General features: G+C 63.4%; 37 protein-coding genes, 1 tRNA gene and 2 rRNA genes (1 of these 40 cut by a window edge). 16 read left to right on the top strand and 24 right to left on the bottom strand.

Annotation, left to right across the window (positions count from 1 at the left end):
• The 3 genes from X726_RS141385 to X726_RS141395 form a co-directional block, all read left to right on the top strand.
• A 23S ribosomal RNA gene (locus X726_RS141385) occupies positions 1 to 1,172 on the top strand (it extends 1,630 nt beyond the left edge of the window).
• Positions 1,173 to 1,372: 200 nt separating this feature from the next.
• Positions 1,373 to 1,487 (top strand): 5S ribosomal RNA (gene rrf / locus X726_RS141390).
• A gap of 351 nt (positions 1,488 to 1,838) precedes the next feature.
• Positions 1,839 to 1,915: transfer RNA gene (locus tag X726_RS141395), tRNA-Met, on the top strand.
• A 319-nt stretch (positions 1,916 to 2,234) separates the two neighbouring features.
• Here X726_RS141395 and X726_RS141405 read toward each other — a convergent pair.
• Positions 2,235 to 3,029, bottom strand: a complete 795-nt coding sequence (locus tag X726_RS141405; RefSeq protein WP_023672961.1) for a SapC family protein — start codon at positions 3,027 to 3,029, stop codon at positions 2,235 to 2,237.
• A gap of 235 nt (positions 3,030 to 3,264) precedes the next feature.
• Between X726_RS141405 and X726_RS141410 the strand changes: the two genes are divergently transcribed.
• Together X726_RS141410 and X726_RS141415 are read left to right on the top strand one after the other, a co-directional pair.
• A complete protein-coding gene (locus X726_RS141410; protein WP_023672960.1) occupies positions 3,265 to 3,534 on the top strand; it encodes a hypothetical protein in 270 nt (89 codons plus the stop codon).
• A gap of 39 nt (positions 3,535 to 3,573) precedes the next feature.
• Positions 3,574 to 4,152: a 2OG-Fe(II) oxygenase gene (locus X726_RS141415; protein ID WP_023672959.1), complete on the top strand. Its 579-nt coding sequence runs from the start codon at positions 3,574 to 3,576 to the stop codon at positions 4,150 to 4,152.
• A 15-nt stretch (positions 4,153 to 4,167) separates the two neighbouring features.
• Here the strand turns inward: X726_RS141415 and X726_RS141420 are convergent, their stop codons facing one another.
• From X726_RS141420 to X726_RS0136500, 5 genes are all read right to left on the bottom strand, one after another.
• Entirely contained in the window at positions 4,168 to 4,695 is a 528-nt protein-coding gene (locus X726_RS141420; RefSeq protein ID WP_031203583.1) for a GNAT family N-acetyltransferase, read from the bottom strand.
• A 10-nt stretch (positions 4,696 to 4,705) separates the two neighbouring features.
• Positions 4,706 to 5,233, bottom strand: a complete 528-nt coding sequence (locus tag X726_RS141425) for a tail fiber protein (RefSeq protein WP_023672957.1) — start codon at positions 5,231 to 5,233, stop codon at positions 4,706 to 4,708.
• Positions 5,234 to 5,242: 9 nt separating this feature from the next.
• Entirely contained in the window at positions 5,243 to 5,764 is a 522-nt protein-coding gene (locus X726_RS141430) for a tail fiber protein (protein ID WP_023672956.1), read from the bottom strand.
• Positions 5,765 to 5,776: 12 nt separating this feature from the next.
• On the bottom strand, positions 5,777 to 6,283 hold the full coding sequence (locus X726_RS141435) for a tail fiber protein (protein WP_023672955.1): 507 nt from the start codon (positions 6,281 to 6,283) through the stop codon (positions 5,777 to 5,779).
• A gap of 118 nt (positions 6,284 to 6,401) precedes the next feature.
• Positions 6,402 to 19,337 (bottom strand): inverse autotransporter beta domain-containing protein, encoded by a 12,936-nt coding sequence (locus tag X726_RS0136500; RefSeq protein WP_156940720.1) that lies wholly within the window; start codon positions 19,335 to 19,337, stop codon positions 6,402 to 6,404.
• 261 nt (positions 19,338 to 19,598) lie between these two features.
• Between X726_RS0136500 and X726_RS141440 the strand changes: the two genes are divergently transcribed.
• Positions 19,599 to 20,147, top strand: coding sequence for an invasion associated locus B family protein (locus tag X726_RS141440; protein WP_031196023.1), 549 nt, complete (start codon positions 19,599 to 19,601; stop codon positions 20,145 to 20,147).
• 55 nt (positions 20,148 to 20,202) lie between these two features.
• On the opposite strand, the gene X726_RS141445 is transcribed toward X726_RS141440, so the two are convergent.
• The 9 genes from X726_RS141445 to X726_RS141485 form a co-directional block, all read right to left on the bottom strand.
• Positions 20,203 to 21,711, bottom strand: a complete 1,509-nt coding sequence (locus X726_RS141445) for an aldehyde dehydrogenase family protein (RefSeq protein WP_023672952.1) — start codon at positions 21,709 to 21,711, stop codon at positions 20,203 to 20,205.
• Positions 21,712 to 21,731: 20 nt separating this feature from the next.
• Positions 21,732 to 22,076: a cupin domain-containing protein gene (locus tag X726_RS141450; protein WP_023672951.1), complete on the bottom strand. Its 345-nt coding sequence runs from the start codon at positions 22,074 to 22,076 to the stop codon at positions 21,732 to 21,734.
• A gap of 23 nt (positions 22,077 to 22,099) precedes the next feature.
• On the bottom strand, positions 22,100 to 22,441 hold the full coding sequence (locus X726_RS141455) for a cupin domain-containing protein (protein ID WP_023672950.1): 342 nt from the start codon (positions 22,439 to 22,441) through the stop codon (positions 22,100 to 22,102).
• 21 nt (positions 22,442 to 22,462) lie between these two features.
• Positions 22,463 to 22,813: a cupin domain-containing protein gene (locus tag X726_RS141460; protein WP_023672949.1), complete on the bottom strand. Its 351-nt coding sequence runs from the start codon at positions 22,811 to 22,813 to the stop codon at positions 22,463 to 22,465.
• On the bottom strand, positions 22,810 to 24,084 hold the full coding sequence (locus X726_RS141465; RefSeq protein ID WP_023672948.1) for a glycosyltransferase: 1,275 nt from the start codon (positions 24,082 to 24,084) through the stop codon (positions 22,810 to 22,812). The genes X726_RS141460 and X726_RS141465 overlap by 4 nt, the downstream gene beginning before the upstream one ends.
• A gap of 9 nt (positions 24,085 to 24,093) precedes the next feature.
• Positions 24,094 to 25,167, bottom strand: coding sequence for an ABC transporter ATP-binding protein (locus tag X726_RS141470; protein WP_023672947.1), 1,074 nt, complete (start codon positions 25,165 to 25,167; stop codon positions 24,094 to 24,096).
• A complete protein-coding gene (locus tag X726_RS141475) occupies positions 25,164 to 25,955 on the bottom strand; it encodes an ABC transporter permease (protein ID WP_023672946.1) in 792 nt (263 codons plus the stop codon). Before X726_RS141475 ends, X726_RS141470 begins: the two co-directional genes overlap by 4 nt.
• Positions 25,956 to 26,141: 186 nt before the next feature.
• Positions 26,142 to 26,984 carry an ABC transporter permease gene (locus X726_RS141480; RefSeq protein WP_023672945.1) on the bottom strand — a complete coding sequence of 281 codons (843 nt, stop codon included), beginning with the start codon at positions 26,982 to 26,984 and terminating at the stop codon, positions 26,142 to 26,144.
• A 94-nt stretch (positions 26,985 to 27,078) separates the two neighbouring features.
• Positions 27,079 to 28,143 (bottom strand): spermidine/putrescine ABC transporter substrate-binding protein, encoded by a 1,065-nt coding sequence (locus X726_RS141485; protein WP_023672944.1) that lies wholly within the window; start codon positions 28,141 to 28,143, stop codon positions 27,079 to 27,081.
• Between the two features lie 233 nt (positions 28,144 to 28,376).
• Between X726_RS141485 and X726_RS141490 the strand changes: the two genes are divergently transcribed.
• From X726_RS141490 to ggt, 5 genes are read left to right on the top strand one after another with little or no spacing between them, the layout of a single operon-like run.
• Complete coding sequence (locus tag X726_RS141490; RefSeq protein WP_023672943.1) at positions 28,377 to 29,315, top strand: GntR family transcriptional regulator; 939 nt, start codon at positions 28,377 to 28,379, stop codon at positions 29,313 to 29,315.
• A gap of 10 nt (positions 29,316 to 29,325) precedes the next feature.
• Complete coding sequence (locus X726_RS141495) at positions 29,326 to 30,609, top strand: glycosyltransferase (protein ID WP_023672942.1); 1,284 nt, start codon at positions 29,326 to 29,328, stop codon at positions 30,607 to 30,609.
• A gap of 6 nt (positions 30,610 to 30,615) precedes the next feature.
• Positions 30,616 to 31,998 carry a glutamine synthetase family protein gene (locus X726_RS141500; RefSeq protein ID WP_023672941.1) on the top strand — a complete coding sequence of 461 codons (1,383 nt, stop codon included), beginning with the start codon at positions 30,616 to 30,618 and terminating at the stop codon, positions 31,996 to 31,998.
• Between the two features lie 2 nt (positions 31,999 to 32,000).
• Positions 32,001 to 33,302, top strand: coding sequence for an FAD-binding oxidoreductase (locus X726_RS141505; protein WP_023672940.1), 1,302 nt, complete (start codon positions 32,001 to 32,003; stop codon positions 33,300 to 33,302).
• 35 nt (positions 33,303 to 33,337) lie between these two features.
• On the top strand, positions 33,338 to 34,924 hold the full coding sequence (gene ggt, locus X726_RS141510; RefSeq protein ID WP_023672939.1) for a gamma-glutamyltransferase: 1,587 nt from the start codon (positions 33,338 to 33,340) through the stop codon (positions 34,922 to 34,924).
• Positions 34,925 to 34,946: 22 nt separating this feature from the next.
• Here ggt and X726_RS1000000170815 read toward each other — a convergent pair whose 3' ends face one another.
• The 5 genes from X726_RS1000000170815 to X726_RS141525 all read right to left on the bottom strand — a co-directional run bounded on the left by X726_RS1000000170815 (position 34,947) and on the right by X726_RS141525 (position 39,334).
• The gene (locus X726_RS1000000170815) at positions 34,947 to 35,111 is read right to left on the bottom strand and encodes a hypothetical protein (protein ID WP_023672938.1); all 165 of its coding nucleotides are present in this window, start codon (positions 35,109 to 35,111) and stop codon (positions 34,947 to 34,949) included.
• The gene (locus X726_RS141515) at positions 35,108 to 36,163 is read right to left on the bottom strand and encodes an ABC transporter ATP-binding protein (RefSeq protein ID WP_023672937.1); all 1,056 of its coding nucleotides are present in this window, start codon (positions 36,161 to 36,163) and stop codon (positions 35,108 to 35,110) included. The genes X726_RS1000000170815 and X726_RS141515 overlap by 4 nt, the downstream gene beginning before the upstream one ends.
• 11 nt (positions 36,164 to 36,174) lie before the next feature.
• The gene (locus tag X726_RS0136495; RefSeq protein WP_050588581.1) at positions 36,175 to 36,771 is read right to left on the bottom strand and encodes a carbohydrate ABC transporter permease; all 597 of its coding nucleotides are present in this window, start codon (positions 36,769 to 36,771) and stop codon (positions 36,175 to 36,177) included.
• A gap of 252 nt (positions 36,772 to 37,023) precedes the next feature.
• The gene (locus X726_RS141520; protein ID WP_155923309.1) at positions 37,024 to 37,953 is read right to left on the bottom strand and encodes a sugar ABC transporter permease; all 930 of its coding nucleotides are present in this window, start codon (positions 37,951 to 37,953) and stop codon (positions 37,024 to 37,026) included.
• 67 nt (positions 37,954 to 38,020) lie between these two features.
• Positions 38,021 to 39,334, bottom strand: coding sequence for a sugar ABC transporter substrate-binding protein (locus X726_RS141525; RefSeq protein ID WP_023672935.1), 1,314 nt, complete (start codon positions 39,332 to 39,334; stop codon positions 38,021 to 38,023).
• A gap of 237 nt (positions 39,335 to 39,571) precedes the next feature.
• On the opposite strand from X726_RS141525, the gene X726_RS141530 reads away from it, so the two are divergent.
• From X726_RS141530 to X726_RS141550, 5 genes are read left to right on the top strand one after another with little or no spacing between them, the layout of a single operon-like run.
• On the top strand, positions 39,572 to 40,249 hold the full coding sequence (locus tag X726_RS141530; RefSeq protein ID WP_023672934.1) for a 4-hydroxythreonine-4-phosphate dehydrogenase: 678 nt from the start codon (positions 39,572 to 39,574) through the stop codon (positions 40,247 to 40,249).
• On the top strand, positions 40,249 to 41,706 hold the full coding sequence (locus tag X726_RS141535) for an FGGY family carbohydrate kinase (protein ID WP_023672933.1): 1,458 nt from the start codon (positions 40,249 to 40,251) through the stop codon (positions 41,704 to 41,706). Before X726_RS141530 ends, X726_RS141535 begins: the two co-directional genes overlap by 1 nt.
• Positions 41,707 to 41,720: 14 nt before the next feature.
• The gene (locus X726_RS141540; protein WP_084630924.1) at positions 41,721 to 43,013 is read left to right on the top strand and encodes an iron-containing alcohol dehydrogenase; all 1,293 of its coding nucleotides are present in this window, start codon (positions 41,721 to 41,723) and stop codon (positions 43,011 to 43,013) included.
• Positions 43,014 to 43,020: 7 nt separating this feature from the next.
• The gene (locus tag X726_RS141545) at positions 43,021 to 43,824 is read left to right on the top strand and encodes an HAD-IIB family hydrolase (protein ID WP_023672931.1); all 804 of its coding nucleotides are present in this window, start codon (positions 43,021 to 43,023) and stop codon (positions 43,822 to 43,824) included.
• Between the two features lie 2 nt (positions 43,825 to 43,826).
• The gene (locus X726_RS141550; RefSeq protein ID WP_023672930.1) at positions 43,827 to 44,609 is read left to right on the top strand and encodes a DeoR/GlpR family DNA-binding transcription regulator; all 783 of its coding nucleotides are present in this window, start codon (positions 43,827 to 43,829) and stop codon (positions 44,607 to 44,609) included.
• 11 nt (positions 44,610 to 44,620) lie between these two features.
• On the opposite strand, the gene X726_RS141555 is transcribed toward X726_RS141550, so the two are convergent.
• From X726_RS141555 to X726_RS141570, 4 genes are all read right to left on the bottom strand, one after another.
• Positions 44,621 to 45,130: an L-2-amino-thiazoline-4-carboxylic acid hydrolase gene (locus X726_RS141555; protein WP_023672929.1), complete on the bottom strand. Its 510-nt coding sequence runs from the start codon at positions 45,128 to 45,130 to the stop codon at positions 44,621 to 44,623.
• The gene (locus tag X726_RS141560) at positions 45,127 to 45,912 is read right to left on the bottom strand and encodes an ATP-binding cassette domain-containing protein (protein ID WP_023672928.1); all 786 of its coding nucleotides are present in this window, start codon (positions 45,910 to 45,912) and stop codon (positions 45,127 to 45,129) included. The genes X726_RS141555 and X726_RS141560 overlap by 4 nt, the downstream gene beginning before the upstream one ends.
• The gene (locus X726_RS141565; protein ID WP_023672927.1) at positions 45,909 to 46,910 is read right to left on the bottom strand and encodes an ABC transporter ATP-binding protein; all 1,002 of its coding nucleotides are present in this window, start codon (positions 46,908 to 46,910) and stop codon (positions 45,909 to 45,911) included. Before X726_RS141565 ends, X726_RS141560 begins: the two co-directional genes overlap by 4 nt.
• A partial coding sequence (locus X726_RS141570) for an ABC transporter permease (RefSeq protein ID WP_023672926.1) occupies positions 46,907 to 47,500 on the bottom strand: 594 nt, incomplete at its 5' end. The genes X726_RS141565 and X726_RS141570, both read right to left, overlap by 4 nt.

The raw sequence follows: 47,500 nt of genomic DNA, 5'->3' as shown, positions 1-47,500 counted from the left end.
AACTTCGGAAGAAGCGTGACCCTTTTCTACGCAAGTAGAGGAGGGTGGCACAGACCAGGGGGTAGCGACTGTTTATCAAAAACACAGGGCTCTGCGAAGTCGCAAGACGACGTATAGGGTCTGACGCCTGCCCGGTGCTGGAAGGTTAAGAGGAGGGGTGCAAGCTCTGAATCGAAGCCCCAGTAAACGGCGGCCGTAACTATAACGGTCCTAAGGTAGCGAAATTCCTTGTCGGGTAAGTTCCGACCTGCACGAATGGCGTAACGACTTCCCCGCTGTCTCCAGCATAGACTCAGTGAAATTGAATTCCCCGTGAAGATGCGGGGTTCCTGCGGTTAGACGGAAAGACCCCGTGCACCTTTACTATAGCTTTACATTGGCATTCGTAGTGGCATGTGTAGGATAGGTGGTAGGCTTTGAAACCTGGGCGCCAGCTCAGGTGGAGCCACCCTTGAAATACCACCCTTATTACTATGGATGTCTAACCGCGGCCCGTTATCCGGGTCCGGGACAATGTATGGTGGGTAGTTTGACTGGGGCGGTCGCCTCCTAAAGAGTAACGGAGGCGCGCGATGGTGGGCTCAGAACGGTCGGAAATCGTTCGCTGAGTGCAATGGCATAAGCCTGCCTGACTGCGAGACTGACAAGTCGAGCAGAGACGAAAGTCGGTCATAGTGATCCGGTGGTCCCGCGTGGAAGGGCCATCGCTCAACGGATAAAAGGTACGCCGGGGATAACAGGCTGATGACCCCCAAGAGTCCATATCGACGGGGTTGTTTGGCACCTCGATGTCGACTCATCGCATCCTGGGGCTGGAGCAGGTCCCAAGGGTATGGCTGTTCGCCATTTAAAGCGGTACGTGAGTTGGGTTCAGAACGTCGTGAGACAGTTCGGTCCCTATCTGCCGTGGGTGTAGGAATATTGAAAGGATCTGTCCCTAGTACGAGAGGACCGGGATGGACGGATCTCTGGTGGACCTGTTGTGGCGCCAGCCGCATAGCAGGGTAGCTATATCCGGACGGGATAACCGCTGAAGGCATCTAAGCGGGAAACCCACCTTAAAACGAGTATTCCCTGAGAACCGTGGAAGACGACCACGTTGATAGGCCGGGTGTGGAAGAGCGGCAACGCTTGAAGCTTACCGGTACTAATAGTTCGATCGGCTTGATCGTTCTCATTCCTTATGCTCATCGTGAACACGATGATCTGACCAGCGCTCACGCATGAGCGGCCCTTACAGGGCCTATGCTCCGCGAGGGCGCCGGAAAACCGGCGACGCGCAGTCGCGCTTGCGGACTTTGTCCGTTAGCTAGACACAAACGTCGCCTTGGCACGAAAAAACAGCTTCTCGATATAACGTGCGTTTTGCCGACCTGGTGGTTATGGCGGAGCGGCTGCACCCGATCCCATTCCGAACTCGGCCGTGAAACGCTCCAGCGCTGATGGTACTTCGTCTCAAGACGCGGGAGAGTAGGTCGCTGCCAGGTCTGCAAAACGCACGTTGAACTCTCATCCGCAAACCGGATGAAACTGAATCTTCTCTCTACGAAAAGGCCCGCCAAGGGATCACGGGCCGCGCAAGCGGCCCTTTCATTTGGTCAGCCATATACCTATCTGTAAGCCATCCTGTTCATAGGCCCAGGCTTACATCCAGATAAGCAAGCAAACGCTTGCTTCAGATCCGGAGCAGGCAAGAGCCTGCCCTGGAGAGTCCGGAGCAAGCAAGAGCTTGCCCTGGAGNAGTCCGGAGCAAGCAAGAGCTTGCCCTGGAAAGTCCGGAGCAAGCAAGAGCTTGCCCTGGAAAGTCCGGAGCAAGCAAGAGCTTGCCCTGGAGGTGACGCGGGGTGGAGCAGCCCGGTAGCTCGTCAGGCTCATAACCTGAAGGTCACAGGTTCAAATCCTGTCCCCGCAACCAACAAAAAAAGCCCGCTTCACGCGGGCTTTTTGCGTTCGGACCGTGATCGATGGCCGCGACCGGCTATTCAACGATCGAGGAGGGCAGCAAGGCTGGCGTGCTCGACTTTATTGACAGGTCCGCGAACCGGGGGGTGATGCCGCCTCGGCGCATTTCGGCGAGAGCTACACGTCGAGCATTGGGAGTTCGCCAGCCCGTCATGGCAAGCGATCTGCACGACAACAGCATGATTCGAGCGGCGGAGAGATCGTCGTACGAAGGCGCGAACCGTTGATTTAAACAACCCGCGCCTTGCCGAAGCTTTTCGTCGCGGGCCGCGTCAGCCAGCTCGCCGCAATGACGCCTGGAAGACCAGCGAGGTCCAGCTGTTGCTCGAGGCGAGATGGCAATAGAGCAGCGCAAGCGCGCCGGATTTCCTGAGATCGAGAAACGCCTCGTCGCTCAATTTGTTGAAGGCCGGCTCGTCGATCACCTGAAAGTCGGTGAGGTTGAGGGTCTCGCCGCCCTCCAGCGTCACCTTGCTCTGCCGCGGCGCGAACAGGCCGTGCGCGTCGATCTTGTCGATCATGGCGCGAGTCGCATTGAAGTCGGTCTGGAACTGGCTGCAGAAGGCGAGCGCCTGCTTCGAGGCCTCGGCCGGCTCGTTGCCGTCGAAGAAGGGCGCGATCTCGTCGCTGTCCTTGGACGAAGGCATCTGCTCGACGACGCGTTCGCTGGCACGGTCGATGCACAACGTCAGGCGGCCGGTCGCTTTCGATTCATCGGCGAGGATGAAGGGGTAACGGCGGACATAGGCGGGAATGTAATGCGGCTCCGCCCATTTGCCGTCGGCGCCTACGAACAGGTTCTGGTCCTGGCGCAGACCGGTGATGATGACAGGCGCCTTGGCGACGCCAATGAAAACGATCGGATAGGAGCGCATCGCCGCGGGCATTTCCGATGCGACGACGGGGATGGCGTGCGCGGTGCGGGCAAAGGAGAAATCGGCCCGCGCCGTAAGGCCGAGTGAGCCGTGCCGCAGCGGATTGAGCGCCTCGGGTTTTTTGTAGAACAGCGGCAGCGCGTTGGTCGCGGTGCTTCCGGCCGGGGCCGTGTCTGTTTTCGCGTCAGTCATCCCTAGTGTTCTCCTCTTATACCATTCCGGTTTAGGCCAGTGGCTGCCGGTGCGCAACGCGTTGACGGCTGCTTCACCCTACGTGGCCAAGATAAATCTATCTGTTTGTTTGATCGTGCTCTTTTGTACTTCTGGAGATGCTCTATAGACAGCACGCCATGAAGCGGCGAGATTGGCTGACGGGATAGACATCTCAAGAGAGCCGTCTGAAAGACAGACGAACCAGGGCAGGCGCATGGCATCGCTTTCGGATTTCGAGCAGGGGCAGAGCTTTTCCGTCGAAGCCGGCGGTCAGACGCTCACGATGGAACTGAGCGCGGTGCAGCCCATTGCCAACAGCCCGCGCGACGGCGGTGGCTTCACGCTGCTGTTCAGGGGGCCGCGCGACGCGGCGCTGCCGCAGGCTATCTATCGGTTCAACGGCAAAAGCGGCGCCCATGAGATCTTCATCGTGCCGATCGCTGCCGATGAGGCAGGGCGGCTTTACGAGGCGGTATTCAACTGATTTTTTTCGACCGGATCGGCCACGGGGACGCTCCGACATATGATCGACTATATCGAGATTGCGGACGTATTTGACGGAGCGGCGTGTAGCGCACTGTGCGCGGAAATTCGGGCGGCCTTGGGCCGGCCGGCCGGCCTGCTGGGGCGTGCCGACCAGAAGATGGCATGGCCGGAGATCCGAAAGACCGTGCGCGCCGATGTTTCGCAGGCCACTGAAGAGCGAGTGAGTGCCCTGTTGGCGCAGCAGAAGGCGGCTCTGGAGCGGCATTTCGGGCTGCTGCTCGGCCAGGTCGAGAAACCTCAGTTCCTTCACTATCGGCAAGGCGATTTCTTTGTGCCGCACCAGGATGGCAACACGCCGCTCATTCACGACGAGTCGCGGTTCCGAAAGATCTCGGTGGTGATCTTTCTCAACCGTCAATCGGACAACCCTTCGCCAGAAAGCTATGCAGGCGGCTCGCTGGTCCTGCATGGGCCTTACAGCGGCCCGGACCTGCGCATTGCCATGCCGGCATTGCCGGGCTCTCTCGTCGCCTTTCGCTCGGAAACGACGCATGAAGTCACCCCGGTCACGTGCAACGAACGTTTCACCATCGTCTCCTGGTATCGCGGCACGTGACGACCGGCACGGCCCTTACGGCGAACGGATCATCAGGTCGTAGACGCCCTTGTCCTCGGCAACGGTGAAGCCGAGGCGCTTGTAGAGCCGCCGCGCTGGATTGTTCTTCTCGACATGGATCGAGACCGACTTGCCGACGGCGGCGGCCTCATCGATGAGATCGGCGAGCAACGCACCGCCAGACCCCTTGCCGCGATGCGCCGGCAGGAAGGCGATATCTATGATGCAATGCTCGCTCGCCGAGCGCTCGATATACAGGCGACCGATATCTTGCCTTGCCTGCTCGATCACCAGCCAGTCGGCGTTGGGATAGTATTTCTGGTAATGCGCGTGCTGCGCTTGAAACTGCATGTCGAGGAACGCCGTTTTCTGCGCGTCGCTCCACGGCGTGACGGCAAGTTCTTCGGCGCGGGTCGAGGCGTAGAGCGCCGACAGGAACGGCAGATCGGTGTCCGCCATCGGGCGGAACGTCAGATCAATCCGCGCCGCGCGCACCCAGCAAAATATAACAGGCCCGTTGTCCACAATCGGAAGCTGGATCATGGAGTGGCGCTTACGGACGCGCCGGATAAACGCCTTGCATGGCAATGATGAACGTCATCGCCAGATAGGGAGGCAGGTTGTTGTGAGGCAACGTACTGCCCGTCATGCTCAGTGCCTGGGGGTCCATCTGGACCAGATTTTGCGAAGTGTTGTTCTGATACAGCGTTCCGCCCCCCGATTTCCCCAGAACAACCGCATCGGTAAGAGTTCCCTGGGCGCCACTCTCGGTGGATATCGCGACAAAATGATTATGTTGCGGCATTTCCGTTTGCAGAAGGGTGATGGACGTTTCGCCACCCGTCTCGCCGAGAAACCGCTCCGACAAGCCATTGCCCTGTCCTTGCCCCATGGGCGCGGAGCCAGCCATATTCGGCAACGCGAAGGTCGACTTGCCGTCGCCGCCGTAAACTGTGCCCAGCAGCGAAAACAGCGCCGTATTCTGCGAGATTGGCAGGAGCTGGCCATCGCAGGTCGCCCACCCCGTCGGGGCGAAATCTCCGGCAAAAATTCGAATTTCGGCGACGAACGGATTGGTCATGGCAAGTCTCTAGCTTTGCTGGGGGAAGATGCCAAATAGCGAGATGATGAAACTGACGGCGAGGAACGGCACCATATTGTCGTGAGGCTGGCTGCCGCCGGCCGGCGAAATGGCTCCGGCGGCCATGTTGCCATCAGGTGCGATACCCACATAGGGCGTCAGCAGGCTCGATGTCGCCAGGACACCGCCGGACGGACCCGGATTCTTGGCGATATTCGACGAACCGGTCCAGGTATGGGAATGGTTCGGCATTTGTTGGGTTGAAACAGTGACGGATTCGACCCCGCCCAGTTCTCCGATGATATAGGTCTGGCTGACCAGCGGGCCCTTGCCAGCATGGACGGGGATGCGGGATGCGAGGTTGGGCAGGGCGAATGTTTCCTCCCCGTCGCCGCCATAGGTCGTACCGATCAGATTGAACAAGGTTTCGTTCTCGGAGATCGGCATCAACTGGCCTTGGCAGAACGCCCAGCCATTCGGAGGGAAATTGCCACCGAACATCCTGATCTCGCCGACAAAAGGTTGGCTCATCGAAGCGTCCTCTTAATTTCGCGACGGGAATATGCCTTGCAGGGCAATGATGAAATTCAAGACGAGATAGGGCGATCTGTTCTCATGCGGCTGGCCGCCACCGACGAAAGTGATGTTTTCCTTCGCCATAGCCACCGCGCTGCCAGGCGGCTGATAGATCGGGCTGGCGTTCGCCCCCAACAGCGCGCCGGATGGATTGTTGACGTTGCCGGCAGTGTTCGATGCGTTGACGAAATGGTTGTGTGTCGGCATTTCGCCGAGCGTGAGCGTGTGAAACTCTTCGCCGCCCTGGCCGCCGACAATTGCACCAATAGGGCCGCCCGTATGAACCGGCGCACGTCCCCTCATATCCGGAAGGGCAAAATTTGTCTGGCCGTTGCCGCCGTACCTGGTGCCAAGAAGTGAGAACAATGGCTGGTTCTGGTTAAGCGGCAACAACTGGCCGTTACAAAATGCCCAGCCGCGCGGTGCATAGTTCCAGGAAATGATCTTGACTTCACCTAAATAAGGCTCACTCATCCCCGTTCCCTCCGTTGGCCGCTTACTGTCTGAATTCTTGTATTATGCCTAAGTAAGACAACAAGTCGATATCAAATTCATAAAATATATTTCCTAGGACGAAATCCAAGGTTGCTGACTACGGTGTCGCGGCAGGCAGCAGTGGCAGCGGCTGGTTGAAGAACGTCCGGGTGTCCGTCAGTGCCGTTGCCCCGCCATTGACGGTTTCGATACCGGCCTCGCTCGCCTGCGGTACGTTGATCGTGCCGTCGGCGCCGCCGAGGCCGTCCGCGAGGAAGCGGATGGCATTGGCGTTGTTGACGTTGGTGATGGTGTTGGCATGAACGTCGGCATTGATGATAGCGCCGGCAAATGTGGCGGTGACCGTGATGCCGCGGCTGTCGGCATTGTCGCGAATGGTGTTGTTGGTGACCGTCGCGTGCACGGTGCCCGGCTGCACGAGCTGCGTGATCGAGACGCTGTCGCCACCGCTTATGCCGTTGACGCCGATGCTCTGGATAATGTTGTTGTCGATCAGCACCTTGGCGACGCCGAGGCTTTCATGCCCAACCCTGATGCCGTTGCCGGTTCGCGATCCCGAGGTTGCTACGCCTTGCGTACCGATGACGTTGTTGGCGATTGTGCCGTCAAGCGTCCGTGCGAGGTCGCCGCTGCTGAACACGTTGATGGCCGTCGAGTCGCTGTTGGTGACGGTGTTGTTCCGGACGGTGAAATTCAGATTGCCGCCCGTGCCGGCGCCGGAATTGCTGCTCTGGGTAAGGTTGATGCCGTTGTTCAGATTGTTGAATAGATTTCCCGTGGTCTCGCCGATGTGAGCGTTGACGGTGCCGTCATTGGCAATGACGAACAGACCGGTTCCAGGGATGACTCCCGGTCCGGGATAGGCGTTGTTGCCGGTGAAGGTTGCGCCGTCGACGGTCAGCGTCATCGTCGGCGCGCCGGCGACACCGGCGCCGTCCGCCTCGAAGATGAAGTCGCTGCCGGCATTGTTCGAGGCGCCGTTGTTCGAGAACGTGCCGCCGCTCACCACCAGGTTCGCCAACGTGCCGCCGGAATTGATGACCTGCACGTTATGGGTGAATGAGTTGGAGACCGTGAGGTTGGTGAACGTGGTGACGTGCGAGGCGTTGCCGGTAAGTTCGTTGAACAGGATTCCGGACTCGGTGTTGGCATCGGCATTGCTGTTCAGGGTCAGACCGTTGAGCACCACACCGTTGACGCGCAGGCCCTTTATGCCGTTGCCCGCATTGTCGCTGATAATCATGTTGCTCAGGCTGACATCCTGAGTGTCGGTCAGGCTGACGCCATCGCCGGTCGAGTTCTGGATCGTGCCGCCGCTGCCCCCCGTCGCGCCGGTGCCGGTCACCACCAGATTGCCGCTGGTGCCGGTGTTGTTGAGCACGATGCCGTTGGCTGCACCATTGGACGCAATGCTCCTGAACGTCACGTCGCCGGCGCCGATCGTCGTGTTGGCGACATTAAGCGCCGTGCCCGTGCCGGACGCGATGGTGTTGCCGGTGCCCTGCACCGTCACCGTGCCGCCGCCGGTGGCATTGAAACCGGCGCCGCTGGTGGTGGCGATGACCAGCCCGCCATTGGTGAAGTTGATCGTCGCACCGGTATTGTCGCTCAGGCTGACGCCAGCCGCCGTGGTCGAGGTGATCGACTTCGACGCGCCGGAGAAGGTGATGATGCCGGCGACATTGTCGTCCAGCAGGAGGCCGATCTGGCCCGCCGCATTATGCGTGATGTTGCCCGACAGGGTGATGTTGCCGGCGGTCAGGGCGCGATCCTGGATGTTGACCGCCTGGCCGGTGCTGCCGCTGGTGATCGCGCCGGCATAGGTGAAGGCCGCCGTGCCGCCGCTGTTGGCGGTGCCTAGGCCATCGCCGATACGGATCACGGCGCTTGTTCCGCCCACCAGCGCGCCGGTGCCGAGGTCGATCGCTCCCGAACCGGTGACGGTATCGAGGATGACGGCGCTGGTGCCGCCGGCGCCTTTGTTCGTGGAAGCGAAGGTCACGCCGCCCGCCGCGATGGCAACGCTGTCAAGGTTGACCGCGACGCCGCTGCCGGTCGAAATCGTGTTGCCCGAGCCGATAACGGTCACGGTGCCAGTACCGTTGCTCGTGGCGTTGAAGCCGGTGCCGGAGGTGGTGGTGATGGCTAGGCCGCCGCCGGTGAAGTTGACCGCGGTGTTGGTGTTCGCCGTCAGGTCGACGGCATTGTTGGCTCCGGTGGTCAGTATCTTGCTGGCGCCGGAGAAGTTGATCGTGCCGCCGGTGTTGGCGTTGACGAGGATCCCGTTGGCCACGCCGCCGGTGGCGCTGAGAGTGCCCGACAATGTCGTGGTGCCGGCGGTGCGGGTGGAGATGCTGACGACGTTTCCGGCCGTGGTCTTGGTGACCGAGCCGGCATAGCTGACATTGGCCGAGCCGCCGGTGACCAGGAAGGCCGCGCCGGTCGCGCCGCCGAGCGCACCGGAGCCGAGGCTGACAGTGCCGGCGCCGGTGACATTGGTCAGCGACACGTTGTTGGTTCCGCCGGTCGAATTGGTCGAGGTGAAATTGATGCCGGTGGTGGTGGCGATGCCGTTGAGGTTGACCGCCTGCGCGGAAGTGGAGCTCACCGTGCCGGTCGTCACATTGACCGTGCCGCCATTGATGGCGCTGAATCCGGTGGTGCCGTTGGTGACGATGTCGAGGTTTGCGAAGCTGACGGTCGAGGCCGTGGCGCCGTTGTTGATTGCGACTGCGGTGCCGGTCATCGGCGTCGTGGTGCCGAGATCGACCGTACCGGTGAAGCTCACCGTATTGGCCGCCGTCGCGCCGGAAATACTAATGCCGCTGGCAGCGCCATTGGCGATCACCGAGCCGGCGAAGGTGAAACTGCCGCCAGCGCGGGTCGAGATCGTGGCCGCCGCGCCCGACGTGCTGATGATAGAGCTGGCGCCGTCGAAGCTGATCACCGCGTTGCCGCCGGTCACCGAAAGGCCGCTGCCGCCCGATATGTCGACATTGGTACCGGCAATCGTGCCGCCAGCGCCCGACGCGCCACCGAAGGCGATGCCGGTTCCGGTCGCCGCCGTGGTGATGTTGACGTTGGTCAGCGTCGTCGTGCCGGTGGTGTTGTCGAGTTTGAAAGCAATGCCGGTGGCGCCGGTGCTGGTGACGTTGGTGATGGTGGTGTTGGACGCGTTCAGCCACACATCGCTGGCGTTGCCGGAGAAAGTAACGTTGTTGATCGTCGTGCTGTTTGACGGCGTGATCTCGATACCCTGCGTGGCGAAATTGCTGATGGTCATGTTGCTGATGACGGTATTCGCAGCACCCGCGCCATTGTCCTTGACGCCACGCGCGGCACCCGCCGGGCTGCCATTCAGGATGAAGCCGTCGATGATGTTGCCGCTGGCGCCGAGCGTGATGACATTGTTGCCGGCGCTCGTCGTCAGCGTCGCGGCGCCATTGGGCGTCTGGTCGATGATCGAGATGCTGTTGCTGGCGAGCTGGATGGTGGAGGGCACCGTCAGCGCCAGATTGATGTTGCCGTTGCCGAAGCCGCGCACCTGCTCGCCGGTGGCGAGAGCCAGCGTGTCGTTGCCATTGCTGCCTGCCGCGGTGATGGTGCCGCCATCGTTGACGAGAACCAGAATGTCCGTCGCCACGGCTGCTGCTTCGGCGGTGGCCAGCGTCGCGAGATTGTTCTGGTCGCGACCGCTGCCGTCACCGGTCGCGGACGCGCCGACGAAATAGACCTTGCCGACTCCGAAGCCCAGGCCGGGAGCCGACTGGAAGTTCACATCCTGGAAATTGTAGGTGCCGGCAACCGGCGCACTGGATGCGTCGATGCCTACATTGGCGCCGATGGTCGAGAGCTGGTCGGTCGCCGATTCGCCGTCGCCATAGGTGAAAGCGAGGTTGGTGGCGCTGTTGAGGAACACGCCGGTGTTGACGCCGGCAATGCTGGAGCTGGCGCCGCCGACAACGGCATCGCCGAGGCGTACCGTCTGGCCGCCAGTGGTGCCACGCAGGTCGACGCCTATCGAGGTGCCGGCGGCGGCGGCATTGGTGACATCGAAGTCATTGGCCGTCACCGCCGCATTGATGGTGGCACCGTTGAGGTCGAAGGCCACGCCCGTGGTGCTGTTCAGGCCGATGTCGAGATCGTTGAAGGACAGCGCCGCGCCAAGCGTGCCGGAAACATCGACACCACGCGTGGTGATGCCTTGCAGGTTGACCGTGCCGAGAATGATGGCCCCGCCGCCGGACGAGGCGATATTGGTCAGCGAGATGCCGGTTGCGGCGGCAGTGGCCGAAACACTGTCGAAATTCATGCCCGCAGCGCCAATCGTAACGCCATTGAGGTTCAACGCGGTGCCGCCGGCCGTCGTGGTGATGCTGTAGTCGCTGAGGAGCGCGCCGACGCTGACCGTGCCACCGCCGCTGGCGTTGAAGCCCGTGCCGGAGGTGGTGGTAATCACCAGGCCACCCGTATCGAAGTTGATCGTCGCGCCGGTGTTGGTCGTCAAGTCGACCGCCGTATTGGCGCCAGTGGTCAGCGTCTTCGTGCCACCGCTGAGAGTGATGGTCCCGCCGGAGTTGCCGTGGACATAGATACCATTGTCGAAACCGCCGGTGGCGCTGAGCGCGCCGGACAGTGTGACCGAACCGCCGGTGACGCCGGAGATGTCGACGATCTTGCCGGCGGTGGTCTTGGTGACGGAGCCGCCATAGCTGACGGTCGCAGCGCCGCCATTGACCAGGAATGCGACGCCCGAAGCGCCGCTCAATGCGCCGGATCCGAGGCTGACTGTTCCGGTGACATTGGCCAGGCCAACATTGTTGGTGCCGCCGCCCGACGAGGTCGAGTCAAGCGCAATGGTGGCGGCGACGTTGGTGAGGCTGATCGACTGACCGCTGGTCGAATTTACCGTCTGGGCTGCAGCGGAAGCGGTGATGCCCATCGTGCCGCCGGTGCCCACGATGGCCGTGCCGGTCGTGGTGTCGATGGTCACACCGCCGGTGAAGCTTGTCGTGCCGCCGCTCTGCGACAGGCCGACGCCGCTCGTCGTATCGATGTTGGCGAGGCCGGTGACGTTGACCGTGCCTGATACCACATGGATGCCGTCGCCGGCCGTGGCGGTGTTGTTGACCGTCACCGCGCCGAAGGTGAACGTACCGGTGTTGGCGCCGGTGACGTCTATGCCGAAGCTGCTGGTGCCGGTGATGGTGGTGGCGCCGCTGACCGTGACGGTGGCGTCAACGCCATTGAAGGCGATGCCGTTGACGCCACCGTAGGCGGTGATGCTGTCGAACTGGATATCGCCGGATACACCGGATAGCGTCAGGCCATAACCGCCGACGCCATTGGTGCTTGTGCCGGCGACGAAGGCGCCGCCGTCGACCTGGTCGATGCCGACAGTCGCTGGAACGGCATCGAAGGTTACACCGCTCACCCCAAAGCCGCCGGTTTCGCCATTGTTGCCCAGAAGCGTGATGTCGGAGAAGGCGCTGACCTTCATCAGCCCGGCGCCGACCGTGCCGTCAACCTTGGCAATGTCGCCGCCGGTTGCCGACAGGATCAGGTTCGACAGTGCGATCTGGCTGGCAGCGGCGCCGTCGGTAAGCGACAGGGCGCCACCGGTGCCGCCGGCGATCGTGGCGCGGCGCAGGATAAGATCGGTGATGTTGGTGCCGGAGATGCCAAGGCCCGCACCGGTGTTCTGCACGATGACATTTTCGATGCCGGCCTTGCCGGAGAAATCGATGGTGTTGCCGTTCGCGGTCGTCAGCGTCGCCAGCACGCTGTCAACATTGGACGCTGCCGTGATGACGGTCGAGGCATTGATGCCGCTGAAGCTGAAGTTGCCGCCGAGGCCGCCGCCGACGGCGCCCAGCGGCGCGGTATCGATGGAATCGCCGGCCTTGAGACCGATCAGGATCTGGCCATCGGCAAGGTTGAGCGTGTTGTTGCCGCCGCCATTCTGCTGAGCCTGCATCATGTCGATGAGGTTGCTGGTGCCGTTCTGCGACGTGTCGACAAGGATGACAACCGAGGCGCCCGACGCTTCCGCGCCGGCAATCGAGCCCGGATTGGCGGCGGTGCCGTCGCCGTCGCCTTCCTGATCGACATAATAGGTGGTCGGTCCCTGGGCCTCGGAGAGGTCGCCGATGAAGCCGCCATTTGCGCCGTCGACATCCTGGAAATTATAGGTGCCGCCGACCGGGAAAACGCCGGTGGAATTGAGGATGTCGATTGCCTTGACCGTCGACAGCTTGTCGACCGCGCTTTCGCCGTCGCCATAGATCAAGTTGATCGCCGTCGTCGGGGTGAACTGGAAGCCGATGCCGGGTCCGGCGCCGGCGCCGCCGATGGTGGAGGATGCGCCGGCCGTGTTCGGATCGCCGAGCTGGATGGTGCCGGTGCCGGTGGTGTTGGACAGGTTGACGGCGGTGGTGCCGGTCGAGGAAGCACTGGTGAGCGTGAAACCGCCAGTCGTGAAGATGCTGTTGACGACGGCATCGGCGAAGGTGATGCCGGTCGAATTGTCGCCGGGCATGGCGATGGTCAGGCTGGCGAAGTTTACCGTCGAGCCGAGCGTGCCGGAAATGTCGACGCCGGTCGAGGTGATGCCTTGCAGGTTCACCGTGCCGAGATTGAGCGTGCCGCCGCTGACATTGTTGAGCGAAACGCCAGTCGCCGCTCCATTGACCGAGATGGAGCTGAAATTGATGCCGCCGGCGCCGACCGTCGCGTTGTCGAGGTTGAGCGCGGTGCCTGTCGTCGTGGTTATCGAGTTGCCCGTGCCGCTGACGCTGACCGTGCCGGCGCCGAAAGTGCTGGCGGTGAAGCCGGCGCCGCTCGAGGTGGTGATGACCAGGCCGCCATTGGTGAAGTTGAGCGTGCCCATGCCCTGGGTCGGGCTGATGCTGGGCAACTTGACGATCGCGTCGTTGGTGCCGCTGCTGGTGTTGAAGATCTTCGACGCACCGGAGAAGGTGGCCGTCCCGTTAGACGATCCGTCAAACCGCACGCCGATGCCCGTGCCGGTATGATCGATCATGCTTGAAATATTGTAGACGCCGTTGGCGTTGCCGGTGAAGACGAAGGCCGCCGTACCAATGCCAGTTGCTGCCGTAGTCGAAACGACCGAACCGCTCATGTTGAGCTCGCTCCAGTCGGCCACGGCCTGCACGACCATGCCGGTGTCGACCTTGATCGAGCCGTTGTAGTTCAGCGTGGCGTGAATGAGGTCGTTACCGCCGCTGACGGCGATAGCCGCACCGGTGGTGCTTGTCGTCGCGCCGATGCTGGCGACGCCGCCATTGCCGCCAACGTTGATGATTCCTGCCTGCAGGCCGTTCGTGACAATGCCGGCTTCCCCACCGTCGATGGTCAGGGTGGAGCCGGCGACGTTGGCGATGTTTATGGTGCCCACTTGCGGGCCGCCGATATCGAACCCTCGGTAGCTGACGTCGAGATCGGTCGTGCCGGTGAAATTCACCGCACCGGCGCCGAGCAGGGCGTTCAGCGAGGCGCCCATGTAGCCGGTATCTTTCAGGCCGCCAATGTTGACGTCGCCCGCCAGATTGGACCCTGTCAGCAAGACGCCGGCAGCGTCCGATGTCGATACGGCCGAGACGCTGTCGAAGGTGACGCCGGCGGCGCCGACGTCGGCGAGGACAATGAACAGACCATTGCCGCCGGAGGCGATCTTGTTGCCGGTGCCGGAGACGCTGACGGTGCCGCCGAAGGCGGCGCCGAAGCCTTCTCCGGTCGTTGTCGTTATATCCAGGCCGCCATTGGTGAAGTTGATCGTGCCGTCCGTGTTGTCATACGGGACGATGGCGGAGAGGGGGCCCGTGTAGCCGATCTGTACAGCTGTCGTCGCGCCAGAGCTTATCTTCTTGCTGCTTCCCGAGAAGGTGACGGTCGCCGCCGTGCCGTTGGCGATGCCACCGATGAAGATCTGGCCGCCATCGGCTGCGTTGCCGTCGGTCAGATTGCCCGACAGCGTCACCGAGCCGCCGGTCAGTTCCTGGATCGAGACGGCGGCCCCGGTGCCGTTGCTGGCGATGGTGCCAGCATAGGAGATGATTGCATTGCCGCCGCTCTGATCGGCCGCCGAGCCGACATTGAAGGCTGTACCCGAACCGGTGTTGGTCAGCGTGCCGGTGCCGAGCGCGACCGTACCGGTCAGATGCTGCAGGTCGACACCGCTGCCGGAATTGAAGCTGGCGCTTGTCGAGGCGAAATTGATGTTGGCCGCAATGCCGTCGAGCGCCACCGCTCCCGCATTGGTGGCATTGATCGTTCCGGTCGTGACGTTGACCGAGCCGCCTCCGGTTGCAGTGAACGCCGTTGCGGCGTCCGTGGTGATGTCGACATCGGCGAAGGTGATTGTGGCGCCGGTGTTGTTGGTCAGCGATACGCCGCTGCCGCCGATCGTCGCCTTGTCCGTGAAGTTGACCAAGCCGCCGGTGCGGTTGGCGATTGCGATGCCGCCACCGGTCAGCGTGCCGGGCGTCGCGCTGTTGGGCAAGTTGCCGCGGGTGACCGTAATGTTGCCGTTGCCGCCGTCGACATCGAGCAGCGTGCCGGCAACGTTGATATTGTTGTTGATAATCGACAGGTTGCCGGTGAGGCCGTCGACGTTGAACGCCGTCTGGCCGGCAGCGACATTGCTGACGGTGACGCCTTCGACAACGGTGCCGCCGGAATTGTTGAAGCCACCCACGCTCTGGTCGATGACGAACACCGAGCCGCTGCCGCCGCTGTAGTCGAAGGCGGTGTTGCGCACCTGATTGCTGCCGAGCAGATGAAGGGTGTCGCCCGTGCTCTTGACCACGCCCTCATCGCCGGTGACATTGCCGCCGGTGGCGCCGAGATTGCCCTGCACATTGACCGGCTGGAACGTACCGGAGGTGAGGATGGAATTGCCGTTGCCGAAACCGGTGATCGACTGTCCCGAATCGAGCGTGAACGGCGTCGCGCTGAGATCGACGGTGCCGACAAAGGCGTAGGTCTGCGTGCCGACCATGGCATCGGCCTGCGCGGCCGTCACGGTGGTGACATCGGCGCTCAGCCCGTTCGTGCCCGCGTGAACAGTGCCGCCTGTCTGCGAGATCATGACGACCCCGCCGACAGTTACCGCCAGTTGGGCATCGCCGGTGAAGAAGACATCGTCGAAGTCGTAGTTGCCGAGCGCCGGATCCAGCCCGATCGTATTGACAGTGTAGCCGCCGGTTGCCGCGGTGATGAAGGATTCCAGCCCATCGGCGGAATTGCCGTCGCCGAAGGTGAAGTTGGCGTTGGCCGACGTGGCCGTGGTGCCGCCTGACGACAATTCGACACCGACGCCGACATTGTCGATCCTGGAGCCCTGCAGGAAGGTGATCGTCTTGTTGCCGGTCGTCGACGACAGGTCGATGCCGCGCGAGGTCAGGTCGCCGGTGCCGGTAATGCTGGTCAGCCCGAAATCGGCTGTCGTTGACGAGCCGCTGAAGTCAATGCCCGTCTGGTTCAGCCCTTCGCCGAGCAACACCGTCGTCGTACCGAAACTGACGTCGTTGTTTGTGCCGCTGAAGTTGATGCCCGCGCTGCCATCGGCAGAACCGATGACAACGATGGTGGGGCCAGAGAATGTGACTGACCCGGTATTCCCCCCAATATCGATGCCGTTGAGGCCCGGCGCACCGATTTCCGCATAGCCGAAGCTGACGGCGCCGGTGTTGCCGTTGAGCGCGATGCCATTGCCAAGCACCTGGCTGATGAGCACGTCGCCGCTGAAGCCGACCGTTGCCGTGCTGCCGCTGATCGAGATGCCGTCGCCGGTGGTGCTGCCGATCGTCGTCGGGCCGGTAACGCTGACGCTGCCGCTGACGCCCGAAAGGCTGACGCCGGTTGTGCCGCCGACGTGGCCGATGTTGGAGAGCGTGACACCGAGCCCGATATTCGACGCTGTAAAGGCGGATGTGGTGTTGTTGTTGACGGTACCGCCGTCGATCGAAAGCGAGCCGGTGCCAGTTGACGTGGCCTGGACGCCGCTGCCGCCATTGCTGGTCGCGTTGAGCGTCTGGAAGCTGGTGATGGCATTGCTGTTGATCAGCAAGCCGTCGCCGGCATTATCCGACACCGTCGTCGTGCCGGTGAAATTGTAGGTGCCGTCGCCCTGGATCGACAGCCCAGCGCCGCCATTACCGGTCGAGCTCAGATTGCTGCCGGAAACGTCGTTGGCGCCATCGAACAGCACGCCATTGAGGGCGGCCCCCGACACGGTCATGCCGGTCAGCACGACGCCGGTAACGCCGCTGCCATGGATGCCGTTGGCAGTACCGCCGGAGATGTTGAAGTCCTGGAGCGAGGTATTGTTGGCCAGCGTGACGACGTCGCCGCTGCCCGAAGCGGTCAGCGTTGCGGCACCGGCCGCATCCGAGATGGTGCTGCCGGGATCGACGTTGTCGCCGGTCACATTGATCGGCAGGCCGCCGAGCGAGAAGGTGCGGCCGTTGCCGAAAGAGGCCAGGGTCTGCCCCGCTTCGAGCGTAAAGCCGTCGGTGTCGTCGATGACACCGCGATTGACCAGCACGAAAATCGCGGTGCCGTCGGTATTGTTGTCGGCGTCGGTGATCGAAGCCAGGTCCGAAAGCGAGGTACCGTCGCCTGTGCCGCCTGCGGCGACAAAGATCAGCTGCGTCTGGTCGAACAGTTGCGGCCCGTTGAACGTCGTCGTGCCGAATGCGTATTGGCCCGAACCGGAATTGAGGCCGCGTGCGTCGAGCGAGGCGAGGTTGCCGCCGATCGAGCCGCCACCGAAGGTGAATTGGGCGTTGGCGGTGTCGGCTGGCGAGCCGGCAATGCCGAGCCGCACGCCGGTGCCGACATTGGCGATGGTGCCGCCATTGGTGATGATGATCGTGCCGCCGTTGGTCTGGACAAGGTCGATCCCGATGGACGTCGTGCCGCCGGTGCCGTTTATGTTCAGCGACTGCGCCGTGAAATTAGTCTGGCTGCCGGAGAAGTCGAGGCCGATGCCGGAGCCGAGCCCGGAGATGATGATGTTGCCGGCGATGACGGACGCATTGACGCCGGTAAACACCATGCCGTCGGTGCCGGGATCGGTGATGTTGATGTCGCCGAAGCGGATCGCGGCCGGCGAATCCGTGATCGCGATGGCCGGTCCGGTCGTGTTCGAGATCGTCGTCGCGCCGTTGACGGTGAAGCTGCCCGAAAGATTCTCGAGCACGACGCCCGATGCGCCGCCGGTCTGGGTGATCGAATCCAGCACGATATGGGCGGTGATCGGATCGATGAAGACACCGACGCCGTCGTCGCCGAGTGCCTTGTTGCCCGACACCTGGCCACCGGTGATGGTGATCGAGCCGGCGACCCCGGTGCCCTTCACGGTAATGCCGGCATCGTTGTTGTCGAGCGAGTTGAGGGTGGCGAAAGTGTAGGTGCCGTGGCCGGTTATATCCAGGCCGTCGTCGCCATTGCCCTGCAGCAGCGTCGTGCCGGTGAAGTTATAGGTGCCGTCGCCTTCGATGTGCAGTCCGTCGAGGCCGTTGCCGGTCGCGGTGAAGTTCGAGCCATTGACGCCGGTCGATGTACCGGTGAAGTCGGCGCCGTGGCCGCCGGTGCCGGTGACCGTGACGTTGGTCAACGTGGCGCCGGTGATGTTGTTGCCGAAGATGCCGTCCTTGCCGCCTGTGATGATGATGCCGCTCAGCGTGTTGCCGTTGGCGAGCGTCAGGACGTTGTTGGCGGGGTTGGTGCCCTGGAGGGTGCCGTTGGATCCGCCGAAATTGTAGGTGCCGATGCTGCCGTCGACGAGCCGCGCCTGGACGCCCCCGCCACCGCCGATGACGGTCTGGCCGTTGGCGAGCGTCACACCGGCTGTCGTAATGTTGCCCTTGCCGCCGAGCGCGACGACGACGCCGTTCGCGCCGGCGCCGGCGACCGCATTGTCGAGCGTGGTCGGGTCGCCGATCGTGCCGAGGCCGAGCGCGTCGTTGTCACCATCGGCAAAGAAGAACTGGCCGAATGCCGTGTTGGTGGCGGCATTGATCGCCACCCGCGTCGACGTGCCGGTAACTTTGTCCTGGCTCTCGATGCGAACGCCGATGTCGCCACGCACGCGCTCGTTGACGCGTTTGCGCAGGCCGGGGCTGACCGGATAGACCGGCTCGGCGCCGTCATCGGACGAAGACGAGCCCTTGTCGAAAGCGTTGAGCGGCACCGTCAGCCGGATGCTGCCGGCGAACTGGGTGTCATCGCGGTTGTCGTTGCGCACCTCGCCGGTGAAGGTCAGCGACGTGCCTTTGCCGATGACGTCGCCGATCGAATATTCCAGGCCGGCCTTGGCGCCGGTGATGCTGCCGTCGTCGCCGTCGGGATCGCCGAAATGGTAGGCGCCGACATCGAAACGCAGTGAATGGTTCTCGGGCAGGTTGAGCGGCACCTGAACGCCGACCTCGCCCTCGATGCCCCAGGCCGCGTAATCGCGGTGGGCGATGGCCGATATCTGCTCGATCAGTTGATGCCCGACCAGCGACAGGCTCGACTCTTGCCCGGCCGTGCTGCGGTCGCCGCTGATCGGCAGATAGACGTTTACGTGCGCATCGTATTTTGAGGTGATGGCCTCGAGGCCGAGCGTCGAGGCGACGAACTGGTGACTGTCCTGGTTCTGGATGTTGAGATAGGCGTAGCCGCCGATCATCAGATCCGGATTGACGATGCGGCGAACGCCGAGGCCGACGTCCTGGCCGAAGCCGTCGTCGAAATCGTATTTCGAGCGCACATCGAGAAAGAGAACGGATTCGAGGTTCTGCTTCAGCGGCAGGAAACCCTCGATCGCCGTGTTGCCGCCATTGTTGTTGGCGCCGATGATGGCGCGGACCTGCGGCTGCCACAGTCCGGTGTCGCCGGCATGGGCGGCTATGCCGGAAAGGGCAAGTGCCAGAGTGGACAGCGCAGTCGTCTTCCAGAGATGCCTGGAAAAACCTGACCGGCGATACTTGCTATTCGCCCGGAAGCTTCTTCCGTGCGTCGCCATGTCATTGATCTGCCGAGTTTTCTCGGTCGTCTCCATCCCTTGCGAACCCCGACGAGTACACGCTCCGTCGCTAATACTATCCGAATCCCAGTGTATAGCGAGCATGATTGTTTGCTTTACACGTACAAGATTTCAAAGTTATTTATTGTGACAATTCAGCAACAGTAATTTAGCCTGAGCTCATGTACCGTATTGGCTTCCCCGCCAGGCTCGGCTGTTGTATCAACGCGCTCGGCGAAACCCTGACACGACGAGGATCGGGTGGCTTCATTGCTGAGAACGGTTTGTGGCCGGGCCGCCTGGGTCGGCGCGCTATGGCTGGTCGTGACGGCAGGGTCGGCGCTTGCCGAAGAGCCGAAGTCAACCACATCTGCCGAGACCAAGCCTGCAGAAGGCAATCCGTGGGCGCTAAACTGCGCCAGCGGATCGGCCGGCATCGAGCTTCAATGCCAGGTCTCCCAAAACCTTACCGAGGCCAAGACGGGGCAGCGCGTTCTTACCGTTACGGTTCGCCGCGACAACGGCAATGGCAACCTCGCCATGCTGCTGGCCTTGCCGCACGGGCTGTTCCTGCCTTCCGGCGCCTCGTACCAGATCGACCAGGGGCAGAAGACGACCATTGCCATCCAGACCAGCGACCAGAACGGCGCCTATGCCGCGACCCCTTTGTCGGCGGACCTCGTCAAGGCGATGAAATCGGGAACCAACCTGAACATCGGCATGGAGTCGGTGACGCGCAAGCCGGTGACCATTCCGGTCTCGCTTGCCGGATTCACTGCCGCGATCGACAAGCTTCAAGCGTTGAAATAGCCGGCCTATCTCGGCAGATGCGTAAGCATCAGCTTACGTTATGGACTGGCCGGGCTCACACGTGCTTGCGGCCGCCTGTCTCGCGGAACCAGCTGTCGGGGTAAGGATACCACCAGTCCTGGATCGCCGGTCTGTGGTCGATGATGACCATCTTGGAGCGTCGGAAGGCGTCGAGTCCCTGGCGTCCCAGCTCGCGGCCAAGGCCTGATGCCTTCCAGCCGCCGAAGGGCAAGGCGTCATTGTCGATCAGCGGGTTGTTGACCCAGACCATGCCGGCCTCGAGCCGCTCGGCCGCCTCATGCGCCTCGGCGAGGTCGGTGGTGAACACCGAGGCGCCGAGGCCGAACGGGCTGTCATTGGCAAGCCGGATCGCCTCGTCGAAATCCTTGACGCGGCAGATCGCGGCGACCGGTCCGAAACACTCTTCGCGCACGATCGCCATATCGGGGGTGACGCCGGTCAGGATCGTTGGCTCGTAGAACCAGCCAGTGTTGTGCGCCGGCGGAATGCGCCCGCCGGCAACGGCTATAGCGCCGTTGCTGACAGCATCATCGACCAGCCGCATCACTTTCGCCCGGGCGGCTTCGCTGACCAGCGGGCCGATCTCGGTCTTGTCCATGCCATTGCCGATGCGCAGCGCCCGCGTCTTCTCGGCGAACAGCTCGACGAAGCGATCGTGAACCGAGTCGACGACAAAGAAGCGTTCGGCCGAGGTGCAGACCTGGCCGGTCAGGTGGAAGGCGGCGGTGACGCTGCCGGCTGCCGCCACGTCGAGCGGCGCGTGCTCGCTGATGATCAGCGGATCGCTGCCGCCGGCTTCGATGACGCAAGGCTTCATGCGCTCGGCGCAGGCGACTGCCACGGCTTTGCCGGCGGCGACCGAGCCGGTGAAGGCGACAGCGTGGGTGCGCTCGGAGGCGATCAGCGCCTGCGCGGTGGCGGCCGTGCCGGGCAGGCAGGAGACCAGCCCTTCGGGCAGCGAGCGGAACACGGTCATGTAATCGAGTGTCGACAGCGTCGTGGCTTCGGCCGGCTTGATGATGCAGCCATTGCCGGCGGCAAGCGAGGCCGCAACGGTCCAGCACATCAGCAGGATCGGGAAGTTGTAAGGCATGATGTGCACGGAGACGCCATACGGCTCGTAGCGCGCATACTGGAACGACCCGGCCTGCGTCGTACCGGCGATCTTGCCGGCGTCGTCGCGCGCCATCTCGGCATAGTAGCGGAAGATCGGCGCGCAATTGGCGATCTCGCCGATTGCTTCGGGATAAGGCTTGCCCATCTCGCGCACCATCAGCTCTGCGCAGCGGGTGAAGTCCGCCGCCTCGATGGCGTTGGCGACCGCATGCAGATGCTTTGCCCGGCTCTTGGCATCGAGCTTCTTCCAGGCGGCTTGTGCCGTGGTTGCGGCACACAGCACCGCATCGACCTCACCGTCCGTTGCGGCGGAGATCGAGCCGACGGTCTCCAGCGTCGCCGGATCGATCACCGGTTTTGCCGTGCCGGTCATCGGCCGGTAGTCCGGATTGACGAAGAAAGCCGGCCGTTCAGCGGAGAATTGCATGGTCGTCCTTTCAGGTCCGCTCAGCGGATCATGTAGACCTTCTTGATGGTCTCATGGACGGTGCAGACGCCTTTCCAATTCTGAGGAAAGAACGCCGCCGTGTCCGGCTCGATCTGGATGACCTCGCCCGATTCGTGCACATAGGTGCAGCGGCCCTCGAGGAAGTGGCAGAACTCGTCGCGGGTGACATGGCAGTGCCATTTGCCGGGGGTGCAGACCCACAGGCCGCATTCCGAACGGCCCTCCGGCCCCTTGTAGAGCAGCTTGCCCGAGGTGTGGGACACGCCCTCGATCATGGTCGGGATGACGCCCCAGTCGACGAGGTCGGTGATGGCAAGCGGGGATTGCATGATGGGCGTGGTCATGGCGATTTCCTTTAAAAAAGTGCTCAGCGGCACATGAAGGCCTTGGTCAGTGTTTGCGTGATGGTGGAGGTGCCGGCCCAGCCGGCGGGGAAGAACACCAGCATGCCGGCCTCGACCGGGATCTCTTCGCCATTCTCGCGGACATAGGTCCCGCGGCCCGACAGGAAATGGCAGAACTCGTCGGCGGCAAAGGTAACCTTGCGGCTGCCTGGCGTGCACGACCACAGGCCGCATTCGCTTGAGCCGTCCGGGTTCTGCGAGAGGATCCTGCCCGAGGCGCGCGGCGAGCCGGCAAGCGTGTTGCTGCCCCCGCCCCAGTCCTCCAGTTTCACGGTCGAGGCCTTTGGCCAGTGCGGTGTCGGCATATTGGGAAGCTCCGTTGCTGTTCAAGCCAGCATGTAGACGTTGCGCATGGTCTCATGCACGGTGCATTCGCCTGTCCAGCCGGCAGGGAACATGACCACGGTCCCGGCTGCGACTTCTACCACCTCCCCAGCATCCGACCGGTACGTCGCGCGGCCGGCGACGAAATGGCACAATTCGTCGCGCGGAATCGAGAGCCGCCAGCGGCCGGGCGTGCAGACCCAGATGCCGGATTCCGGCTGGTTGTTGGGTCCTTTGTGGACAAGCCTGCCGGTCGAGTGCGACGCGCCGTCGAGCGCGTCGGACTGGGCGCCCCAGTCGACGAGGTCGGTGCGGGTGGAGGCTTGGTAAAGGTGCGGGGCGGAGGAGGTCACAGCAACTTCTCCAGCAACCCTGCGGCCTTTTCCGGTCCGTTCTGTGCCCGCATCTGCGACGAGGTCTTCGCCAGCTTGGCCTTCATCTTGGGGTCGGTCAGGCAAGCCTCGATCCTGCTGACCAACTGGGCGTCGCTCCAGTCGTAGCGCGGCATGCCGAAGCCGTGGCCGGTTTCCTGGACGCGGGTGGCGTTGTCGTGGCCGTCCCAGACATAGGGCATGATGATGGCCGGCTTGCCGAAATAGAGGCACTCCGTGAACGAGTTGTTGCCGCCATGGTGGATGACGGCATCGACCTGCGGGATGACTGAAGGCTGCGGAAACCAGCTCTCGACGATGACGTTGTCCGGCACATCCGTGTACAGGTCCTTGTAGCCGCCGACATTGACCAGCGCGCGGTAACGGGTCTTGCCCAGTGTTGTGATGATGCGCTTCAACAAATCGACATCGCCAGCGCCGAGGCTGCCGAAGGAGACATAGAGCAGCGGCCCGTCATTGTTCTCGGCGAAGGTCGGCACGGCGTATGGCTTTTCCTGCCGCACGCAGCCTTCGAGATACTGGAATTTCGTCGTATCAAGCGGATGGCGGCGTTTGAACTTTGCCGCTTCGGGATAGAGCAGCAGATTGAGATAGGGCGAGGCCTCGAAGAACTGACCGACCGGGTATGGCGCTTCATTGTTTGCGGTGAGGAAGGCGTTGAAGTCGTCGTGGATGGGCTTGATCACCGCATTGAAATGATCGCGATAGCGCTGGTGGCCGACATGGTCGTTCTCGCCGCAACCGGAGAGATGCGGCGGGATGTCCTCATCCTCGATCTCGTTTTCCGAGCAGGAGATGACGCGCACCCAAGGCTTGCCGAACTGTTTGATGGCCGGAAACAGGATGACATTGTCGACGCAAATGACATCAGGCTTGATGGCGGCCAGGACTCGCGGCAAATCCTTCTGCGCCCATTTGGCGCTGTCGACAATCGCGGTCCAGCAATCCTTCACGTAATTGTCGACCTGATCGTAGGGCGATTTGCGGAAGTTCGGGATGTGGCCGTTGATGAAGTCTTCCCAGAATTTCGCCATCTGCTCGGGCGGCATCGGCTCCGACAGGTTCACCGGATGCGCTTCGAAGCCGTAACCCTTGTAGACATCGACAAAGCCGGGGTCGGACAGGAACACTGCCTTATGGCCGCGCGCCTCGACGGCTTGCGCGATGCCGACCGAATTGAGCGCCGGGCCGTAGGCCGCTTCGGGAAAAAACGCGATCGTCTTCTGCGCCATCAAGCTCTCCTATTCCTGAAAAATTCTGACATCGGCGGCGTCCCAGCCGAGTTCGACCTGATCGCCCGACGAGACCGGCCGGCGGTCGGCGGCATCGGCGGTGACGCGCACCAGAAATGGTTTTGGCGACAGAGGCGTGCGGACATGCAGCTGCAGGTCGAGCCCGTGATAGGCCAGCGCCTCAACCGTGCCGGCGATGCGGTTGGCGGTCTCGGCTGACGGGAACAGCCGGATGCGCTCGGGTCGCACCGAAGCGACAGCGGAAGCGCCGGGTGTGAGCTTGGCGGGAAACTTGCCGGTGATGCGCGCGCCGTTCGCGGCGATCACGCCATCCGCAGACATCTTGCCCGGTACGAAATTCATCACGCCGATGAAGTCGGCGACGAAACGGTCGGTGGGATGCTCGTAGATCACGTGCGGCGTGTCGCATTGCAGCAGCTGGCCGTCCTTGAGCACCGCCATGCGGTCGGCCATGACGAGTGACTCTTCCTGGTCGTGGGTGACGATGACGAAGGTGATGCCGACTTCGTGCTGCAGGCGCTTCAACTCCAACTGCATGGCGCCGCGCAGTTTCTTGTCGAGCGCTCCGAGCGGTTCGTCGAGCAGCAGCAACCGAGGCCGTTTGACCAGCGCGCGGGCGAGCGCGACGCGCTGCTTCTGGCCACCCGACAATTGCTCAGGCTTACGGTCCGCGAAGGGGACAAGCTCGGTGGTGGCCAGAATGGCGTCGACGCGGGAACGGATTTCAGCTTTCGGCAAGCGCTCCATCTCCAGCCCGTAGGAGACATTGGCGCGCACGCTCATATGCGGGAACAGCGCGTAGGACTGGAACATCAGATTGACCGGCCGCTTGTTGGGCGGGGTCCGGGCGATGTCTTTGCCATCGAGCAGTATGCGGCCGTCGGTTGGCGTCTCGAAGCCGGCCAGCATGCGCAGCAGCGTGGTCTTGCCGCAGCCGGAGGGTCCAAGCAGCGCGAAGAACTCGTTTTCGCGGATGTCGAGCGAGATGCCGTCGACGGCGGTGACCCGGCCGAACTTCTTCGAAACGTTATCAATGGCCAGCAGCGTGCGCGGTTCGCTCATTGGCCGATGATCCCACGGTTGAGCCGCTGCGACAGGGTCAGCGCGGTGATGGATACCGCCATGACGATGGTCGCCAGCGCGTTGATCTCCGGCGTGATGCCGAAGCGGATCATGGCGTAGATCTGCATAGGCAGCGTCGTCGAGGCGCGGCCGGCACCGGCGGTGAAGAAGGCGATGATGAACTCGTCGACCGAGAGCGTGAAGGCAAGCAGAGCGCCGGCAATCACTGCCGGCGCGATGACCGGCAATGTCACACGCCGGAAGGTGGTCAGAGCCGAGGCGCCGAGGTCGGCGGAGGCCTCGACGATCGACCAGTCGAAACTCTTTAGCCTTGCGCGCACCACCGAGCAGACGAAGGCGAGGTTGAAGACGACATGGGCGAGGATGATGGTGTGCAGGCCCATGGTCAGGTTTAGCATGGAGAAGAACGACAGCAGAGCGATCGCCAGGACGATGTCGGGGATGATCATCGGTGCGAAGATCAGCGCCTCGAGACCCCTGCCGTATTGCCGGCGCATCTCGATGCCGATGGCCAGCAGCGTGCCGAGCAGCGTGGCGATGGCCGTGGAGACCAACGCCACGATCAGCGTGTTGAGCGCAGCGGAAAGGATGGCGGAATTGCCGGCCAGCGAGGCATACCATTTCAGCGAAAAGCCCGACCATGCCGTCGGCAATCCGCCTTCGTTGAAGGACAGCGCCACCAGCACGGCGATGGGGATGTAGAGGAAGGCGAAGACGAGGGTGAGGATCGTCCGCATGCCGAGCGTACGGGTGAAGGAATGGGTCATCGCCGGCCTCCGACAATTGGAAGGCAAGCGAACGACCAGAGTCCTTCTCCCTGTTCACGGGTAGAAGATACCGGCAGGCAGATGAGGGGCAGCGCTGAGCGTCGCAAAGGTTGACGCCGCCCCTCATCCGCCCCTTCGGGGCACCTTCTCCCGGTGAACGGGGAGAAGGCAAGAATTGCGCAGCGCTCAGCCATCGGCGTCACCCTTTGCCTCAGCCGCACGCCCCGCGGCGCGGTCGGCGGCGAGCGCCTGCGCCATCAGCACCAGAAGCATGATGGCGATCAGCGCCATGGCGAGCGCTGCGCCGAACGGCCAGTCATTGGCAGTCAGGAACTGGTCGTAAACGAGGTTGCCGATCATCTGGAAGCGGCCGCCACCGAGCAGCGCCGGGGTGACGAAATTGCCGATCGACAGCACGAAGACGAAGACAGCACCCGCAGCGATGCCGGGCACGGTCAGCGGCAGGATGACACGTCGGAAAGTGGTGGCAGCGGAGGCGCCGAGATCGCGCGATGCCTCGGCCAGTTCCGGGTTGAGGCGCGACAGCGGCGCGTAGCAGGCGAGGATGACGAAGGGCAGATAGTTGTAGACGAGGCCCGCGATGACCGAGCCTTCGGTATAGAGCATCGAGGGCGGTTCGCCGGTGTAGCCGAACCAGCGCAAGAGCTGGGTGATCAGCCCTTCGCGGTTCAGCAGCACGATCCAGGCATAGGTGCGGATCAGATAGTTGGACCAGAACGGCAGCACGGCGAAGAACAGGAAAATTGGCTGCCACCGGCGCGGTGCGGCCGCGATCGCATAGGCTGCGGCATAGCCAATCACCACCGCAATCAAGGTCGCGGTGCCGGCGATACGTGCTGAGTTGAGGAAGATGCCGGCATAGAGCGGGTCGAAGACCAACCCGAAATTTTCCAGCGTCAAAGTGTAGTCGATGCCGCCATAGACGCCGCGCCGGAAGAAGGCGAGCGCCAGCACCAGGGCGCATGGCACCACCATCAGCGCGGTCAGCCAGACCAGCGCCGGGGCCATCAGCAGAGAGGAACGAAGTCGGGTCTGGGACAATTTCTCGGGTACCGCTCAGGGCCGGCGGCAGAAGTGCTGCCGGCCGTGAAGTCTGCGCCGCTTACTGCGCGGCCTTGATGTCGCTGACGATCTTGGAATAGTCGCGCTGGGCTTCGCCGACGTCACGCAACTGCTCGAACTTGACGAGATCGGCCACCGGCATCGCCATGTTGGGGAATTTGGCCAGGAAGTCGGCCGGCAGGCTTTCCATCGCCGGCTTGTTCGGCACCTTGTAGTCGATGTTCTGCGCCGCCCAGGCGTGGTTCTTGGCGTCGAGCATGAAGTTGATGAACTTGAAGGCGTCGTCCTTGTGCTCGGACGCCTTCATCACCACCATCGTGTCGACCCACAGGTCCGAACCTTCTTTAGGGATGACGTATTTGATCTCCGGCTTGTCGGCGATGCCGTAATTGCACCAGCCGTCCCAGGCCTGCACCATCAGCGCCTCGCCGGAAACCAGCTTGGAATAGAAGGTGGTGTCGTCATAGGCGAGCAGGGTCTTCTTGGCGGAGATCAAGAGGTCCTTGACCTCGGCCATCTTGGCCGGGTCGGTCTCGTTGACCGAATAGCCCTTGTCGAGCTGCCCGGCGGCCAGCAGCCAGCGATCGGTCGCCAGCATGGTGGTCTTGCCCTTCATCTCGTCGGAAGGGGCGAGCAGGTCGCTCCAGCTCGTGGGCGCCGTCTTGACAAGGTCAGAGCGGTAGCAGAGGCCCGTCGTGCCCCAGGTGTAAGGCACGGAGAAAGCGTTGCCGACATCGTGCGGCAGCTTGGTCGCTTCGGGATAGAGGTTGGCGAGGTTGGGGATCTTGGCATGGTCGATCGGCTCGGTCAGGCCAAGCTTGTTTAATACTTCGGCGAAGGGCGAGGAGACGAAGACCACGTCATAGCCCTTGCCGCCGGCGGCAATCAGCTTGCCCATGATCTCTTCATTGGTGGCGTGCACCACCACTTCGCCGGCAACGCCGGTGGCGGTCTTGAAAGCGGCCATGGCGTCGGGTGCCATGTACCCATCCCAGTTCGAAATAACGAGGTCGGCTGCGGCGGCCGGCACCGAGAGCGTCAGGGCGAGACCGAGAGCGATTGAGGATGTATTGAGCGCACGGCGCCGCAGGCTGGTAGCGGTCATGGCAGTCTCCCATTCGGTTTGATCGTCGAAATCATTTGCCGGACCAAAGCCGGCGACGCGCGCCTGCCTCGATCCTGTTCCCTCGGTCTTTTCCCGCCGATTGCGCCGACAGTACTATTGCAGAAAAAAGTACGTCAATCCATAATCTGTCAACCGACGGAGGAATTTGGCCGATTGTCCCTGTTCCGGCGATCAGCCGGACCAATGCGCCACATTCGCATTCGAGAAAAGTCATGCAAGCCGTAGCCAGACGACCTCGCACCAACCATCTCGATCTGGCGCAACGCATCCTGGATGTGGCGCGGCAGCGTGGCTTCGAGCCTGGCGCCCGCCTGCCCGAACAGCAGATCGCCTCGCTGTGCAATGTCTCGCGCACGCCCGTACGCGCGGCACTCGGCCTGCTCGCGGAACGGGGCGTGGTGCGCTGGGAGGCCGACAGCGGTTATCATCTGACGGTCGACCTCGCCGCCCAGCCCGCCATTGCCGCCGAACTACCCAGTGCGGAGGAAGACGAGCTCGCCGAAGCCATCCTGCGCGACCGCTCGGCGCGACGGTTGGACCAGACGGTGACCATCGCGGGGCTGATGCGACGCTACGGCGCTGATCGCAAGACGGTACTAAAAGCACTTAACAAACTGACCGACGAGAATCTTCTGGATCGTGCGCCTGGGCAATCCTGGTTGTTTCGCCGCGCGCCGGACGATCCGGAGGCGCAAGGCGAAAGCTACGAGTTCCGCCTGGTGCTGGAGCCGGCGGCCATCCTGACGCCAGGCTTTCGGCTGGACGGGGCGCGGGCAGCAATGTTGCGGCAAGGCATGGAAGCGCTTGCAGCGCTGCCGGACGAGACATTCGACACGCGCGAGTTCCAGCGGCTGGACATGGATTTTCATGGCATGATCGCCGAGGGCTGCGCCAACCGTTTTGTGTCGGATGCATTGGCCGATCATCTCCGCCTGCGCCGGCTGCCGGGCATCTATTCCGGCGTCAACGTGTTTCGGCTGCGGCAATCGTTGCGCGAACACTCGGGCATACTCGACTATCTTGAAAGCCGGCAGTATGAGGTGGCTGCCGATCTGCTTCGCATCCACCTGCGGCTCTCCCGCAGCCAGCGACCGCAAGCAGCCAGCCGCGGAGCTCCCGCACTGTTCGGCATGATCAGCCGGCCGGATTGATGAGGAATAATTGACGCGTAAAGCCAGCCCGACCATCGCGCTGTTTCCCGAGGCCAGTTTCGGCGCCGCGTTGAATTGCGTCGGTATCGCACAGGCATTGCGCGCACGGGGCGCTCGCCCCGTCTTCATCTGCCATGCCGGCTTCTCCGGCGTCTTTACCGACTATGGCTTCCAGGAATACCATCTGCCGACGGATGAGCCGCTGAGCGACAGCGACCGCCAGAGCTATTGGCAGGCCTTCGTGCGCCGGCACCTGCCGCATTTCCGGCTGAGCCCGATCGACCAGCTCGAGACCTATGTCGCGCCGACCTGGCAAGCGATCGTCGACACCGCCGTCAACGCCGAGGCGCCGCTGCGCCAATTGCTGGCGCGGCTGAAGCCGGACGCGGTGGTGCTCGACAACGTCATCATGTTCCCGGCGATCGCCGCCGCCGGCTGCCCGTGGGTGCGCGTCGTCTCCTGTGCCGAGACGGAACTGCCGGATGCCGAGGTGCCGCCCTATCTCTCGGGGATGGGTGCCGACGACCCGCAACGTGCGGCGTTCGAAGCGCGCTATCTCGCGGCCTCCGCACCCGCGCATGAGTGCTTCAACCGTTTTCGCGCGGATGCCGGCCTGGCGCCGTTGCCCAAGGGCCTGTTCCTCGAGACATCACCCGACCTCAATCTGCTGCTGACGCCAGCGATCGTACGGCGTGAGCGGGCCGAGCCGCTCGACCCCAAACGCTTCGTTTATCTCGAAGGCTGCGTGCGCTCGGAAGGGCCGTTCGAGGTGCCGGTGTTTCCGCGCAATGGCGGGCCGCTGGTCTATGTCAGCTTCGGCAGTCTCGGCGCGATGGATGTCGGGCTGATCGAACGCATGCTCGCCGTCTTCGACCGGCTGCCGGCGCGCTTCATCGTCAATGCCGGCGGCCTGCGCGACGCCTACCGCGCGGTGCCGGACAATGTCTATCTCGACGCCTGGTTTCCGCAGCCTTCGGTGGTGGCGAAGTCGGACCTGTTTATTCATCACGGAGGAAACAACAGTTTTTGCGAGGCGCTGCGCTTCGGCGTGCCGTCGCTGATCATGCCCTATTGCTGGGACGGACATGACAATGCGCAACGCGCGGGAGAGACGGGCGTGGGCGACCATATCGGCCGCGACGCCTGGACCGAAGGGGGATTGGAGAGAGCCATTCTCGGCCTGCTGGCCGACGATGCGATGCGCGCCCGCCTCAGGGACAATGCTGCCAAGATGGCGCTGACCCCTGGAACGGATGTGGCCGCGCAAGCCATACTCTCTCTCATAGGTACGTGAACCAAAATGCAGGACAAAAATACCAACACCGCTCTCTTCACCGGCAACGATCCCAAGGCCTGGCTCGCCCAGCACGGCATCACGGAGGTCGAGTGCCTGGTGCCCGACATGAATGGCGTGCTGCGCGGCAAGGCGCTGCCGACAGCAAAATTCCTCAAGGCGCTGGAAGACCGCGCACTTTACCTGCCGAGCAGCGCTTTCCTGGTCAGCATCGATGGCCGCTACTCCGGTTCGATCGACGAAGGCTTTGCCTATCAAGACCCGGATATGCGCATGGTGCCTGATATGTCGACGCTGTGCCTGGCGCCGGGCGCTGGCCCTGGCAAAGCCTATGTCTTCGCCGACGCCTTCCACATGGAAGGCAAGCCCTGGATGGCCTCGCCACGACATGTGCTGCGCGCCGTGCTCGATCTCTACCGGAAGCGCGGTTGGCGCGCGGTGGTGGCGCCGGAAGTCGAATTCTATCTGACCGCGCCCAATCCGAATCCCGACCAGCCGCTGACAGCACCGGTTGGCGCCAATGGCCGCGCCGAGGGCTCGCAGCATCCCTATGACATGGTGGCGCTGGAAGAATTCGAGCCGGTGATAAGGCGCGTCTATGATTATGCCTCAGCCGCCGGCCTGCCGCTCGACACGCTGATCCATGAATCGGGCACCGCGCAGCTGGAGATCAATCTGCTGCACGGCGACGCGGTGCCACTCGCCGACCAGGTGCTGCTGTTCAAGCGGCTGACCCGCCAAGCGGCGCAGCAGAGCGGCATGCACGCCACCTTCATGGCCAAGCCGATCGCGGCGCAGGCCGGCAGCTCGATGCATCTGCACATGTCTGTCGTCGATGAAACGACAGGCGCCGCGCTGTTTGCCGACAGAGATGATGCAGACACCGAAATGTTCGGCCATTTCATCGGCGGCCTGCAGAGATATGTGCCCGAGATCATGCCGCTGTTCGCACCCAACGTGAACTCGTTCCGCCGCATCCGGCCGAACCACAGCGCACCGGCCAACATCGAATGGTCGCATGACAACCGCTCTTGCGGCCTGCGCGTGCCGGCAGGTGGCCGCGCCGCCCGGCGGGTAGAGAACCGCTTGCCGGGAGCGGATTGCAATCCCTATCTGGCGATCGCCGGTTCGCTGCTTGCCGGCTATCTCGGCGTCGAGCAGAAGCTGGCGCGCTCGGCTGAGGCCTCGGGCAATGCCTACAAGATCAAAAGCACGCTGCCGAAAACGATGGAGGAGGCGCTTGATCGTTTCATTGCTTGCGAGCCGGTGCGGGCATTGCTCGGCGAGGATTTTTTCCAGACCTATCTGCGCGTCAAGAGCGTCGAACTCGACCTGTTCCAGAGCGTGGTGACGAGCTGGGAACGCGACCATTTGCTGCTGAAGGTGTGATCATGGCCTCCGGCTCAACGGGTTTCAATTCGAGCCTCGATATCGGCAATTCCTATTATGTCGCCACCGCCAATCCGGCGCCGGACCATCCGGCGCTGGTGGGAGATGTCGGCGCCGATCTGGTGGTGGTCGGTGGCGGCTGCACCGGCCTGTCGGCCGCCCTTCATGCCGCCGAGCGCGGCCTGAAGGTGGTGCTGCTCGAAGGCGGCAAGATCGGCTGGGGCGCGTCGGGCCGCAATGGCGGCCAGATGATTCCCGGCCTGCGCAAAGGCGCCAAGGGGCTGGTCAAGCTCTACGGTCCCGAGCGGGCGAAGGCGCTGTTCGACCTCGCCTTCGAGGCGCGGGGCCTGGTGCTCGACATCATCGAGCGCCACACTATCGACTGCGATCTGCGGCTGACCGGCCATCTCGTCGGTGCCGTTAATGGCTCCGACCTCAGGGATCTCGAAGACGAGGCCAAATGCCTCGAGAGCGTGATGAAGTTCCGCGACGTCGAGATCCTGTCGGCGGCGCAGGCACGCGGCAAGGTGGACACGCCCTATCATGGCGCGATGTATGAGCCGCTCGGCGGCCATATGCATCCGCTGAACTACACGCTCGGCCTTGCCCGTGCCGCCGTGGCGGCCGGTGTCGTCATCCATGAAAATTCCGTCGCGGTAAAGCTGGAGCGCGAGCCTTCGATCCGGGTCTCGACGGCGCAGGGGTCGGTAAGGGCCAAACATGTCGTGCTGGCCGGCGACGCGTTGCTGCATGGGCTGGAGCCGCGCCTCAACAGCCGCATCATGCCGGTCGGCAACTACATCGTCGCCACCGAACCGCTGGAGGGCAAACACAATGTCATCCCGGCCAATGTCGCGGTGTCCGACACGCGCTTCGTCGTCAACTACTACCGCATGTCGGCGGACGGTCGGCTGCTGTTCGGCGGCGGCGAGCGCTACACGCCATCGCCGCCGGCCGACATTGCCGGCTTCGTGCGGCCGCACATGGAGGCCACCTTCCCGCAGCTGAAGGGCTGCCGCATCGATCATGCCTGGGGCGGCCTGGTGTCGGTGACCACGTCGCGGCTGCCGCATGTCGGGCACTATGGCGAGGTCTATTTCGCGCATGGCTATTCCGGCAAGGGCGTCATCCTGTCAACGCTGTCGGGCAAGCTGCTGGCCGAAGCGATTACGGGCGACGCCTCGCGGCTGGACCTGTTCTCGACTTTGACTCCGATGCCGTTCCCGGGCGGTACGGCGCTACGGGGTCCGCTCTATGTGCTGGGGATGTTGTGGTACGCCATGCGCGACCGTATCAAGCATTGAGGTTACTACCGGCGGGTGGATCATCAGAGGATTGCATGCGTGATTTTCAACTCACCGGACGCTCGCCGGTTCGCGCCACCGAAGCGATGGCGGCGACATCGCATCCGTTGGCGACGCTGGCGGCTATCGACATGCTGCGCTCCGGCGGCAACGCCATGGATGCCGCCGTCTGCGCGGCGGCGGTGCAAGGCGTCGTCGAGCCGCAATCGACCGGCATCGGCGGCGACTGTTTTGTGCTCTACAGCCCCAAAGGCGAGGGCGAGGTCCTGGCCTTCAACGGCTCGGGGCGATCGCCTGCTGCTGCAAATGCCGATTGGTTTCTGGAGCGGGGCCATGGCGAACTGCCTGGAACCGGACCGCATGCCGTCACCGTTCCGGGCGCCATCGACGCGTGGTGCCGGCTGCTTGAAGATCACGGCAGGAAGGGCATCGACGCCGCGCTGGCTCCGGCCATTCGCTATGCCGAACAAGGCTATGTCGTTCATGATCGCGTCGCCTTCGACTGGGCTGACGAGGTCGCCCTGCTCGCCGCCGACGAACATGCGGCGCGGATCTTCCTGCCCGAGGCAAGGGCGCCGCTAGCTGGCGATGTGCACCGGCAACCGCAACTCGCGAAAACCCTGCGCGCCGTGGCAAGCCAAGGCCGCGCCGGTTTCTACGAAGGTGAGGTCGCGAACGATCTGGTGGAACGTCTTCGCGCGCTGGGCGGGCTGCATGCATTGGAGGATTTCGCCGAGACCCAAGGCGACTACGTCACGTCGGTGAATACGTCCTATCGCGGCTACGATATCCATCAGATGCCACCGAACAATCAGGGCGTGACGGCGCTGATCATGCTGAATGTGCTTTCGGGCTTCAGCCTTGGTTCGTTGGAGCCGAACAGTGCCCCGCGGCTGCATCTCGAGATCGAAGCCGGCCGGCTTGCCTACCAGGACCGCGATACTTTCATCGGCGACCAGGATTTCGTCCAGGTCCCCGTCGAACAACTGCTGTCGGCAGCCTATGCGGAGCGGCTGCGCGCCGCCATCGATCCGGCCCTCGCCATGACGCATCTGCCGCGGCTTGAGCTGCCGCGCAGCGACACCGTCTATATCTCCGTGGTCGACCGCGACCGCAATGCAGTCAGCTTCATCAACTCGACCTTCGGTTCCTTCGGCAGCGGCGTCGTCGGTCCCAAGACAGGCGTCGTGCTGCAGAATCGCGGCAGCAGTTTTCGCCTCACGGAAGGCCATCCAAATCGTATCGCGCCGCGAAAGCGACCGATGCACACCATCATGCCTGGCATGGCGACGCGAGGGGGTAAGGTGGTGATGCCGTTCGGGGTGATGGGCGGCGGCTACCAGCCGTTCGGCCATGTCCATCTGCTGACCAACATGATCGATTTCGGGATGGACCCGCAGCAGGCACTGGATGCGCCACGGGTGTTCTACAAGGACAATGCCGTGCTGGCCGAGCGCGGGATTCCGGCTGAGGCGATCGCCGGCCTGCGTCAGCGCGGCCATCAGGTTTCGATCGCCGAGGAGCCGCATGGCGGCGGCCAGCTGGTGCTGATCGATTGGGAAAAGGGCACGCTCACCGGTGCCTCCGATCCGCGCAAGGACGGTTGTGCGCTGGGCTACTGATCTGCGTTGCTGGAATGCGCATTCAGAACCAGATCAGCCAGACAAGCTGCAGGATTACCAGTGCAATGGCGTCCCAGAAGATGAGTTCGCCCATCGAGAACCAGCGCCGCGACCGGTTGAAGCTGTAGAACAGCCGCCAGACCAGAGCAGCGGCGGCCAGCGGCACCAAAGCGAGCAGCGTGCTCACGGCAGCCGCGCTCCCGACACCGCATCGAATGTGTGCAGCGCTGCCGGCGGAAAGCGTAGATAAAGCGGCTGGCCGGGATCGAAAGCGCGATCGTCATTCACGGTCCTGACGATCAGCGCGTTGGCCTCGCTCTTGGCGAAGATCAGGACGTCCGGCTCGACCGGTTCGACGACGTCGACGGCAAACTGGATGGCATCGCTTGCGGAGGCGTCGACCAGCTGGATCTGTTCCGGGCGAATGCCGAGCACGATCGGGCCGTCAGGCTTTCCCGGCAGCGGGCAAGTGAAACCGCTGGCGTGGAAGACGCCGGCGCGGACATCGCCATCGAACGTGTTCATCGCTGGACGGCCGATGAATTCGGCGATGAAGCGATTGGCAGGCCGCCGATAAATCTCGCGCGGGTCGTCGTACTGGATCAGTGCGCCTTCGCGCAACACCGCGACCCTGGTCGCCAGCGTCACCGCCTCTTCCTGGTCGTGTGTGACGAAGACGAAGGTCTTTTTCAGCTCGCGATGCAGACGCTTCAGCTCGGTGCGCATGTGGAGCCGCAACAAGGCGTCGAGATTGGACAGCGGCTCATCCATCAGACAGAGGCTAGGTTGCCAGACCAGGGCGCGGGCCACAGCCACGCGCTGCGCCTGGCCGCCCGACAATTGCGAAGGGCGGCGGTCTAGGTAACGGGTGATCTCAAGCAGCTCGGCCATGGCGCGGACGCAGCGGTCGAGCTCGGCAGCCGGCATCTTTCGGATGCGCAAGGGATAGGCGATGTTCTCGTAGACGCTCTTATGGCTGTAGAGCGCATAGTTCTGGAACACCATGCCCATGCCGCGCAGGCGCGGCGGCAGGTCGGTGACATCGAGGCCCTCGACCATGATGCGCCCGGCGGTCGGCCGCTCCAGCCCGGCGAGCAGCCGGCAGGCTGTCGTCTTGCCGGAACCGGACGGGCCGAGCAGAACCAGGAATTCGCCGGGCTCGAAAGCAAGATCGAGCGCCTGCAGCGCCACCGTCCCGTCCGGGAAGGCCTTGGTGACGCCGTCGAAAACAATTGCCATACAAGATCCCTTCAACCCTTGACCGCGCCGAAGGTGAGGCCGCGGACGAGCTGTTTCTGGACAAGGAAAGTGAAAAGCACGATCGGCAGCGTTGCCACGATCGCGACTGCCGCGACCTGTCCCCAGAGCGTGCCATGCGGCGTCACCAGCCCCGGTATGCCGACGGTCAGCGGCCGCCCGTCGAAAGCGACGAGGATGAAGGCATAGAGGAACTCGTTCCACGACAGGATGAAGCAGAGCACCGCTGTGGCGCCGATGCCGGGTGCGGCCAGCGGCGCGACGACGAAGAAGAATGCGCCGAGCCGCGAGCGGCCGTCCATCATCGCGGCCTCGTCGATCTCCCTGGGGATTTCGGCGAAGAAGCCGCGCATCATCCAGACGACGAGCGACAGGTTGAAGGAGGTGTGGGCGATCACAACGGCGTAGATGGTGTCGATCAGGCCCAGCGAGGTGAAGAACAGGAACAGCGGCACGGCGATTGAGATCGGCGGCGCCATGCGCGTGGTCAGGAAGAAGAAGAACAGGTCTTCCTTGCCGGGAAAATCCGAGCGGGCAAAGCCATAGGCCGCTGGCGCGCCGATGACGATGCAGAGTATGGTCGACGACACCNCACCGAGATCAGCACCGAATTGATCGCCAGCGGCCAGTATCCCTTGTCGATGAAGACGGCGGGATAGTTGGCAAGCGTCGGCGAAAAAATCCATTTCGGCACAGAAGACAGAAGATCGACGCGGTTCTTGAACGACGCCAGCACCATCCAGACATAAGGCGTCAGCGCCACCACGACGGCGACGAGCAACACCGCCCAGGCAAAGCTTTTCCAGGCGCGGTTGGTGGACTGATCGATCATCGCAGCGCCCTCAAAACGCCCCCACCTGCTTGCGGCTCGACCAGTAGACGGCCTTGTAGAAGACCGAGCACAGGATCAGCACGACGAGATAGATCATGAAGGCGACCGCGGCGCCGTAGCCGAGGTCCCAGTTACGGAAATTGACGCGGTAGGCGTAGATCGAGACCAGCTCGGTCAGCGTTCCCGGTCCGCCGCCGGTCATCAGGAAAACCTTGTCGAACTCCTTGAAGGCGTCGATGCCGCGCAGCAGCAGCACGAGCGCGATGACCGGCCGCAGCAGCGGCAGCATGACGTTTCGGAAAATCTGGAACGGTTTGGCGCCATCCATCATCGCCGCCTCGAACGGCGCGCGCGGCAGGCTCATCATCCCGGCGAGCATGATCAGGGTGACGAAAGGCGTCCACTGCCAGACATCGATGGCGACGATGGTCGGAAACACCAGGTCGGGTGCCGAAAGCACCGCCGAATTCTGCGCCAGCAGGCCGACCTTGCGCATGTAGAAGGTGAGCATGCCGAAATCGCCCTGCAACAGCAGCCGCCAGATCAGCCCGACGGCGACCGGCGCGATCATCATCGGGATGAGCAGCAGTGTGGTGAGAAGCCGCTGGCTGGCGACGAAGCGGAAGATCAGGAAGGCCAGCGCAAAGCCGAGCAGGAATTCCAGGCCGACGGCGATGATGACGAATTTCAGCGTCAGCAGGAACGATGCCCAGAAGAATGGGTCGTTGCGCATCAGCTTGCGGAAATTGTCGAAACCGACGAAGGCGCCGGCATGGCTGGCGTCGGCGAAGCTGAGGTCGGTCAGCGCGGTGTAGACCATGTAGTAGAACGGGCCGACCAGGAAGACGACGACGAGCAGCGTCGCCGGCAGCATCAAGAGCGGCCCCACCCCACGGTCGAGAAGCGGCATTCCGCGCGGCGATGGAGTGCGGTTCGTCACGGGCGTTTCCTGCGGACAAGAACGGCTACCCGCTTGTGCGGGTAGCCTCTGCGCGACATCTCAAGGCCTATCGTGCCGGATAGGTCATGGGTGCGCAAGAACCGAGCAGTGTCGAGATGTCGGTGGCGGCGGTGTCGAGGGCGGCCTGCGCCTCCTTTTCGCCGGCGAGGTAGGATGACAGTTCGCGCACTAGTATGTCGGTCATCTCGGCCGATTGCGGCAGCGTCGCCTTCGGCACCGCATGCTCGTTGGCCTCCATCGAAGCCTTGGCATAGGGCAGCTTCTGCACCTCGGCGGAGGCATAGACATCCGGCCGACCTGAAGCGCCGCCATTGAGATGCTGTTCGAGCTGGCGGTCATAGCCCATCATCCACTGGACGAAGAGGAAGGCGGCCTGCTGGTTCTTCGAATAGACCGGGATGAGATAGGTCCAGCCCTCGACCTGGCCGATCTTCCCGCCGTCGCCTTGCGGCACGAGATCGAAGCCAACCTTGCCGACCACGGTGGAGGCCGTGGTGTCGACCGACACGGCATAGGTTGCGTCGTTCCACATGATCAGCTCGGCGACCTTGGCTTGCTGCATCAGCGCCATGACATCATCCCAGAAATAGTTGAGGCTGTCCGGCGGCGAGAATTGCAGCAGGCTCTTGTAATATTCGAGCGAGGCGACGGCCTTGGGGCTGTTGACGATGACCGGGCCGCAGGCCGAGCCGCTCTTCACGTCGAGCACGTCGCCGCCGAAGGAATAAAGGAAATTGAGCCACTCATACCACAGTGCCTCATGGCGCTTGCCCTGCAGGGCGGTGCCGTAAAAACCCTGGTCGGGGCGATAGAACCATTCGGCGATATCGCGGTATTGCTTCCAGTCCTTGGCGGGAGCGAGGCCGTAGCCATACTTGGCCTTGAAGCCTGCCTGCTCCTTGGGATCGGCGAGCAGGTCCGAGCGATACCACATGAACATGTTGAGCACTGTGAAGGGGAAGCCGTACTCCTTGCCGTCATACCAGGAGATTTCGTGCCAGGCGGTCTGGTAGAGCTGCTTCTCCGGCTCGAAGCTCGGATCGCGCAAAGCCGGGTCGGCCATCATCTTGGCGATTTCGACCAGATGGTTGTTGGTGGCGAACTTGCCGAGTTCGCGATGCGGCTGGATGATGACGTCGTAGCGGCCGCGGTGCGAGTTGAGATCGAGCTGCACCTTGTTGACGGCTTCCGAGTGCTCGTACATCTCGACTTCGACATGGATGCCGGTCTGTTTTTCAAACTCCGGCGCCATCTTCTTCAGCGCTTCGAGCGGCGGCAGCGCCTCGCCGACCATGCGGATGGTCTGGCCGCTATAGGGTTTCGACGCCTCTTTCAGATCCCACGCGTCCGCTTGTGTCACTTGCCACGTCAGGGGCCACACAAATACGACTGCGACGAGCAGTCTGGACGCGGTACGTCTCAGCGGCTTGAGCATTCTTCCCTCTCCCTAGAAGTCGTGCCTGGCGGGCCGGCGCCCGTTTTGTCATAAAATGTGTGGTACTGCAAATCAAAATGTGGCACCTTGCAACAAATGGTTGGGAGGTGTTAACAGACCGGCAGCAAACCGGCTTTCCCGACCAGGCGAGGGACCTTTCGGATGGACTTCATCTTCATGCTGACGCGCAACGATCGCACGGTCGAGGACTGTCTCGACCTGGTCGATTTGATTGAGCCGGTCGGCCTGAAGCATGTCGGCTTCAAGGATATTGGCGTCGCGCCGGATGTGCTGCGCAAGCTCGCTGTCGCCATTGGCCGGACAGGCGCCACCACTTACATGGAAGTTGTCTCGACGACGGCTGAGGCCTGCCTTAATTCCGCGCGCATCGCCAGGGATCTCGGCATCCAGCGCCTGCTCGGTGGTACCCAGGTCGACGAGATCATGGCGTTGCTGGAGGGGAGCGGCACCGAATACTACCCTTTTCCCGGGCGGCCGGTCGGCCATCCGACCAAGCTCGGCGGTTCGGCCGAGGATGTCGAGGCCGACTGCCGGGCCTTCGCCGAGAAGGGTTGTGCGGGATGCGACATCCTCGCCTATCGCGCCACCGAGGCCGACCCGGCCGAACTGGTGCGCGCAGCCCGGCGCGGGCTTGGTCCGTCGCGGCATCTGATCGTCGCCGGCGCTGTGGCATCAGCCGATCGGATCAAGGCAATCAAGCTGGCCGGCGCCAACGCTTTTACCATTGGCACAGCGGTTTTCGATGGCTCCTATTCGCCGACGAAAGGTTCTATCCTCTCGCAACTGCGGGATGTCCTCGCGGATTGCGAGCGCGTCTAATGCCAGTCATCGGCATCGATCTCGGCACACAAAGCCTGAAGGCGATCGTTGTCGATGACGAATTGCGGCTGCGTGGCGAGGCCGCTGTGTTGTACCAGCCGGCCTTCCCGGCGCCCGGCTGGGCCGAACAGAATCCGGCGCTGTGGCTGGCGGCGCTCAAGCCGGCCATTGCCGGCGCGCTCGACAAGGCTGGGCTTGCGCCGTCCGACATCAAGGGCATTGCCATTGCCGGCCAGCTCGACGGCTGCGTCGCGGTCGATGGCAATGGTGAGGCGCTGGCTCCGTGCATCATCTGGATGGACCGGCGGGCGGCAGGAGAGATCGCCGGCATCGATCCGGACTTCATCCGTGAGCGCACCGGTCTCGTTCTGGACGCCACTCATATGGCGGCGAAAATCCGCTGGGCCGCGCGCAACCTGCCCGAAGCGCGCCGGGTGGCGCTCTGGCATCAACCGGTATCGTTCGTGGTCGCGGCGCTGTGCGGTCGTGCCGTCATCGATCACGCGCTGGCCTCGACGACCATGCTCTATGGGCTGAAGGAGCACAACTATGCCGGCGATCTGCTGGCGGCCTTCGACATCGATGCAGATAAATTGCCCGGCATCGACGATGCATCTGAGATCGCCGGCGCCTTGACCCACGCCGGCGCCGAGCTCACCGGTCTGCCTGTGGGCACGCCGCTGGCGGTCGGCACCGGCGATGATTTTTCGGCCGCCATAGGCGCCGGGGTTGTCGTGCCCGGTGTCGTCGCCTGCAATCTCGGCACGGCCGAAGTGGTCGGCGCGGTGTCCGGCACGCTTCGCCTCGACCCCGGCGGCCTGGTCGAGACCCATCGCTTTCTCGGCAACGGCTATTTCATCTCCAATCCCGGATGGCTCTCGGGCGGCGCGGTGACGTGGTTTCTAACAACCTTCGGCGTCGATTCGCCGGCGGCGATGTCGGAACTGGCGGCGACGGTGGTTTCCGGCAGCGACGATTTGCTGTTCTTGCCCGCGTTGTCCGGTGCCATGGCGCCGCGCTGGATCGCCGAAGCGCGTGCCGCTTTCTACGGCCTGACATCCTTCCACGGCAAAGCCGCTTGTGCCCGTGCCGTGCTGGAGGGCTGTGCCTTTGCCATGCGCGACGTGGTCGACCGGCTGGACGATCTCGATATCGCGACGGATCGCATCCGGCTCTCAGGCGGTGGCGCGCGCAGCCGGGTATGGGCGCAAATCCGTGCCGATGTCAGCGGCAGGCCGGTCGAGATCGCGGGTGCGGCCGATGCCTCGCCGATCGGTGCGGCAATCCTTGCCGCCGCAGCCATCGGCCTTACCTCCTCAGTGCAGCAGGCGGCTGAAAGGCTGGCCGGCCACATCGAGACGATCGACCCTGATCCTTCCGCCAAGGCCGCCTACGACAGAAGTTACCGCCGGTATCGCACCTTGTTCGATGCCCTGACCCCGCTTCATGCTGACTGACCGGACTGCATCCTATGTCCAGACAAATGCTCGATCGCCTTATTGCCGGCACGCTGCCTGACCCGGACAGCCAGGGAATGCTGTCGGTGCCGCTGAAGACCATCGTCATAGGGCGCGGTCTCGGCGATGAAGCCGATGCGCTGGTCAAGCCGCTGCCGCTCGGCCGCAGGCTCGCCGTTGTCATGGATCCCGACACAAGGCTGGCTCTCGGCGAGAGAGTGTCGATTGCGCTGCGCGGCTCCAGCGATGTCGACAAGATCATCCTGCCGCGCCATCCGCATCCCGACATGGACGCCGTGCGATCGGTGATCGCCCGCACGAAAGACGCCAGCGGTCTGGTCGCGGTCGGATCGGGCTCGATCAATGACATCACCAAATATGCCGCCCATCTGACCCAAAAGCCCTATGCGGTGTTCGGCACCGCGCCGTCGATGAACGGCTACACCTCGGTGTCTGCGGCAATCACAGAGGACGGCCTGAAGAAATCGCTGACGGCGAGCCTGCCGGTCGGTGTCTTCCTCGATCTCGATGTCATGGCGCGAGCGCCGCACCGGCTGATCGCTGCCGGCTTCGGCGATTCGATGGCGCGGCCGACCGCGCAGACCGATTGGCTGATGGCGCATCTGTTGCTCGGCACGCCCTACCGGGAGGCGCCGTTCATGCTTCTGGCTGAGGACGAGGAGGCGCTTATCGCCAAAGCCGGCGAACTCGGGACCGGCGACCTTGAGGCGATGGAAGTGCTGGTGCGCACGCTGGTCATGTCCGGTCTCGGCATGACACTGTGCGGCGGCTCTTATCCGGCCAGCCAGGGCGAACATCTGATCGCCCACTATATCGACATGCGGGGCCAGGGATTGCCTGAGGCGCATCACGGCGAACACATAGCGGTGACGACGTTGACGATGGCGCGGCTGCAGGAGCGCGTGCTGGCACTGCCGGAGCTGCAGCTCGCGCCGTCCGCGGATACGCCAGAACGCTTCATCGAGATCTTCGGCGAAACGCTCGGACGTTCCTGCTGGGCGGCATTCAAGCCCAAGCTGCTGGACCGCGAACGGGCAAACGCCATCAACACCATGCTGGCCAGGCAATGGCGCTCGCATCGTGAAAGGCTGGTGCGGGTGGCACGCCCGGCGCGCGAGATCGCGGCAGCACTGCGCGCCGCCGGCGCGCCGACCACGCCGCAGGAGGTTGCCATACCGGCTGGCTTCTACGACGAGGCGGTCGCCAATGCCCGGCTGATCCGCGACAGGTTCACCATGCTCGACGTCGCGGCTGCCTCGCTCGAAACGGTTGCGGCGGGAGCCTGAGCGGGTGCTGCGTCCGCTTGCCGACTTCACCGCGCTGGACCGGCGCAACATCGCCGTCGTTCTGACCGATATCGACGACACCTTGACCGACAAGGGACGGCTGCCGGCAAAAGCCTATGCGGCGCTCGAGCGGCTGAAGCAGGCCGGCTTCCTTGTCGCGCCGGTGACCGGCCGCCCTGCCGGCTGGTGCGACCTGATCGCGCGGCAATGGCCGGTCGATGGCGTGATCGGCGAGAACGGCGCTTTCTATTTCCGCTATGACGGCACTGCCAAGCGCATCGTTCGTCACTATGCCAGGAGTGCCGGGGAAAGGCAGGCTGACGCGGCGCGCCTGCGCGAGATCGAACGCGCCGTGCTCGCGGAAATTCCGGGTGCGGCGGTCGCCGCTGACCAGGCCTATCGCGAAGCCGATTTGGCGATCGATTTTCGCGAGGATGTCGCGCCGCTGCCCAAATCTGAAGTGCTGAAGATCGTCGCTATCTTTCAGCGCTATGGAGCGGCGGCGAAAATCTCGTCCATCCATGTCAATGGCTGGTTCGGCAAATACGACAAACTGTCAACAAGCCGGCTATTCTTGCGCGACTGTTTTGGTATAGACATAGACCACGACAAGGACAGCATTGTCTTCGTCGGCGATAGTCCAAACGATGCACCAATGTTCGGCTTCTTCCCCAACAGCGTCGGCGTCGCTAATGTGCTGGACTTCGCCGGCGAGCTTCCGGCGTCTCCCGCCTTCGTCACAAGCGGGCGCGGCGCGGAGGGATTTGCCGAGCTTGGCGACGCGCTGATTGCTGCAAAGGGAATGGAATAATCATGGATCAGGGCCGACTGACGAAGAAGGAGCGGCACGCGCTTATCCTTTCGGAAGTGCGCCGGTCGGCGTCGATACGCATCTCCAAGCTCGCACGGCGCATCGGCGTCGCCGGCGAGACCATCCGCCGCGATCTCATCGAACTCGGCGATGCCGGGCTGATCAACCGCACCTATGGCGGTGCGACGATCTCGCTGGTGACATCAGAACCGGTGATTTCCGAGCGTGGCCTGACCCTGATCGAGGAGCGCGCCCGCATCGGCCGCGGCGCGGCAAGCCTTGTCGAGAAGGGCCAGATCGTGATGATCGATGGCGGTTCGACCACCTATGAGGTGGCGCGCAACCTTTCGCAGCTGAAGCGCGACCTGACCATCATCACCAATTCCACCGGAGTGGCCTCTGTGGCCGGCGCCAATCCGACCTTTCGGGTGCTGCTCTGCCCCGGGACCTATGATAGCCGGGAAGGCAGCGTGTTGGGCGAAGACACCGTCGAGTTCCTGCGCCGCTACAATGCCGACGTCGCCATTATCGGGGCATCGGGGATAAGCGCCGATGGTCCGAGCGACATGATCTCGGGTGCCGCAGCCGTTAAACGCGCGATGATATCGCGTTCATTGTCGACGGTGCTGGTGGTGACCCACGACAAGTTTGGCCGCAGCAGTCTCGAACGCATCTGCGGGCTCGATGACATTGCCGATATCGTCACCGACAGCGAACCGAAGGCCGACCTGCGCACTGCTGCCGAACAGGCGGGCACGGAGCTGCATGTGTTTGCCGCCGGCTGATCAGCAACTGCCTATCCGGCGGCATCCCGGTTGGTCAGCGCGATGTGGCAGCAGCCGGAGCCGTGGCCCGGCGTCCAGGTGACATTGTCGAAGCGCACGCCCGTTGCCTCGAACAGACCACGGTCGAAAGCGCCGGCGATGCGGCAGAGCGTGGCGAGTTTTTCATCACCGACACCGGCCTCGACCCAGGCGTCCTTCAGCGGACAACGCTTCACCTTGAAAGCGATGTGGTCCGGCCCGCGCTCGACATCCGTCGGATACATCAGGCCGCCATCCGGGCTGACGGCCAAAAATGCCTCGCCGATGGCCGGCGCGTCGTTAGGTCCGAAACGGGCGAAGGCGGCCGCCGCCACCTCCTTGCCGCGCTGCTCGATGGTGCGGATCATGATCGCCTCGGCCTTTTCCGCGCCGAGTTCGCCGGTCAGCTCGTCGAGAAACAGACGGTAGAGATCGGCGCGGTTGCGGAAGGCGGAATCGAGTTCGAGCGACAGTTTTTCGGCTCTGGCTTCTGGTTCGGTCATGGTACCTGCCTGCTACTTTTGTTCAATCTTGGCGCCGCCGCAACCAGCGCCTTGCCGATTGCCGACTGCGGCGCGTCGATTACGTTGCGGGCGTCGCCGCTCTCGGCGATCCGCCCGGCGTCGAGAAGAACGACGCGGTGGGCGATGGCCCGCACCACGCCGAGGTCATGGGAAATAAAGAGATAGGTGATCCGTTCCCTGACCTGCAGGTCGAGCAGCAGCTCGAGGATCTGTCCGCGCACCGAAACGTCGAGCGCCGACACCGCTTCGTCGAGCACGATCAGCGACGGTTTGGTCGCGATGGCTCGGGCGATGGCGACGCGCTGGCGCTGGCCGCCGGAGATTTCGTGAATGGCGCGCGAGGCGAGATCGGCTGCCAGCCCGACGCGCTCCAGCAAGGCAGCAATGCGGGCCGGCCTCTCGGCGCGGGAAGCGATGGCATGGATGCGCAAGGGATCGTCAAGCACGCGAGCCACCGTGGCGCGCGGGTTGAACGCGGCGAGCGGATCCTGGAAAACCATTTGCAGGCGCGCGCGCTTGGTGCGCAGGGCCGCACCCTTCAAGAGCAGAAAGTCATCGCCTTCGAACTGGACGGTGCCGGCGTCGGGCTCGATCAACCTAAGCACCAGCCGCGCGATCGTCGACTTGCCGCTGCCGGAGGGCCCGGCCAGCGCCAGCGTCTCGCCGGGTTCGATGGCGAAGGAGACACCGTCGACGGCCGCGATGGCCTTGCCGCCACGACGGTATCGCTTGGTAAGACCGAAGACGGTGAGCAAGTTCATGCCGGCGCCCGTCGTAGCAGCGGATCGGCGTCGAGGCCGAGATGGGCGTCGAGCAGCGTTCGCGTATAGGCATGGCGCGGGGCGTTTATGATTTGCTCCGTCGGGCCGAGTTCGATCAGTTCGGCGTTCCGGAATACAGCGATACGCGCTGCGAGTTCGGCGGCCAGCGCGATGTCGTGGCTGATGAACAGCAGCGTCATGCCGTCCTCCGCCACCAGTTGCCGAATGAGGCTGACGATTTCCGCTTGCACAATGGTGTCCAGCGCGCTGGTCGCCTCGTCGGCGATCAGCAGTTTCGGACCGGCTGCAATGGCCGCGGCAACAGCAACGCGCTGCTTCTGGCCGCCGGAGAGCTGGTGCGGGAAAGCACGCATGGCGGTTTGTGGGTCGGGCAGCCGGACACGTTGGAGCAGGGTTTTGGCTTTGGCGTAAGCTTGTGGCCAGTCGAGGCCGAGGTGGGTGCGGGCGACTTCGGCGATCTGTTTGCCGACGGTCATGACGGGGTCGAGGCTGGCGGAGGGGTCCTGGAAGACGAAACCAATGTCGCGGCCGGGAAGGGGGAGCGTGCTGGGCTCGGTTAATTTGAGAGGTCGGCGTTCCGTCACACCCCCCTCTGTCCTGCCGGACATCTCCCCCGCAAGGGGGGAGATTGCTCTCTCATCTCCGCCTTCGCCAACCACGAACGTTGCAGAAGGGAAGCCGTCGGCAAAGCTGCTGATCTCCCCCCTTGCGGGGGAGATGTCCGGCAGGACAGAGGGGGGTGGGAAGGATCGCGGCGCCTGAAATCGCCACTTGACATGCCCTTCAATCTTGGCGCTCGCCGGCAGCAGTCCAGCCACCGCCAGCGCCAGCGTGCTCTTGCCCGAACCGCTTTCGCCAATGACCGCCAGCCGCTCGCCGGCAATAACATCCAGGCTGACCCCCTTCAGCGCCGTCACCTCGGTCCCATCCCGCCGATAGTGCACCGAGAGATCGCGAATCTCAGCCAGCGCGGTCACGACAGGCTCCTCCGCACGACCGTCGTCTCCACCACGCCTTCGCCGGCGAGATAGATACCGAGCACGGTCAGCACGAGTGCGATACCTGGAACGATCGACAGGAAGGGCGCGGTGCGCAGCACAGTGCGGCCCTCGGCAATCATGCCGCCCCAGGTGACGCGATTGGGGTCGCCGAGACCGAGGAAGGAAAGCGCTGCCTCGGTGAGGATCGCGGCCGCCACGATTACCGAGGACAAGGCCAGCACCGGCGGCAGAGCGTTGGGAAGCACTTCGCGAAAAGCGATCTCAAGCGGATGCATGCCGATGACGCGAGCGCCGGCGACGTAATCGCGCTCGCGGATCGACAGCACTTCGGCGCGGGCTACACGCGCCGGTCCGGTCCAGGCGCCAAGCGCTATTGCCGTGACGACGACGCCGAGCGACGGCCCGACGACACTGACGAAGGCCAGCGCCAGGAGAAAACTCGGCACGGTCTGGAAGGCATCGGTGATGCGCATCAGCCCCTCGTCGACAAGGCCGCCGGCAAAGCCGGCCAGCGTGCCGACGACCGCGCCGATGAAGAGTGCCGCCGCCGCCGCCGCCAGGCCGAC

Source organism: Mesorhizobium sp. LSJC285A00, assembly GCF_000503155.1.
In the GTDB taxonomy this organism is placed as follows: domain Bacteria; phylum Pseudomonadota; class Alphaproteobacteria; order Rhizobiales; family Rhizobiaceae; genus Mesorhizobium.
The sequence above is the reverse complement of the archived record's forward strand: the minus strand, read 5'-3'. Positions and strand labels throughout refer to the sequence as shown.

Coding starts and splice junctions, on each gene's coding strand:
- X726_RS141405 (WP_023672961.1), bottom strand. CDS start 3,029: ATGACTGACGCGAAAACAGACACGGCCCCGGCCGGAAGCACCGCGACC.
- X726_RS141410 (WP_023672960.1), top strand. CDS start 3,265: ATGGCATCGCTTTCGGATTTCGAGCAGGGGCAGAGCTTTTCCGTCGAA.
- X726_RS141415 (WP_023672959.1), top strand. CDS start 3,574: ATGATCGACTATATCGAGATTGCGGACGTATTTGACGGAGCGGCGTGT.
- X726_RS141420 (WP_031203583.1), bottom strand. CDS start 4,695: ATGATCCAGCTTCCGATTGTGGACAACGGGCCTGTTATATTTTGCTGG.
- X726_RS141425 (WP_023672957.1), bottom strand. CDS start 5,233: ATGACCAATCCGTTCGTCGCCGAAATTCGAATTTTTGCCGGAGATTTC.
- X726_RS141430 (WP_023672956.1), bottom strand. CDS start 5,764: ATGAGCCAACCTTTTGTCGGCGAGATCAGGATGTTCGGTGGCAATTTC.
- X726_RS141435 (WP_023672955.1), bottom strand. CDS start 6,283: ATGAGTGAGCCTTATTTAGGTGAAGTCAAGATCATTTCCTGGAACTAT.
- X726_RS0136500 (WP_156940720.1), bottom strand. CDS start 19,337: ATGGCGACGCACGGAAGAAGCTTCCGGGCGAATAGCAAGTATCGCCGG.
- X726_RS141445 (WP_023672952.1), bottom strand. CDS start 21,711: ATGCAATTCTCCGCTGAACGGCCGGCTTTCTTCGTCAATCCGGACTAC.
- X726_RS141450 (WP_023672951.1), bottom strand. CDS start 22,076: ATGACCACGCCCATCATGCAATCCCCGCTTGCCATCACCGACCTCGTC.
- X726_RS141455 (WP_023672950.1), bottom strand. CDS start 22,441: ATGCCGACACCGCACTGGCCAAAGGCCTCGACCGTGAAACTGGAGGAC.
- X726_RS141465 (WP_023672948.1), bottom strand. CDS start 24,084: ATGGCGCAGAAGACGATCGCGTTTTTTCCCGAAGCGGCCTACGGCCCG.
- X726_RS141470 (WP_023672947.1), bottom strand. CDS start 25,167: ATGAGCGAACCGCGCACGCTGCTGGCCATTGATAACGTTTCGAAGAAG.
- X726_RS141475 (WP_023672946.1), bottom strand. CDS start 25,955: ATGACCCATTCCTTCACCCGTACGCTCGGCATGCGGACGATCCTCACC.
- X726_RS141480 (WP_023672945.1), bottom strand. CDS start 26,984: ATGGCCCCGGCGCTGGTCTGGCTGACCGCGCTGATGGTGGTGCCATGC.
- X726_RS141485 (WP_023672944.1), bottom strand. CDS start 28,143: ATGACCGCTACCAGCCTGCGGCGCCGTGCGCTCAATACATCCTCAATC.
- X726_RS141490 (WP_023672943.1), top strand. CDS start 28,377: ATGCAAGCCGTAGCCAGACGACCTCGCACCAACCATCTCGATCTGGCG.
- X726_RS141500 (WP_023672941.1), top strand. CDS start 30,616: ATGCAGGACAAAAATACCAACACCGCTCTCTTCACCGGCAACGATCCC.
- X726_RS141505 (WP_023672940.1), top strand. CDS start 32,001: ATGGCCTCCGGCTCAACGGGTTTCAATTCGAGCCTCGATATCGGCAAT.
- ggt (WP_023672939.1), top strand. CDS start 33,338: ATGCGTGATTTTCAACTCACCGGACGCTCGCCGGTTCGCGCCACCGAA.
- X726_RS141515 (WP_023672937.1), bottom strand. CDS start 36,163: ATGGCAATTGTTTTCGACGGCGTCACCAAGGCCTTCCCGGACGGGACG.
- X726_RS141530 (WP_023672934.1), top strand. CDS start 39,572: ATGGACTTCATCTTCATGCTGACGCGCAACGATCGCACGGTCGAGGAC.
- X726_RS141535 (WP_023672933.1), top strand. CDS start 40,249: ATGCCAGTCATCGGCATCGATCTCGGCACACAAAGCCTGAAGGCGATC.
- X726_RS141540 (WP_084630924.1), top strand. CDS start 41,721: ATGTCCAGACAAATGCTCGATCGCCTTATTGCCGGCACGCTGCCTGAC.
- X726_RS141550 (WP_023672930.1), top strand. CDS start 43,827: ATGGATCAGGGCCGACTGACGAAGAAGGAGCGGCACGCGCTTATCCTT.
- X726_RS141555 (WP_023672929.1), bottom strand. CDS start 45,130: ATGACCGAACCAGAAGCCAGAGCCGAAAAACTGTCGCTCGAACTCGAT.
- X726_RS141560 (WP_023672928.1), bottom strand. CDS start 45,912: ATGAACTTGCTCACCGTCTTCGGTCTTACCAAGCGATACCGTCGTGGC.